The following is a 56998-nucleotide window of genomic DNA, read 5'->3' as shown; positions in this document are numbered from 1 at the left end:
GGTTTCCCAGTCGGTGTCGCCGTTGGCGGTGGCCGTGGCTGGCGCCGCGGCCGGCTTGGCGGCGGGGCGCGGGGCCGCCGGGGCGGCCGCAGCCGCCGCGCGCGGTGCCGGCGATGCCGCCGCTGCACGGGCGGGAGCGGGGGCCGGGGCCGGGCGGTGGCTCACCGTTGCCGCGGCGGCGCGCACCGGTGCGGCCGGCGGCGCGCTGGCCGTGGCCGGCGAGGCGTCGGCACGGAAGGTGGCCACCATCGAGGCCAGGCGGTCGGCCTGCGACTTCAGGCTCTCGGCGGCGGCGGCGCTTTCTTCCACCAGCGCGGCGTTCTGCTGGGTCATCTGGTCGAGGCCGGTGACGGCGCCGTTGACCATGTTGATGCCCGAGCTCTGCTCGGTGGCCGCGGCGCTGATCTCGCCGATGATGTCGGTGACGCGCGAGACGCTGCTGACGATCTCGTCCATCGTGCTGCCGGCGTCCTGCACCAGGCGCGAGCCCGATTCGACCTTCTCGACCGAGGCGCCGATCAGGCCCTTGATCTCGCGCGCGGCTTCGGCCGAGCGCTGGGCCAGGCTGCGCACCTCGCCGGCCACCACCGCGAAGCCGCGGCCCTGCTCGCCGGCACGGGCGGCTTCCACCGCCGCGTTCAGCGCCAGGATGTTGGTCTGGAAGGCGATGCCGTCGATGGTGCCGATGATGTCGGCAATGCGCTTGGAGGCGCTGTTGATCTCGTCCATGGTGCTGACCACCTGGCGCACCACGTCGCCACCGCGCTGGGCCACGTTTTGGGCGCTGGCGGCCAGCTGGTTGGCCTGGGCGGCCGAGTCGGCGCTCTGGCGCACGGTGCCGGTGAGCTGCACGATCGAGCTGGCGGTCTGCTGCAGGTTGCTGGCGGTCTGCTCGGTGCGCTGGCTCAAGTCCTGGTTGCCGGCGGCGATCTCGGCGCTGGCGGTGCGGATCGAGTCGCTGGCATGGCGCACCTGCACGATGGTGCTCGACAGCGACGCGGCCATGCGGGCCAGCGCGGTCATCAGCTCGCCGAACTCGTCGTGGCGGTGCACGCTGCCCTGGGCGCCGAGGTCACCACCGGCAATGCGGTCGGCCAGGGCCACGGCCTCGCGCACCGGGGTGCGGATGCTGCGGATCAGGGCCAGCGTGCCGGCCATCATGCCGGCGATGATCAGGCCCACGGCCACGGCGGCGATCACCACCGTCTGGCGGCGGTCGGCGGCCACGCGCTCGCGGGTGGCCTTGGCGGCGTCTTCCTGCAGCGTGACGAAGTCGCGCAGCGCCTGCAGGTAGGTGTTGGCCTGGTTGCTGAAGCTGCCGGTGGCCTCGGCGCGGGCCTCGTCGAGCTTGCCGTCCTTGCGCAGCGCGACCACACGGCCGTTGGCGTCAAGCACGCTCTGGCGCAGCTGGCCGATCTTGTCCATCTGGGCGCGCTCGGCGTCGCTCAGCGGCATGGCCTTGAACTGCTTCTGGATCTCGGTGATGCGCGCGATGGCCTTGTCGTTGGTGTCCTTGAAGGCCTTGGTCACGGCCTCGTCGGGGCTGATGGCGCCGGCGATGGCACGGTTGACCGCGCCATCGGTCAGGCCCGACCACTGGCCGGCCATGCGGATCTTGTGCTCGACCTCGCTCAGCGCGCGGTCGGCCTCGGCCTGCGAACTGGCCGATCGAAGGGCGGCAAAGCCGATCAAGGCCAGCAGGGCGGCGATGAACAGGCCGACCACCAGCCACAGCTTGGCGGCAATGCGCAGGTTCTGCAGGTTCATGGGATGCAATCTCGTCAGGGGGCGGGCCGCCGGTCCGGCGTTGGCCGGCGGCGGCCCGTGAGGCTCAGGTGCGGGTGCGGCGCACCAGCGACAGGATGTCCAGGATCAGCGCCACGCGGCCGTCACCCATGATCGTGGCGCCCGACACATCGGGCACCTTGCGGTAGTTGGCCTCGAGGTTCTTCACCACCACCTGCTGCTGGCCGAGCAGCTCGTCGACGAGCAGCGCCACGCGCGTGCCCTCGCTCTCGACCACCACCATGATGTTGCTGACATGCTCGAAGTCGAAACGCGGCACCTCGAACACCTTCTCGAGGTCGATCACCGGCATGTACTCGCCGCGCACCTCGACCACGCGGCCGGTGGTGCCGATGGTCTTGACCATGTTGTCCTGCACCTGGAACGACTCGACCACCGAGCCCAGCGGCAGGATGTAGCACTCCTCGCCCACGCCCACGCTCATGCCGTCCATGATGGCCAGGGTGAGCGGCAGGCGCACCTTGACGCTCATGCCGTAGCCCTCGGCGGAGTCGATGTCGACCGAGCCGCCCAGCGCGGTGATGTTCTTCTTCACCACGTCCATGCCCACGCCGCGGCCCGACACGTCGGTCACCACGTCGGCGGTGGAGAAGCCCGGCGCGAAGATCAGGTTCCAGACCTCGTTGTCGGTCATCGTGTCGGGCGCGTCGATGCCTTTCTCGCGCGCCTTGGTGATGAGCTTGTTGCGGTTCAGGCCCTTGCCGTCGTCGCGCACCTCGATCACGATGCTGCCGCCCTGGTGGCTGGCAACCAGGGTGATGGTGCCGTTCTCGGGCTTGCCCCTGGCGGCACGGTCGGCCGGGCTCTCGATGCCGTGGTCGCAGCTGTTGCGCACCAGGTGGGTCAGCGGGTCGGTGATCTTCTCGACCATGCCCTTGTCGAGCTCGGTGGCTTCGCCCTGCGTCAGCAGGTCGACCTTCTTGCCGAGCTTGGCCGCCAGGTCGCGCAGCATGCGCGGGAAGCGGTTGAACACCATGCTCATCGGGATCATGCGGATCGACATCACCGCTTCCTGCAGATCCCGCGTATTGCGCTCCAGATCGGCCAGGCCGGCGCCCAGCTGCTGGTGCAGCGCGGCGTCGAGGTTCTTGCTGTTTTGCGCCAGCATGGCCTGGGTGATCACCAGTTCGCCCACCAGGTTGATCAGCTGATCGACCTTCTCCACCGCCACACGCAGCGTGGCGGCGTCGGCGGCCTGCGGCTTGGCCTCGGCGCGCGGTGCGGCCGGCTTGGCGGCGGGCTTGGGCGCCTCGGCGGCGGCCGGGGCGGCCTGCGCGGCTTCGGCCGCCGGCGCGGCACCGGCGGGTGCGTCGCCGGGGGCGCCCGGCGCGTTGTCGAAGAAGCCGTAGCCCGCCGGCGGCGCGGCGGCGGCATTCGCCGGGGCGCCCGGCGCGCCTTCATGGAAGCCGTAGCCCGCGCCCAGCGGCAGCAGGGTCACGGCCTCGCGCGGCACGTGGAAGGTGAACAGGTCCAGCAGATCGTTGTCGGCCGACGAGGTGACCACCTTGAAGCGGCGCATGCCGTCGGCCGGGCGGCCGGCGTCCAGCGGCTCGATGGTGCCCAGGCCGTCGATCTCCTTGAACAGCTCGGCCAGGTTGTCGGCGATCGCCGGGTCGTCCAGCACGCCCACGCGCAGCTCCAGCGTGCGCAGGCCGTCGGCAACTGGCGCGCTGGCGGCCACCGGGGCCGGCGCCGGGGCGGGCGCGGCGGCCGCGTGGGCCGGGGCGGCCGCCGGTGCCGGCGTGCCACCGGCACACAGCGTGCGGATGGTCGACAGCAGCTCGGTGGTGTCGGGCACGTCCTGGCCGGTGCCCTGGTGGCGGGCCAGCAGGGCCTTGAGCGCGTCGCCCGCGGCCAGCAGCACGTCCACCATCTGTGCGGTGGGGGTCAGCTCGTGGCGGCGCAGCTTGTCGAGCAGGGCCTCCATCTGGTGGGTCAGTTCGGCCACGTCGCTGAAGCCGAAGGTGGCGGCGCCACCCTTGACCGAGTGCGCGCAGCGGAAGATGGCGTTCAGCTCTTCGTCGTCGGCAGCGCTGACGTCGAGTTCGAGCAGCATCCGCTCCATCGTGTCCAGGTTCTCACCGGCTTCTTCGAAGAAGACCTGGAAGAACTGGCTCAGATCGATACCGGCGGACAGGTGTGCGCCTTCGTTGCTCATGTCACCCATGACTGGGGTCTCCCGAAATTGATGCGAGGGGCAAGGTCGTGGCAGATGCGTGTGATCAGCGAATGACCTTGCCGATCACCTCGATCAGCTTGGCGGGATCGAAGGGCTTGACCAGCCAGCCGGTGGCGCCGGCGGCGCGGCCGGCCATCTTCATCTGATCGCTCGACTCGGTGGTCAGGATCAGGATCGGCGTGGCCTTGAACTTGGGGCTCTCGCGCAGCTTCTTGGTCAGCGAGATGCCGTCCATGCGGGGCATGTTCTGATCGGTCAGCACCAGGCTGAAATCGCGCTGGCCGGCCTTTTCCCAGGCGTCCTGGCCGTCCACGGCCTCGACGACGTTGAAACCGGCGTTCTTCAGCGTGAAGGACACCATCTGGCGCATGGAGGCGGAATCGTCGACAGCGAGGATCGAGTGCATGGTTTTCTCCGGGAAATCTGAGGGCTTGATTGGGGGGCGTTACTGGGATGGGCGGTGGAACTAGAACAACTCGATTGATCCGGCGTCCATCTCGTCCTGGGTCACGGGATTGGGCCGCAGCGGTGCTTCTTCCACCACGGCGGAGCCCATGTCGTCGTCCCCCATCACATCGTTGGCCAGGCGGTCGGCACAGCTGCGCAGGCGGCGCTGGGTGTGACCGATCAGCTGCCATGCCATGTCCTGGAACTGCATCGCCGTGACGGCGCCGCCCAGGTGCTGCATGGCCTCGTGCAGTCCCTCGGACTGCAGTTCGGGGTGTTTGGCGGCAGCACGCGCCAGGCGTGTGACCTGGGCCGATGCGCCATAAAAATGGCCCATCAAGGTCTCCGTGGCGTCGGCCAACAGGCGCTGCAGTCGGTCCAGGTCGTTCTGGGCCACCATCAGGCTGTCCTGCAGGTCGGCCGCCACGGTCAGGCTTACCTCGGCACTGGGTACCTGCGGTGTCAGTTCATCGTCGGGCATCGTCACTCCACGTTCGCGGCCACCCTGCCGGGATTTCCGGACAGCAAGGGCTTCGCGATTTTTCGGCCCAGCGACCGGAAACATTAGCTTGAACACCACCGTCAACACGGTGCATTTGCACACCGTGCGGGCAGGGCGGTCGGCAGGCGTGGCCTTTGCCATACTCCAGCCATGCCGATTTCGACCCCCGACCGGGTGCTGCGTGTTTTGCACGTCGAGGATTCCCCACTCGACCACGATCTGGCCATGGCCCACCTGGCGCGCGCCGGCCACCGGCTGGACGCGCTGCGCGTGGACACCGAGGCCGAATTTGCCCGCTGCCTGGCCGACGGCCGCGATGGCCAGGCCTGGCATGTGGTGTTGTCGGACTTCAAGCTGCCCGGCTTTACCGGCCTGCGCGCGCAGCAGATCCTGAAGGACAGCGGCTGCGATCTGCCCTTCATCCTGGTGTCGGGCGAGATCGGCGAGGACACCGCGGTGGCCGCCATGCGCAACGGCGCCTCCGACTACCTGCTGAAGAACAACCTGGCGCGCCTGGCCCCGGCGGTGGAGCACGCCATCGAGGCCCACCACGAGCGCCTGGCGCGCCAGCAGGCCGACCGCGAGCTGGCCGCCAGCCGCCAGCGCCTGAGCGAGCTGGCCCAGCACCTGCAGACCAGCGTCGAGATGGAGCGTGCGGCCATCGCGCGCGAGATCCACGACGACGTGGGCGGCAGCCTGACGGCCATCAAGTTCGACCTGGCCTGGATTGCTCGCCATGTTGAATCGCCCGAGGTGCAGCAGCGCGTGGCCACCGCGCTCGACACCGTGGCCCATGCGGTCGAGGCCAGCCAGCGCATCATGCTCAACCTGCGCCCGGCCATCCTCGAGCAGGGCCTGGTGCCGGCGCTGCAGTGGATGGCCCAGGCCTTCGAGAAGCGCCACGGCATCACCTGCCTGTGCCAGACCAGCCACGACAGCATGCAGCTGCCGGTGGGCGTGCCGCTGGTGGCCTATCGCTTCGCCCAGGAGGCGCTGACCAATGTGACCAAGCACGCCCAGGCCGGCAAGGTGCTGATCGACCTCTCGCTGGCGCGCGGCGTGCTGTCGCTCGAGGTCAGCGACAACGGCCGCGGCCTGGCCAAGGCCGATCTGGCCAAGGCCCGCAGCTTCGGCCTGCGCGGCCTGCACGAGCGCGCCGGCACCGTGGGTGGCTGGGTCGACGTCTCGAGCAGCGGCAGCGGCACGGTGCTGATGCTGTCGGTGCCCATCCCGGGCTCGGCCGGCGCCGAAGACTCCTGTTTCGACGACCCGGACACCCTGGGCTGGGACGACAACTCATGATCAAAGTCATCCTCTGCGACGACCATGCGCTGATCCGCCGCGGCATCCGCGACACCTTGTCCGACGCTGCCGACATCGAGGTGGTGGGCGAGGCCGGCGACTACGGCGAGCTGCGCGCGCTGATGCGCACGCTTGCGACCCAGGCCCGCGAGCATGGCGATGTCCGCGGCTGCGACGTGCTGGTGCTCGACATCAACCTGCCCGGCCGCAGCGGCCTCGACGTGATGCATGCGCTCAAGGACGAGGGCTCGGCGGTGAAGGTGCTGGTGGTCAGCATGTACCCCGAAGACCAGTACGCCATCCGCGCGCTGCGCGCCGGCGCCTATGGCTACGTGAACAAGGGCGGCGATCCGCAGAGCCTGGTGCAGGCGGTGCGCACCGTGGCCCAGGGGCGCAAGTACGTGACGCCCGAGATCGCCCAGATGCTGGTGGAAAGCCTCACCACGCCGGCGCCCGAGAACGCGCACGACAAGCTGTCGGACCGCGAGCTGCAGACGCTGGTGATGATCGCCTCGGGCAAGCGCCTGGCCGACATTGCCGAGGAGCTGACGCTGAGCCCCAAGACGGTGAGCGTGTACCGCGCCCGGGTGCTCGAGAAGCTGGGCCTGCAAAACAACGCCGAGCTGACGGTGTACGCCATCCGCAACGGCCTGGTGGGCGACTGAGGCCCGACCTGGCCAGTTGTCTTTGCTGGCACTGACTTGGCTTGGCCTGGCTTTGACTGGCTTGGCTTGGGTTGGTCTTGCGGTTGGGCTTTCCCATGGCTCGCTGCAGCGCGCCGGGGTTTCGCCCCGGCGGGCGACCTACTTTCTTTTCGCGAAAAGATAGTAGGCAAAGAAAGCGCATCCCAACTTTCCGACACCGCCGTGCCGCTTGTCCCACATCGGGGCGGGCGCCTCGCCCGCCCGGCGGGCTCGAACAGGCTGCCGACAAACGGCTTGGTGACGGACACATCGCCGCCGATGGCATGGCCGCTCAACTGTGAAGGCTCTGGCAGCGGACGTGCCATGCCATTGACCGCGCGCCTCGCTCAAGGGCAGAACCGAGGTCAAGTCCATGGCATGGACCAAGTCCAGCCCACACCACGCTGCGCCCGCAAGTCTTGATCGGGGGGCCCGCGCGCGTGGACCGGCTACATGCCTCTCCGGCTGGCTATGTTCGAGCCCGCGGGGCGGGCGAGGCGCCCGCCGCGATGCACCAAACAAAATGCTCGGTGGTGTCGGAAAGTTGGGATGCGCTTTCTTTGCCTACTTTCTTTTCGCAAAAAGAAAGTAGGTCGCCCGCCGGGGCGAACACCCGGCGCGCTGCAAAGAGCCATCGGCAACCCCGCCGGAAAGCCACCTGCCAGCAGCCAGCAGCCAGCAGCCAGCAGCCAGCAGCCAGCAGCCAGGCCAGGCCAGGCCAGGCCAGGCCAGGCCAGGCCAGCCCAGCCCAGCCCCAAGGTTCAGGACACGAACGCGTCCACCGCCAGCGTCAGCCTCGCATGGTGCGGGCACAGGTCCGGCATGTTGGCCAGATCCAGCCCCAGGGCCAGGCTCAGCTCGGGTTGGGCCAGGTCGACCGAGGCCACGGGGTCGAGCCCTGAGTCGCCCGCGTCGGCCAGGACGCTGGCCAGGCGCAGCACCGCGCCCATGCGCTGGAACGGGCGCACCGCCAGCGGATCACCGGCGCTGTGCAGCGCGTCGACCAGCGCACTGGGGAAGCGCCAGCGCACCGCCAGCTCGGCGCTCACCTCGGCATGGGTGCAGCCGAAGTGCAGGCGCTCGAGCTCGAACACGCTGTCGGGCGGGCCGGTGAGGGCCTCCACCAGCGACAGCAGGCCGGGCTCGTGCATCAGCATCAGCAGCTGGCCGCTGCGCAGCATCAGGCCGGCGGTCTCGGCGGTGTCGGCATCCACATGGGCGGCCTGCGCCAGCCAGCGTGCATGGCCGGCGGTGGCCAGGTTCTGGCGCCAGAAGCGCAGGCGGTCGAAGCCCGGCGGGTGCGGAAAGCAGTCGGCCAGGCTGGCCCCCAGCGCCAGGCCGCGCAGCGCGCCCAGGCCGATGATCTGCGCCGCGTCGTTCAGACGCATGATGGGCCGGCTGGGTGCGTAGCGCGGGCTGTTGGCCAGGCGCAGCAGGCGGGCCGACAGCGCGCCGTCGGTGCCGATCACCGTGGCCAGCTCGTCGATGCTGACGTTGTCGCGTCCGAAGGTGTTCAACAGCCGGCGCGCCACCTCGGGCATGGACGGCAGCACCACCGGCGGCCGGAAGAAGCTGAGGACAGGCGACATGCGTGGGACACCCGGTGTCAAAGGCCGCCCCAGGCTGGGGTTGGGTCGGGCCGGGCCGTTACGGCAGCCCGGTGATGGCCTTCTTTATCGACCGCACGCCGCGCGACTTGAGCCGCCGCCGGCTGGCCCTGCAGGGCGCAGCGGCCGTCAGCGAAAGTGCGCCAGCATGTCCTCGAGGGCCATCGTGAACGGCTGCTCCATCATCGGCAGCGTGACCAGCATGCCGATCAGGCCCACCGACAGGGTGAGCGGAAAACCCACCGAGAAGATGCTGATCTGCGGCGCCACGCGGGCGATCACGCCCAGCACCAGGTTCACGAACAGCAGCATGCCCACCAGCGGCAGGGCGATCCACAGGCCCAGCGCAAACAGCTCGCGGCCCCACAGCTGCGGCTGCGTGGCGCGCAGGAAGGCGAAGGGCTCGTCGCCTACCGGAAACAGCGTGAAGCTGTGCACCAGCGCGCCCATGATCGCCAGGTGGCCGCCGATCAGCACGAACAGGAAGGCCACGATGGTGCCCATGAAGCGCGAGCTGGCCGTGCCCTGCGAGGCGCTCACCGGGTCGAAGAAGCCGGCGAAGTTCAGGCCCATCTGCAGGCCGATCAGCTCGCCGCCCAGCTCCATGGCCGCGAACACCACGCGCACCGCAAATCCCAGCGTCAGCCCCACCAGCAGCTGCTGGGCCAGGCGGGTGAAGGCCGCCAGGGAATCGAGCGGCACCGGCGTGATCGGCGGCAGCGTGGGCTGGGCCGCCAGCGCGATGAACAGCGCCAGGCCGACCTTGACCCGCGCCGGCACCGCGCGCTGGCTGAACACCGGCAGGCTGGCCAGCAGCGCCAGCGCGCGCACGAAGGGCCAGAACACCGGCGTGAGCCAGGCCAGCAGCTGGGCCTCGGTGAAGGTGATCATGCCGCAGCGGGCGCGCGGCCGCGCCGGGCCGATACAGGGGGCTGGGCGCCCCCTCGGGGGGCCGGTGCGCAGCAACGTGGGGGCACGTTCAGCCCACCGCGCTGGGAATGGCCAGCAGGGTCTGCTGGATGTATTCGGTGAGCATGGTCAGCATCCACGGGCCGGCCACGGCCAGCACCACCACGGCGGCCACCACCTTGGGCACGAAGCTCAGCGTGGCCTCGTTGATCTGCGTGGCGGCCTGGAACACGCTGATCACCAGGCCCACCAGCAGCACCGTGATGAGCAGCGGCGCCGACACCAGCAGCAGCATGTACAGGCCCTGCTGGCCGAGGTGGAAGGCTTGTTGACTGTCCATGTGTCAGCCCCTCGGTCGATGGGTACGTCGCCCGATCCCCCGGGGGGATGCGGGCCGGCTTGGGAGCGGCCCGGCGCTCGGCCCGCTCGCGTCTAGGTAAGGTGTGTTCATTGGGCGAAGCTCGCGGCCAGCGAGCCCAGCAGCAGGTTCCAGCCATCGGCCAGCACGAACAGCATCAGCTTGAACGGCAGGCTCACCAGCACCGGGCTGAGCATCATCATGCCCAGGCTCATCAGCACGCTGGCGACGATCATGTCGATGATCAGGAACGGGATGAAGATCAGGAAGCCGATCTGGAAGGCGCTCTTGAGCTCGCTGGTCACGAAGGCCGGCACCAGCACGGTGAAGGGCACCTCGTTGGCGGCCACGGTGTCGGGCACCTTGGCCATCTTGCGAAACAGCTGCAGGTCGCCCTGGCGGGTCTGCTTCATCATGAAGGCGCGCACCGGCAGGCCGCCGCGCGAGACGGCCTCGGTGAAGTCGATCTTCTGCTGCGAGTAGGGCAGCCAGGCCTCGGTGTACACCTTGTCCAGCGTGGGCGACATCACGAAGAAGGTGAGAAACAGGCTCAGGCCCACGATCACCTGGTTGGGCGGCGCGGCCGGCGTGCCCAGCGCCTGGCGCAGCAGCGACAGCACGATGACGATGCGGGTGAAGCCGGTCATCATCAGCAGCACGGCGGGCAGAAAGCTCAGCGCGGTGAAGAACAGCAGCGTCTGCACCGGCACCGAGTAGCTGGTGCCGCCGGCCGAGCCGATGACCAGCGGCAGTCCCGGGCCGGCCGCGGCCGCAGCTGCCTGCGTTTGCGCTAAAGCCGCTGCAGGAACGGCCGATAACACCGACAAGCCCAGCACACGCGCGGCGCGCCGGCAGCGGGCCGAAAAAACACCGCGGTTCTCAGCGCGCATCACGGCCCCCGGGCTGGCGGGCCAGCAGCTGGGCAAAGCTGCCGGCCATGCCGGTGGCGGCGGTCGGGTCGCTGGCCGGCGGTGCGCCGGGCGGCAGGGTGTGCAGCGTGTGGATGCCCGCGGCGCTGACGCCCAGCACCAGCCAGCGGCGCTCGTCGCCGGCGCCCACCTCGACCGTGACCACGCGCTGGCCCGGGGCCAGCGCCAGCGCGCCCAGCAGGCGTGGCTGCTGGCCGGCCGCCGCCGCGGGCAGGGGGCCGGTGCCCACGCCCAGGCGCGCGCCCAGCGGCGAACGCTTGACCAGCCACAGCGACAGCGGGATCAGCGCGACGATCAGCACAAAGGCCAGCAGCGGGCCGAGCAGCGGAAACGCGGTCGAGCTCATGTGGGCGGCCCCGGATTCACAGCCGGCTCAGGCGGCGCATGCGCTCGCTGGGCGTGACGATGTCGGTCAGGCGGATGCCGAACTTCTCGTTGACCACCACCACCTCGCCCTGGGCGATCAGGTAGCCGTTGACCAGCACGTCCATCGGCTCGCCGGCCATGGTGTCGAGCTCCACCACCGAGCCCTGCGCCAGCTGCAGGATGTTCTTGATGGGAATGCGCGTGCGACCCAGTTCCACGGTGAGCTGCACCGGGATGTCCAGGATCATGTTCAGGTCGTGCGCCGGCGGCACGCCGTCGCCAGACGAGGCATTGAAGTTGGTGAACTGCGGCGCGGTGGCGGCGGCCGGGGCCATGGCCTTGGGGGCGCTCAGGTCGGTGGGCGCGGCCTCTTCCAGCGCGGCCGCCCACTCGGCGGCCATGCGGTCCTCTTCGGACATCGTGTTGTCGTCAGCCATTGTCCTCATCCCCCAGCCAGCCGCGGTGGTCCACCGTCAGCAGCTTGTCGACCTTGATCGCATAACGGCCACTCGACGTGCCGTAGTTGCATTTGAAAACCGGTACCCCGTCGACCTTGGCCAGGATCTGCGGCAGCAGGTCCAGCTCGAGAAAGTCGCCGGGCTTGAATGACAGCAGCTCGCCCACCGTGGCGTCGGCATTGGCCAGTTCGGCGCACAGCTCCACCTCGGCCAGCTGGATCTCGTTGCGCAGCAGCTTGACCCAGCGCCTGTCGGGATCGGCCACGTCGCTCTGCATCGTGCTGTAGAGCACGTCGCGGATCGGCTCCATCGTGGCGTACGGAATGCAGAAGTGGATCGTGCCCACCGTGTCGCCGATTTCCAGCGAGTACGAGCAGGTCACCACCACCTCGCTGGCCGTGGCGATGGCCGCGAACTGCGGCTGCATCTCCGAGCGCTGGTACTCCAGCTCGATCGGGTAGATGCCGGTCCAGGCCTTGGCAAACTCGTCGCTGATGCAGTCGACCAGGCGGCGGATCACCTTTTGCTCGGTGGCCGAGAAGTCACGGCCCTCGATGCGGGTGTGGTACTTGCCCACACCGCCGTACAGCGCGTCGATCACCGCGAACACCAGGGTCGGCTCGCACACCAGCAGGCCATGGCCGCGCAGCGGCTTGATGGCCATGATGTTGAAGTTGGTGGGCACCACGATCTCGCGCAGGAAGGCGCTGTACTTCACCACCTTGATGCCCGAGATCGACACCTCGGGGCTCTTGCGGATGAGCTTGAACAGGCCCAGGCGGATGTTGCGGGCGAAGCGCTCGGCCACCACCTCCATGGTGGGCATGCGGCCGCGGACGATGCGTTCCTGGCTGGCCGGGTCGTAGTTGCGCACGCCCTCGGCCTTGACCTCGACCGGGGCCTCGAGCTTCTGGCTTTCGCCGGTGATGCCTTGCAGCAGCGCATCGACCTCGTCTTGCGACAGGATCTGCTGGTTCATGCCGGTACTTCCGTGGCCGCGGGTTCCTGGGCGTGGGGGGTCACTGCACGATGAAGGTGGAGAAGTGCACCGCCGTCACCGGGTACTGCACGACCACGCGCTTTTTCTTCTTCTTCTTTTTCGGCGCCTCGTCGGCATGCTCGGCGTCGTCCTCGTCTTCCTCGAAGTCGACCGGATAGCCCAGCGGCTGCACCGAGGCCAGCAGGATGCTGCGGGCGAGCTTTTCCTTGCCTTCGCGGCTGAGCAGCTGCACGGCGGTCTTGTTGCTCAGCACCATCAGCACGTTGTTGCGGATGGCCGGCATGTAGGTCTTGAGCTGCTCGCCGATCTTGGGGTCTTCGAGCTCGAGGGTCACGCCGATCTGCGCGAAGCGCTCGACGTCCTTGTCGGCCAGGTTCACCGTGAACGGGTCGAGCGGCACGAACACCGGCGGCACCTTGGGGTCGCGCAGCGTCGGCGGCGGCGGGGCGTGGTCGTCCTTGGCCTTGGACTTGGCCTGGCTGGTCTTGGCGTGACCGTCGCCGCCGCCTTCCTCGTCTTCGTCGGCGGGCTTCTTCTTGAGCATCATGAACGCGCCGCCGCCGCCCAGCACGAGCAGCAGCACGACGGCCACGATGATGATGATCAGCTTCTTCTTGCCGCCCGAGGCGGGGGCGGCAGCGGTATCGGCGGTGGCAGCGGGGGCGGCGGACATGCGGTCTCCAGGGCTCGGCAGACCCGAGCGGACGACTGGCGTCGCCCGTTCAGGCTCTTCGACCGATTATTCGGAGCCACGGCCCCGGCCATGGGGCGAAAAGGCCGGCAATTCGCAGGCTGTCTTGCGCCCCTGGCACGCGCCGGCCGGGGCAGCGGCCCGGGCCGGTGTGGCCGGCCCAGGGCAGGGGGGCCCGGTGAAGGCTGCCGTTGACCGGGGCCGGCGGGTGGTGCCGCCGTGGTGGGTGCGGCGGTGTGTGCGGCCGTTGTTGCCACCGTGCGTGCCGCCGTTGTTGCCACCGTTGTTGCCACCGTTGGCGCCGCAACGGCTGCTGGCAGAGCAGGTGCCGGCGCCCGCCGCTGGCGCGTGGGAGCCGGCGCCGGGTGCCGGCTTGGGGCCGTGGCGGGCCCGATGCCGGTCAGGCCACCAGGTCGACCAGGCCGCGGCTGCGCGCCGGCGGGGCCGTGCCCGGCTGGCCGCCGGGCTCGTTGGCCTGGCCATCGGCCGTGGCCTGGCGGCCGCTGGCCGGCTGGCCCTCGGCCTGGCCCTGGCCGGGCTGGCCCGACTGGCCGGGCGACTGCTGGAACACGCCACCACCGGCCAGCGTGAGGCCGGCCTCCTGCAAGGCGCCGGCCAGGGCCGGCAGCGAGGCTTCGATGGCCTCGCGCGTGGGCGCCAGCTCGGCCTGGAAATCGACCCGTGCGGCCTGGCCGTCGACCGTGATGTTGACCGTGATCGGGCCCATCTCGGCCGGGTGCAGCTCAAGCCGCGCCTCGTGCACGCCGTCGCGCACGAACACCGCCACCTGGGTGCCCAGCGCGGGCGCAAAGGCCGGTGAATCCAGCGGCACCGGGATGCGCGCCTGCGCTGGCGCGCCATTGGCGGTGGCCGGGCCGGCGGGGTTGCCGCTGGCCTGCGCCGCGGCCTGCAGGCTGCCGGCCCAGGCGGCGGCGTCGGCGCCGTTGGCGCTGTTGCCGGCCGCGGCGGCCGGTGCCTGCTCGTTGCCACTGGTGGCCGCCAGGGCGGCGGCGCCGGCGGCTGCGGCGCTGTCGCGGCCGGTCATGGCCAGGGCCTGGGCAAAGCCGGTGGCGGCACCGGCTGCGGCCGTGGTGGTGGCGGTTGCGGTGGCGGTTGCGGTGGCCTGGGCCGCCGCGCCGGCGCCCATGGCTGGCGGGCTGGCCGGCGCGCTGGCCGCGTTGCCGGCCAGTGCGGCATCGGCCAGGTTCAGCACGCCGGGGGCCGCGCCGTGCGGGGTGCTGGCGGCATCGGCACTGGCCGCGGGCGGTGAGGTGGTGGCTGCCGGCTGGGCGCTGGCCAGCTGCCGCTGGGCGGCTTCGGCCACGGGCTGGGCCGGGACACCCGCGCCGGCCAGGGCGGCCGTGGCCGCGTCGGTGGCGGCATCGGCCGCTGCGCCGAGGCGGCCGGCGCGCTCGCGGCGGCCGGGCGCGGAGGCCTCGGTGCCCAGCGTGTCGGGTTCGCTGGCAGCCGCGGCGGCGGCGCCGCGCCGGGCGCCGGCCGGGCCCACCGGCGCGGCCGTGCCGCTGGCCGCGCTGCCGGTGCCCAGGGCGGCCGCGGTGCGGGCGGCGGCAAAGGCGTTGGCGGCCGCCGTGGCGCTGGCCGCGCTGCTGGCGGTGGTGCCGGTGGCGGTTCCGGTGAGGGTGCCGGCAGTGCCGGACGGGGCGAGCAGCGGGTCGGTGCTGCCGCCTGGGGAGGTGGCGCTGCGGCCGGCGCCGGCCTCGGCCGGCGTGGCGCTGTCGCTGGCGGCTGCCATGGCGCTGGCCGCGCCGGCCTGGGCCTCGGTCAGCGGCAGCGGCACCTGGGCCAGCGGGGGCGGCAGGCTGGCGGCGCCGGGCAGCAGGTCGGCGGCGGCCTGGGTGGCGGCTTGCGGGGTGTCGGCGCGCTCGCTCAGGCTGCCCTCGGCGGCCGCGGATTCGCCGCCGGCGCCGGCCGTGGCGGCGGCGGCGTCGGCCTGCCCGGCGCGGGCCATCAGCGGGCCGCCAGCGCTGGCCAGCGCGGCGTCGCCGCCGGCCTGCGCCGCACGCTTGCCGGCCAGGCGTTGCAGCGCGGCGCTGGTGGCGGTGGTGGTGGCGGTAGCGCTGGTGCTGGTGCTGGTGCCGGTGCTGGCGGTGTCGGTGGCCCGGGCCGTGGCGGTGTCTGCGGTGGCTGCTTTCGCCGGGCTGCTGGCGGCGGCGCCGCGCGTGCCGGCCTGGGCGCGGCGCGTGCCGGCGGCTTTGCCACTGGTCGCGGCCGGGTTGGCCGACGCGTCGGCGGCGCCGGCGCGGGCGCCTGGCTCAGCCGGTTCGGCGGCGGGCTGGGCTTCGGGCGCGCCGGGGCGGCTGGCGGTGGCCGGCTCGGTGCGGGCGGGCAGCGTGGCGCTGGTGGCGGGCAGCGTGGCGCTGGTGGCCAGGTTGGTGGCGCGGGCAGCGCTGGCGCTGGCGGCTGTGCTGGCCGTCGCGCTGGTGGCGCCGCTGGTGGCGCCGCTGGTGGCCGCCGTCGCCGGTGCGGGCGCCGCCACGGTCGAGGCTGCTGACGGGGCCGGGGCCGGAACCGGTGTGGGCGCCTGGGCGATCACCGGCGCAGCCAGGCTGGCCGGCCGCGCGGCGCGGGCCTGGGTGTCGCGCAGCAGGGCGGCAAAGTCGGCAGCGGTCTCGCTGGGGCGGGTCGGGCTGATCTGGGGGCTGGCCTGGCGGGTGGCCTGGCGGGTGGCGTCGGTGCCCGCGGGGGTCAGGAAGCTGGAGAGGCTGAGGGCCATCGGAGCGGTCTCGGTCGGTCTCGGATAACAGCGGTGGGAGGACAGGCTGTGCGGCAGGCGGGCGTTGGCGCTGCGGCGGCGTGTGGCGTGTGGTGTATGGCGTGCGGCGTGCGGCGTGCGGCGTGCGGCGTGCGGCGTGCGGCGGGTCGATCAGCCCTGCATGGCGATGCGCCGCTGGTGTTGGCGCATGGCGATCTCGTCGTCGGCGCGCTGCTCGCGGCGTTGGGCCATGCGTGCCACCTCGTGCTGGCGGCGCTCGATCAGCTTGCGCACGGCGGCCACGCGCTGCTCGCGCTGCAGCAGCATGTCGCGGGCGCGCTGCATGCGCTGGGTCATCTGCTGGGTGCTGCCGGCCTGGTGGGTGATGGCTTCGTCCAGGCGCTGGCCGAAGGTCTGGTGGTGCTGCAGCAGCTCGCGCGTGCCGCCGCCGCTTTGGCGAAAGCGCAGCGTCCAGCGCTGGTCGTATTCGCTGCGGTAGCTGCGCAGCTGTTCGCTTTGGGCTTCGGCGGCGCGCAGCTGGGCCTCGGCCTGGCGCATCACGGCCAGCGCGGTGTCGCGCTCGGCCTCGGCGCGCTCGAGCAGGGTGTTGAGCAGGGCGATCGAGTCCATGGTGGGCGTTGTGGCCAGGGTTGAGGGCGACGGATCAACCGGCGCGCTTGAGCACATGCAGCAGCTGCCCGCGGCTGGATTCCAGCGTGGCGCGGTCGTGCATGTCCTGCTGCAGCAGGCCGGTCAGCTGGGGCTGCAGCTGCACGGCGGTGTCGAGTTCGGCGTCGTGGCCGGGCTGGTAGGCGCCCAGCTGGATCAGGTCGCGCGCCTTGCTCAGACGGGCCAGCAGGGCGCGTGCGCGCCGCGCGGCGTCGAGCTGTTCGCGCGGGGCCACGCTGGTCATCACCCGGCTGATCGACTTCTCCACGTCGATGGCCGGGTAGTGGCCGGCCTCGGCCAGATCGCGCGAGAGCACGATGTGGCCGTCGAGGATGCCGCGGGCGGCGTCGGCAATCGGGTCCTGCTGGTCGTCGCCCTCGCTCAGCACGGTGTAGAAGGCGGTGATCGAGCCCACGCCGTGCAGGCCGTTGCCGCTGCGCTCGACCAGCTGCGGCAGCTTGGCAAAGCAGCTGGGCGGGTAGCCCTTGGTGGCCGGCGGCTCGCCGATGGCCAGCGCGATCTCGCGCTGGGCCATGGCAAAGCGGGTCAGGCTGTCCATCAGCAGCAGCACATGGCGGCCCTGGTCGCGAAAGTGCTCGGCAATCGCCGTGGCATAGGTGGCGCCCTGCATGCGCACCAGCGGCGGCGCATCGGCCGGGGCGGCCACCACCACGCTGCGTGCCAGGCCCTCGTCGCCCAGGATGTCCTCGATGAACTCCTTGACCTCGCGGCCGCGCTCGCCAATCAGGCCGACCACGATGACATCGGCCGCGGTGTAGCGGGCCATCATGCCCAGCAGCACGCTCTTGCCCACGCCGGTGCCGGCAAACAGGCCCAGGCGCTGGCCGCGGCCCACGGTGAGCATGCTGTTGATGGCGCGCACGCCGGTGTCGAGCGGGGTGCGCACCGGGTCGCGGTGCATGGCATTGATCGGGCGGCGCTGCAGCGGCTCGTTGCGCACATGCTGCAGCGGGCCGCCTCGGTCCATCGGCTGGCCATGCGCGTCGAGCACGCGGCCGAGCAGGCCGTCGCCCATGGGCAGGTGCAGGCCGCGGTCCTCGCTGCGGCGCCACAGCGCGTTGTCGCGGCCCAGCTGGGGCAGGGTGTTGGGCGTGACGCGCGGCACCACATGCGCACCGCTGGCCAGGCCGTGTAGCTCGCCGGTGGGCATCAGGAACGCGCGGTCGCCGTTGAAGCCCACCACCTCGGCCTGCACCGGGGCCTGGCCCTCGCTGCAGACCTCGCACACGGCGCCCACCGGGGCGCGCACACCGGCGGCCTCGAGCACCAGGCCGGTCACGCGCACCAGGGTGCCGTGGGTCTGCAGCGGCACGCGCACCTGGGCGCAGGCCTGCAGGTCGGCCAGCCAGTGCGCCCAGCGCGCCAGGCGCGGCGAGCTGTCCGGGCCTTCGCCCGGTGCACTGCCTGGCCCAGCGTCCGGCGCACCGCCCAGCCCGTTCGCCAGCGGTGCCCCCGCGTCGAGCACTGCGTGGGCCGGCGTCATGCATCCGCTCCCGGTTCGTCGTCGCTGAGCCAGGGCGTGGTGCTGCCCATGGCCTGCATCACCGCGGCCCAGCGGCTGGCGATGCGGGCATCGACGCCGCCGGCCTCGGTGTCGACCAGGCAGCCGCCGCGGTCGACGCCGGCCTCGGCCACCAGGCGGGCGCTGCAGGCGGCCAGCGCCTCGGCACAGCCCTGGGCCACCAGGGCATGGTCGTCGGGGTGCACCTTGACGGTGATCTGGCGGGCGCCGGTCATCACCGTGGCCACGGCCTGCTGGGCCACCTGCACCACCAGTGCCGGGTGGGTGCTGAGTTCGTTGCGCACCACCTGGCGGGCCAGCGCAATGGCCACCTGGGCCACGCTGGCGGCCGCACTCTGCTCGATCTGGCGCAGCTCGGTGTCCAGCGTCTGCAGCAGCTGGCCGACCTGGGCCGTGACCTGCTGGGCGTAGCTGCTCTTGAAGCTGTCCAGTGCCACCAGGCCGTCGCGGTAGCCATCCTGGTAACCGGTCTGGCGCGCGGCAGCCACCTCGGTGTCGAGGCGGGCCTGCAGCGCGGCCAGGCTGGCTTCGCCGTGCTGGCGGGCGGCCTCGGTCTCGGCATCGGCCTGGCCGGCGCGCGGCGTGGTGGCGGCGGCGGGCGTGCCATGGGCCGCGGGCAGGTCGGTGTCGAGCACCAGATCGGGTTCGGCCGCGGCCGCGTCTGGCCAGGCATCGGCGGCAGGAGCGGCAGGGGCGGCAGGGGCGGCACGCGGGGCAGGGGCGGGCGCCGCGGCCGGCCTGGCCGCCTGGCCGGGATAGAGGGTCACGCCGGCGGCGCGGGCCGCGGCCTGCAGCGGGGTGCTGGCCACGGTGTCGGCGGGCTGGCCGGGCAGCGGATGCCAGGGCATGGGCTGCACCGGCGCAGCGGCGCCGCCGTCGAAGGATTCGCCCAGGCTGCCGGGCGTCCACACCGGCACGCCTTCGAGCTCTTCGCGCGGGATGAAGCGGGTGAAGCTGCGCTCGCGACCGCGCTCGCCGCTGCCGGGTTCAGAGGAAGTCATCGCCGCCTCCGGAGGCGAGCACGATCTGGCCTTCGTCGACCAGGCGGCGCACGATCTTCAGGATTTCCTTCTGCTCGGCCTCGACATCGGCCACGCGCACCGGGCCGCGGCCGTCGAGGTCTTCCTTGAGCGTCTCGGCGGCACGGCTGGACATGTTCTTGAGCACCTTGTCGCGCAGCTCGGGCGCGGCGCCCTTGAGCGCCAGCACCAGCGATTCGCTCTGCACTTCCTTGAGCACCGCCTGGAAGCCCTTGTCGTCGAGCTTGATCAGGTCGTCGAAGCCGAACATGTTGTCCATCAGCTTCTGCGCCAGATCGGCGTCGGACTCGCGCACGAAGTCGAGCACCGAGGTCTCGTAGGCATTGCCCAGCAGGTTGATGATCTCGGCGGCCGGCTTCACGCCGCCCAGCGTGGCCTTGCGCGTGCGTTCGCCGCCGGCCAGCACGGTGCCCATCACGTCGTTCAGGTCGCGCAGCGCGATCGGCTGGATGCCGTCGAGCGTGGCGATGCGGATCAGCACCTCGTTGCGCTGGCGCTCGCTGAAGCACTTGAGGATGCTGCCGGCGTGGTCGGACTCCAGGTGCACCAGGATGGCGGCCACGATCTGCGGATGCTCGTTGCGCAGCAGCTCGGCCACGGTCTGCGGGTCCATCCACTTCAGGCCCTCGATGCCGGTGACATCGTTGCCTTGCAGGATGCGGTCGATCAGCAGGTTGGCCTTGTCGTCGCCCAGCGCCTTGCGCAGCACGCTCTTGACGTATTCGTCGGTGTCGGCCACCAGCACCTGCGACTCCACCGCCTCGGCCCCGAAGCGGCCCAGCACGGCGCTCAGGCGCTCGCGCGGCACGATCTTGAGCCGCGCGATGGTCTCGCCCAGCTTCTGCACCTCCTTGGGGGCCAGGTGCTTGAACACCTCGGCGGCTTCCTCCGCGCCGAGGGTCATCAGCAGGATGGCTGCGTCTTCGACGCCCTTGTCGTCCATGGTGGTTTCTCGAGCTCAGTGCTGAACGTTGAAGACAGGGGCCGTGGCGCTGCGCCGGCCCCGCGCGGCGGCTGCCGCGCTGGCGGCGCCCGGGGCACGGGTCACTTCTTGGCTTCCTCGGGGTTCATCCAGGCGCGCAGGATGTTGGCCACGCCCAGCGGGTTCTGCTTGGCCATCAGGCGGGCATCGGCCAGGATGCGCAGCTTCTCGGGCGACTCGGGGTCGTGCTTGTCCTCTTCGTCCTCGGGCGCGGGCAGGGCCTCGGCGTCGTCGACCATGGCGTCGAGGCCGGGTTCGGGCTCGGGCTCGGGCGGCTTCTCCTTGGCCAGCGCCGGGCGGATGACCATGAAGATCAGCAGCGTGGCCACCAGCAGCATGGCGGTGGGGGCGGCGGCGGTGCGCATCAGGTCCAGCGCCCAGGCCTGCTTCCAGATCGGCGGCTCCTCGGGCTTGGGCACCTCGCGGAAGGGCACGCTGACCACCTTGACCGAGTCGCCGCGGTCCTTGTTGAAGCCCACGGCCTCCTGCACCAGCGCGGTGAGCTTGTCCAGCTCCTCCTGTGGCATGGGCTGCGCGGTGCTCTTGCCCTTGGCGTCGGTGACCATGCGGTGGTTGACCACCACGGCCACGTTGACGCGCTTGACGTTGCCCACCGAGCCGCGCGTGACATCGACGCGGCGGTCGACCTCGTAGTTGATCTGGCTGTGACGCTTGGTGCCGCCGCCGCTGGTGCCGGCCTGCGCGGCCTGCAGCGGCGCCGAGGCGCCGGTGATCGGTGCGGCGGCGCTGGTGGGCGGCTGGTTGCTGGCCGCGCCGGGCACGCCGGTGGGCAGGATCTGGCCCGGGCCCGAGGTCTCGAGGTTGCTCTGGCTGCGGATGGCGGCCGAGTCGGGCGTCTGGTTCGGGCGGTAGGCCTCGGCGGTGCTCTCCACCTGGTTGAAGTCGATGTCGGTGGTGACGGTGGCGCGCAGGTTGTCGCGGCCCAGCGCCGGCTCGAGGATCTCGTTGACCCGCTCGAGCAGCTTCTTCTCCACGTACTGCACATGGGCGCGCTGCTGCAGCGTGAGGTCCTGGCGCTCGCCATCGGGCGTCTGCGACAGCAGCGAGCCGTCCTGGTCGATCACGCTCACGGCCTTGGGGCTCAGGTCGGGCACCGACGAGCTCACCAGGTGGATGATGCCGGCCACCTGCGACTTGTCGAGCACGCGCCCGGCGTGCAGCGTCAGCACCACCGAGGCGCTGGGCTTGGCGTTCTCGCGGTAGAAGGAGGTTTGCGCCGGCATGGCCAGGTGCACGCGCGCGGCCTGCACGGCGGCCAGCGAGCCGATCGAGCGCGAAAGCTCGCCTTCCAGTGCGCGCTGCAGGCTGGTGCGCTCCTGCAGCGAGCTCTGGCCGAAGCGCTGGGTGTCAAGCAGCTCGAAGCCCGACACGGTGCCCTTGGGCAGGCCCTGGGCGGCCAGCTTCATGCGCAGCTCGCCGGCCTTGTCGGCCGGCACCAGGATCGTGCCGCCGTCCTGGATCTTGTAGGGCACCTGCAGCTGGTTGAGCTGGGCCACGGCGGCGCCGGCGTCCTTGTCGGAGACGCTGCCGGTGAACAGCGGCGCCATCGATTCGGGCTTGTTCGCCTGGCCCAGCAGCAGCATGGCCAGCAGCAGGCCCACCAGCCCCAGGCCGGCCATCCACTTCTTGCGGACGGGCAGTTCCTTCAGCCGTTGCAGCGGCGTCTGAGGGGCCTGCGCCAGATCGCGCTCGGCCAGCTCAGCGGCTGCATTGGTAGGGGTCAGCGGTGTGACGGTGGCGTCCATGAGGCGTTGGGGGGAACCTGCAGGGCCCATACGGCAGGCCCCGATCGAAGGCGATTGTTCGGCGCCGAAGCCCGCTGCCATGGGGCAAACAGCCCGCAATTCGGGCTTCAGTTCGCGCCATTGCGGCCGAGGCCCGGCCCCTAGAGTGCTGGCATGCGACAGCCCCTCATGGCCGGCCCGGCAGGGCGGGCCCAGCGCCGGGGCGTTGCCCCACGCGCCTGCGCATCCATCCACCCACGGCCATGAAACTCGAGCTCAAGCCTTTCGACTTCGCCCAGGTGGCGGCGCGGGCCGGTTTGCGCACCGACGGTCAGCCGCTGGCCGGCCCGAACGCGGCGGCCAAGCCGGCGGCCGATGACGCGGCCAGCTTCCAGGTGGCGATCGCCCAGGCCTTGCGCGCGGTGAGCGAGGCGCAGAACCAGTCCAGCCACCTGCAGCAGGAAATGCAGCTCGACAACCCCGAGGTGAGCCTGGAGCAGACCATGATCGCGATGCAGAAGTCGCAGCTCGGCTTCTCGGCCGCGCTGTCGGTGCGCAACCGGCTGGTGCAGGCCTACACCGACATCATGAACATGCAGGTGTAGCCGCGCCGGTCCGCCAGGGGGCTGGGCCGCCGCTTCAGCGCGCCGGCTCAGCCGCCGGGGTCGCTGCAGGCTTGCACGCCGGGCAGGGCGCCCGCGGTGGTGCACAGGTTGGCGCGGCCCAGGGTGTTGAGCCGCAGCGACAGCCGGTCGCCATGGCGCGAGACAAACAGCGACTGGCCCGGTGGCGACAGGCGCGTGCCGCTGCGGCCGTCCAGCGCCATCGCGGCGGCCTCGTCGAGCGTGATGTTCGGATGCGCCTCGGCATGCACCACCTTGATCACCGGCCCGCCCTGGCGCGCGACGCGGCAGTCGACCGGCGTGTCCAGGCTCAGTGCCCAGCACCAGTGGGGGCCGGGCTGCAGCGTGATGTGGGCCACCAGGCCACGGGCCACGGCCAGCTGGCGGGCCAGCGCCACATCGGCCTGCAGCGCACGGGCGGTGGCCTGCAGCCGGTGGCGCGCCAGTGCCGCACCCAGCGATGGCACGCCGGCCACCAGCAGCAGGGCCAGCACCACCAGCACGATGGCCAGCTCAACCAGCGTGAAGCCGGCACGCGCCGGCCGGGCGCCGCCAGGGGCTGCGCCGGCACGCTGGGCGGGCGCGCGCATCAGTCCAGCGACAGCAGCCGGCGGCGGCGCTGGGTCAGGTCGATGTAGCGCTGCAGGCGGCGCAGGTCGTCGGGGCTCAGGGCCAGCAGCTCGCAACCCAGGCGCAGGCCGGCATGGCTGCCATCGGCCGCCTGCAGCGAGCTGGCGTGCTGCAGGCGCAGCGAGACATCCAGGCGCGTCGCGTCGTCCAGCGTCAGCGCCACGCCCTGCATCACGATGCCCAGCGGCAGCGGCGGCACGTCGGCCGGCAGCAGCAGGCCGCAGCCACCCAGGCTGATGTCGCAGACGCGCAGCGCCAGGCGCATCTCGGGCATGGCCGGGTGGCGCAGCGCGGCCGAGGGGCCGGCGCGCTCGGGCGTGCGCACGCGAAAGGCGGTGCGGCGCTGGAAGCGGTAGATCCAGCGTGGCAGCCGGCACTGCAGGGCGGTGGCGCGCGGGCCGCGCACCAGCACCAGGCCGTCCAGGTCGAACTGCAGCTTGATGGCGTCGAGGTAGGTCACCGCGGTGGCTTCGTTGCCGTCCACCACGCCGGCCAGCGCCGGATCGGCGCGCTCGACCTCGAGGGACAGCGCGCCGCGCTCGGCGTCGATGCTCCACAGGCTGGCGCTGAAGCTGGCACCCGAGGGCGTGGACAAGGCCACCGGGGCCTCGGCATCGCGCACCTGGCGCAGCAGGGCCAGCACCTCGCCCGGCCGTTCGCAGCGAAAGTCGGCCAGGCCCGCGTCGTCAGCGCCGATCGGCGTGGGCTGCGTGTCCTGGAAGCCGCTCATGATGCTCAGTGCAGCGTCTTGCGACGCCCGTGCATCATGTCGTCGATGTCGTCCAGCCAGGGTTCGGCCAGGTGGCGGATCTCGGCGTCGTTGACCAGCACGCGCTTCATGATGCGCGACTTGAGCTGGCTTTCCTCGGCGCTGAGCGCGTTGCTGCGGGCGGCGTTCTTGAGCTGGCTGATCAGCAGCACGCAGGCGCCTTCGAGCTTGATCACATGGTCCCAGTTGCCGGCACGGGCGGCCTCCAGCATGTCGGCGCTGGCGCGCTCGATGGCTTCGTAGAACGTGATGAGACTGCTGTTCATGGTGTTCACCGATCCCATCGGGCCGTTCAGGAGCGCGCGCCGGCGTCCACCTGGCCGGCGATCGCGGTCCAGGCTTCGCGCAGCGGCTGGATCAGCGACAGGCACTCTTCGAGTGCTGCTTCGTCGCTGCCGATGTTGGCCTGGGCGAGCCGCACGCAGATGTAGGCGTACAGGTCCGACAGGTCGCTGGCGAGCTTGCCGCCTTCCTTGAGGTTCAGGGCCGACTTGAGGCCTTCGTCGACGATGCGCAGGGCATGGCCGATCGACTCGCCCTTGAGCGCCACATCACCGCCGCGGATCGCGCCACGGGCACGGTTGACCGCGACCACGAAACCATCGAACAGCATGGCCACCAGCTGGTGGGGTGTGGCGGTGGCAACCATGGTCTGGATGCCGACGTGGTGGTAGGCACCAGCGAGGTGGCGGATGCGGGGGCTTGCGGCTGACGAGACGCTGTACATGGTGGGCCGTGTGTCGGGTCGTTTGTCCTGTCAGTTTTATCGGTCGGCCCTGGCTTGACTTGAGCCGGTAATGACCCGGACTGTCGCCAGCTTCACGCTGGCGCGGCTCAGCTGCCGCTGTTGAACGCGCTGATCTGCTGCGTGAGGTAGGAGCTCAGCGTGGACATCTGCGCCATCGTGGTGTCGAGCGCCGAGTACTGGCGGCGCAGCCGCGCCTCGGTGAGCTCCAGGCGGCTCTGCATGGCTTCCTGCGACTTGCTGTTGCGCGTGACGCTGGTGCGCAGGCCGGCGGTGCGGCTGTCGAACACGCCGTCGCTGCCGAGGGCCGCGTCGCTGAGGTTCTTGAAGCGGCGCACGAAGCCCGACTCGGCCGAGTTGGCGCCGTCGGTGACCAGCACCTTCTTCAGCTCCTCGAGGTTGCCCAGTGCGTTGTCGAGCTTGCTGGCGCTGGTCTCCAGCGTGCCGTCGGCCTTCATCGCGATGCCCACGTCGGACAGGCGGCCGAACACCGACGAGGCGCTGCTGCCCTGGTTGATCACCGCGCGCAGCTGGGCCTGGATGGCCAGCGCGCCCGAGTCGCCCTGCAGGTCGCCGCCGGTCTTTGAATCGGCGTTGTAGGCGGTCTGGGTGCGGATGAAGCTGGCCACCGCGTTGAAGGCGGTGACGAAGTCGCTGATCGCGGTCTTGATGGCCGAGGTGTCGGCGGCCACGTCCACCGAGACCGGCGTGCTGCTCACCTTCTGCAGCGTGAGCGTGAGGCCGTCGACCACGTTGTCGAGGGTGTTGCTGGCCGAGCTGATGGCGATGCCGTTGATGCTGGCATCGGCATTGGCGGCCTCGGTGGTGCGGCTCATCGGCGAGCTGGCGGCGGTGGCGTCGAAGGCCAGTGCCGACAGGCCGCTGGCGCTGTTGCCGTCGTCCACCGTCTCCGAGGCGCTGATGCGAAAGGCGTTCTCGGCCCCGGTCTCGCGTGATCGCAGCGACAGGCGCGAGCCGCTGCTGTCGGTGACGATGGTGGCCACCACGCCGGCGCCGGCGGCATTGATCTTGTCGCGCACCGCGCTGAGGCTGGTTTCACCGTCGGCGATGTTCACCGTGATGGCCGAGCTGCCGCTCTTGGGCTCAAAGCCCGTGGGCGGCGTGGCCGGCGTGCTGCCCGAGGCCGGCGTGCCGCCGGTCCAGCTGCCCAGCTCGATGGTCAGGCTGCCCGCGGACAGCGTGCTGCCAGCGGGCAGGGCGCTGCTGGTCAGGGTCTGGCCGGTGGCCAGGCGGTTCACCGTGACGGCGTAGTTGCCGGCCGCCGCGGCCGTGCTGGCGCTGGTGCTGGCCTTGACCACGCTGGTGTCGCTGGAGGTGCCGGTGGTGCCGTTCCACAGCGTGGTGGAGGTCAGCGCATTGGCCTTGTCGCGCAGCGTCGAGAAGTTGCTCTGCAGCTTGCCAAAGCTCGACAGCTTGGCGTTCAGGCTGGTCGACTGCTCCTGCAGCAGGTTGAGCTGCGCCGACTCCACCGTCATCAGCTTGCTGATGATGGACTCGACGTCCAGCCCGCTGCCGATGCCGGCCGAGCTGAGGGTGGCACTGCTGCTGACGGATGAGGTGGCCATGCTGGTGACTCCTGGATGCACGGGTTTTCGGCCCGCGGCGGCCACGCTTGAGACGCAGCACGCTCACAAATGATGTTGGGACGCCAGAAACGACGACGGCCCGGATGTCCGGGCCGCCTTGGAGGAGGAGTAGCAAGAAATCGCTGACCGCGGGCCGCGCCCGGCGCGGTCACTGACCCAGCAGACGCAGCACCTGCTGCGGCAGCTGGTTGGCCTGGGCCACCATCGCATTGCCGGCCTGCTGCAGGATCTGCGCGCGGCTCATGTTGGCGGTTTCCGCCGCGAAGTCGGCATCCATGATGCGGCTGCGCGCGGCGCTCTGGTTTTCTACCGAGACCTGCAGGTTCGAGATCACCGATTCGAAGCGCGACTGCGAGGCACCCAGCGTGGCACGCTGGTTGTTGAGCATGTCGAGCGCATTGTCGATGTTGTCGATGACCGTGTGGATGTCGGCCAGCGCGGCGGTCGAGGCGATCGAGCCGCGGCCGGTGCCGGCGGCATCGGTGCCGGCCACCACCGTGATCAGCGCATCGGAGGTGAGGTCCGAGGTCGAGATGTTGATCGTGTCTTCGCTGCTGGTGCCGGCGCCGACCTGGAACACCAGCTCGCGTGCCTCGCTGCCCAGGATGTGCGAGCCGTTGAAGGTGGTGGCGGCAAGCACCCGCTGCACTTCCTTGGCCAGCTCGCCGAACTCCTTGTCCAGCGAATCCTTGTCGCCCGCGGAGTTGGTGGCGTTGGCCGACTGCACCGCCAGCTCACGCATGCGCTGCATCGAGTCGGCCACCTTGCCCAGCGCGCCTTCTGCCGTCTGCGCCAGCGAGATGCCGTCGTTGGCGTTGCGCACCGCGGCGTTCATGCCGCGTATCTGTGCGGTCATGCGTTCGGCGATGGCCAGGCCGGCCGCATCGTCCTTGGCCGAGTTGACGCGCATGCCCGACGACAGGCGCTGCATCGAGATGGCCAGCGAAGACTGCGACGTGTTGAGGTTTCGCTGCGCGTTCAGCGAAGAGATATTCGTGTTGATCGTCTGGGGCATTTGCCACTCCTCGAGATTCGACGACACCCGGCGGGAATTGGCCGGTATTCCGAAAGCACAAGCGGCGTACTGCAAATTGCCGCCTGCCGCTTTCGAGACCGGCTGGTTCCACTGGCGATTCGGTCGTCAGTGCTTCCGGACGGCGCCTGTGCGGCAGAGCTCAGGCGTTGGTCGAATTGTGAGAACGGCAGGGCTGTGGCATTAGCCCGAAATGCGCAACAAAGAAGCCTCAGTTCGCCCCCGAGGCACAGACGACAACGCCCCGCCGGCTGCTGGAGCCGGCGGGGCGTTGTGGATGAGTTGTCGAGGCGGTTGGCGCCGCGTCAGCGCGGTGCTGGGTGCCCCATGCGGGCCGAGCGCCGGGCCGCTCCCAAGCCGGCCCGCCAACCCGCCCGGCGGGTGGCGCCGCGTACCTGCGGCGCCGGGTGCCCCATGCGGGCCGAGCGCCGGGCCGCTCCCAAGCCGGCTCGCCAACCCGCCCGGCGGGTGGCGCCGCGTACCTGCGGCGCCGGGTGCCCGATGCGGGCCGAGCGCCGGGCCGCTCCCAAGCCGGCCCGCCAACCCGCCCGGCGGGTGGCGCCGCGTACCCGCGGCGCCGGGTGCCCCATCACCGCAGCAAGCTCAGCACCGACTGCGGAATCTGGTTGGCCTGCGCCACCATGGCCACGCCGGCCTCCTGCAGGATCTTGGCGCGGCTCATGTTGGCGGTTTCGGTGGCGAAGTCGGCATCCATGATGCGGCTGCGCGCGGCGGTCTGGTTCTCGATCGAGACCTGCAGGTTCGACACCACCGACTCGAAGCGGTTCTGCGAGGCGCCCAGCGTGCCGCGCTCGGTGCTCACCTTGTCGAGGGCGGTGTCGATGTCGTCGATCACGCCCTGGATGTCGGCCGTGGAGGCGGCCGACGAGATGTCGGCGCGGCCCGAGCCGGTGTTGTCGGTACCGGCCACCGTGGTGATGTCACCGTCGGTGGTCATGTTGGTGGTGGTGATCGAGATCGCGTCGTTGCTGGTGGTGTTGGCACCCACCTGGAAGCTCTTGGTGCCGGCATCGCCGGCCAGCACCTTCAGGCCGTTGAAGCTGGTGCCACCCAGCACGCGCTGGACTTCCTTGGCCAGCTCGCCGAACTCCTTGTCCAGCGAATCCTGGTCGCTGTCGGAGTTGGTGGCGTTGGCCGACTGCACCGCCAGCTCACGCATGCGCTGAAAGGCGTCGGCCACCTTGCCGAGCGCGCCTTCGGCCGTCTGCGACAGCGAGATGCCGTCGTTGGCATTGCGCATGGCCACGTTCATGCCGCGTACCTGGGCGTTCATGCGCTCGGCGATGGCCAGGCCGGCCGCATCGTCCTTGGCGGTGTTCACGCGCAGGCCGGAGGACAGGCGCTGCATCGAGGTGGCCAGGGAGGTTTGCGATCCGTTGAGGCTGCGCTGGGCATTCAACGACACGATGTTGGTGTTGATGGTCTGAGGCACGAACGGCTCCTTCGCTCAAGAAACATGCGGCAGTCACGGTGCGGGCCGCGGCTGCTGCGGCAATCCGCGTCGGGCAATGGCCCGAAAAGCGAGGCTGCTGCCCCACTTATCGACGCATCACCCGCCGGCTTGAATGGCAGTGCCGGCATGCTGTGAAAAAGACAACGCGCCGAACCCCGGGGCGCAGGTGCGGCGCGTCGTCATCCGGAGGCGCCGGCGGACGGTGTGGCCACCGCCGCCTAGTCCTCCATCAGGGCCGGGCCGAATTCATCGAAGCAACGACAGAACCTGCTGCGGCAACTGGTTGGCTTGCGCCACCATCGCCGTGCCGGCCTGTCCCAGGATGTTGGCGCGGCTCATGTTGGCCGTTTCCGAGGCGAAGTCGGTGTCCATGATGCGACCGCGGGCGGCGCTCTGGTTCTCCACCGACACCTGCAGGTTCGACACCACCGACTCGAAGCGGTTCTGCGACGCACCCAGCGTGGCGCGCTCGCTGCTGATGGTGTCGATGGCCACGTCGATGTTGTCGATCACCGTGTGGATGTCGGCCAGGGCCGCGGTGTTGTCGATCACCGCCCGGCCTGCACCGGTGTTGTCGGTGCCGGCCACCACGGTGACGGTGGCGTCCTGGGTCAGGTTGACGGTGTTGATGTCGATGGTGTCGTCCGAGGCCGTGTTGGCGCCGACCTGGAAGGTCTGCGCACCCGCATCGCCGGACAGGATGTGCTTGCCGTTGAAGTTGGTGGCACCCAGCACACGCTGGATTTCCTTGGACAGCTCGCCGAATTCCTTGTCCAGCGAGTCCTTGTCGCTGCCGCTGGCGGTGGCGTTGGAGGCTTGCACCGCCAGTTCACGCATGCGCTGCAGCGAGTCGGTCACCTTGCCGAGGGCGCCTTCAGCGGTCTGCGCCATCGAGATGCCGTCGTTGGAGTTGCGGATCGCCACGTTCATGCCACGCACCTGGGCGTTCATGCGCTCGGCAATCGCCAGGCCGGCGGCGTCGTCCTTGGCCGAATTGACACGCAAGCCCGACGACAGACGCTGCATGGACGTGGCCAGCGACATCTGGTTGGTGTTCAGGTTGCGCTGAGCGTTCAGCGAGGACATGTTGGTGTTGATGGTCTGAGGCACGATGGTTTCCTTTCCGTTTCCATAATTCCCGGCGGAAGCGCCGGCGTTTTCGCCAGTGGTGGGGTTCCTTGCGGTCTTCACCACCTTTGCCGCCGATCACCATTGCTGGTGGTCGGCACGCCCGCGCTAGTCGCCTCTGGTGTGACGAGCCCCCGAGGGGAGGCTTGCGTCCATCGGCCGGCTAACCGGACCCCGGTCAGATGTTGTTGTCTGCCCGTTGGGTTGGGTATCGGCCCGGCGGAATCTCAACTTAAGGGCTGGATCGCTCCCTTTTTTTCTGAGCTGTCAATACGCCTTTGGGCCATTGATGCGGAGTTCGTCACGCCGAACTGGCCAAATCGCACTCAAGTTGGGTTTGGCAGCGGGTTTAGGGCCGAATCGCCCCGCATTTCGGGGCCTTGGGGCGCCAGATCGGCAGGGGCCGGCACCGGCTTTGGCAGACCGGCAGGCGGCCTGGCCGGTAGGGCGGGGGCAGAAGGCCGCGCGCAGGCGGGCGAACGCTTGCCAGGGCGCAGGCGCGTTGGCGCGCGCTGCACAGATCACGAGAGTGGGCCGGGGCGGGCTGGGGGGTGTGCCAGGTGCCAGGTGCCAGGTGCCCGCGGCTGGCCAGGCCGGTGGGGCCGGTCGAGCTGGTCAGGCTGGCGGTGCTGGCGGCGCTCGTGCCGTGTGCTACCGGTCAGTAGCACGGCCGGCCTGGCAGGGCGGCGCCGTGGCTGGCTGGCTGGTATCCGGCACGGCCACCATCACGGCCGCCATTGCGGCGGGCCGCGTGGGGCGCCGGCAGGCGCAGCGGGCCTCGGCGGCGCGCCAGAAACGCCGAAGCCGCCGCCGGCCATGTCGGGCCGGGGCAGCAGCAGAAGGGGGAGGGGCACACGCATCGCCGCCGCGAGCATGGGCAATCACAGTGGCACATCGCGGCGCGGCGGCGCGGGCGATGGCGGGTCAGGCGGGTGGCCTGGCGGGTGGTGCGGCGCGAGGCGGCCGCCACCCGGGTGCGGGTATCAGGCCGCGGCGTTGCGCAGGTATCAGGCCGCGGCGTTGCGCGTGTATCCGGCTGCGGCGTTGCGCAGGTATCAGGCCGCGGCGTTGCGCGCCGTGGCGCCGTGCTTGGCGCGTGGCGGCGGCGCCGGGCGGGCCAGCGCGGCCGCGTTGGCGGCAATGCGGGCGGTTTCGTCGAGCACGCGGCGCAGCTGGTCGAGCTCGGTGCGCAGCTGGCGCAGTTCGTCGCGGGTGTGGGCCAGTTCGTTTTCGGTGCGGCGCAGGGCATCGGCCTGGCGCAGGCCACCGGCCTGCACAAAGGCTTCACGCACCAGCGTGCTGCCGCGCAAGGTGGCCTCGGCGTAGCCGGCCCAGTCGTTGCGCAGCTCGCGCAGCAGGTTGGCGCGCGGCGGGGCGCTGATCAGTGCACCACGCGGTGGCTGCAGCAGGGCCGCGCTCCACAGCGCCTCGCCCAGCAGTACATGCGAGGCGATCTGCAGGTAGCCGTCGGGCGTGGGCATGGGCTCGAAGCTCGGCACCGCAAAGCTGCCGTGCAGCGCATAGGCCTTGCGGGCAAACCATTGCGCCTCCTGCAGCACGGCCGACGACAGGCCCACCAGGGTGATCTCGTCGTCGCAGGCCAGCAGTTCGTAGGCGTCCATCTCGCACAGCTGCACGCGGTGGCCGGTGACGCGCTCGAGCATCTCGCGCTCGATGCGCGCAAAGTCGCCGGCACGCGGATCGGCCAGGTACAGCATCGGTCCGGTCCGTGCCAGGCGGTACAGGGTGTCGGCGTGGTCGCTGGCCCGCACGATGCGGCCATCGGTGTCGACCAGGCTGGGTTCGCATTCGGGTTGGCCCACATACACCACCGGGTCGGCCGGCAGGCGCAGCTGCGCCTCGCCGCGACGCCGCAGGCGGGTGCGGGCGGCCATCTGGGAGGCCTCGGCCACCAGCTCGGTGGTGCCCAGGGCCAGCGGCGCAACGGCCGCGTGGATCTCGGCGCGGTTGGTGCGCAAGCCCATGATCAGGTCGCTGCCGAAGCGCAACGGTGATACCCGCAGATCAATCCAGGCCAGGTCGGCGTTGTCGAGCAGTTGGATCAGCCAGGGTGCCATCTCGTGACCGAGCACCAGCGCGTCGTCAGGCAGGTGACGCAGCAGGTAGTCGGCGGCAGCGGCCGGCACCGTGTGGTGCAGCGCATGCCAGGTGGGCATCTGGCCATCGGTCTGGCACAGCGCGCGGAACTGGGTCAGGCAGAAGCCGGGTTTCAGGCCGTGGCCATCGGGGCGGTGCGGTGTCTTGCCGACCCGCAACCCGCTGGCATGGAAGATCGGCAGGCGCACCAGATCGAGCACGAACTCGCTGGCGGGCCAGGTGTCCTCGCGGACGAGGTCGTCAAGGCAGACGATCGAGCTGACGTGCATGGTGGGCTCCGGGGGCGTTGGGGCTCGGTACTAGGGGCAGGAACGACAGCGAATTCGGTGACCACCGCCCGCCGGACCCTGGATCACCGGCCCCGACATCGGACGCGCGCTCTGGCCGGAGCGGACGCTGGTCGGGGAGGGACTTGGGGGTCGGGATCATGGCGCGAGGTTGACTAGACGCTGGATCGCAGTCTAGGCAGCCGCCAACGCGGCCAAAGCCCGAAAAGCCCGCCAAAAGCCGGCCAGACCGCCGCCGCGTGGCCGCCGCGAGGCCGCCGGGATACCGCGGCGCAGCGGGGCGGGCGGATGCCTGCCTAGATCAGCGACTGCACCCGCTGCAGCAGCTCGGCGTCGTTCCAGGGCTTGCGCAGCACACCGTGCAGGCGCGCATACGACTGCAGGTGCGCCTGCATCTCGTCGTGCCCGGTGATGGCCAGCATCGGCAGCCGCGACAGATCGGGGCGCTGGTGCGCCGCGGCGATCAGCTCGGCGCCATTCATGTTGGGCATCTCCAGATCGGTGATCAGCAGCGCAAAACGTTGCTGGCCCAGCAGTTCAAGGGCTTCGAGGCCATCGCGCGCCTGCACCACCACATGGCCGGCGCCCTCGAGCAGCTTGCGCAGCTTGGCGCGCACCACCGCCGAATCGTCCACCAGCAGCAGCGGCAAGGCCGTGGCCGCGGGCGCCGCGGCGGGGGAGGGGGCGGCGGCGGGGTGAGCGGCTGCGGCTGCGGCCGAGGCGGCGGCGGCGGCGGCGGCGGCGGCGGCGGGGCCAGGGGCGGTGGTGGCGGGGGCACCTGCCGCGGCGCAGGCGGTGGCAAAACCGGCGCAGGTGGCGGCGCCATGGGCGCCGGCGGTGGCATCCGGGGCGCCGGCGGCGGTGCCAGCGGGCGCTGGACGGGCGGCGGCGGCTGCATGGCCGGTGGGGCAACGGGCGGCGAAACGGGCGGCGCAACGGGCGGCGCCGGCGGTGGCGTTACCGGCCGCGGTGGCGGTGGCGGTGCAGCAGGCCGCAATGGCGGCGCGGGCGGCGCGGGTGGCGCGGGTGGCGCGGGTGGCGCCAGCGGCGCTGGTGGGGGCGGCGGCGTGGCCGGGCGCAGCGGCGCCGGTGCAGGCGCTGCGGCCGGGGGCCGGGGCGCCAGCGGGGGCAGGGGCAGGGGCGGGGGCGCAGGCGGGCGCTGCTTGCGGCGGCTCAGCGTCAGCAGCGCCACCAGCGCCGCCACCACCATGGCCAGCGCCAGAACCAGCGGCAGCCAGTGGGCGCTCAGCGCATCCAGGATCGAAGAAAACATCGGCTCACCTCGTACAGACACCCCGTGCGCGGGCGGGCGGCGCGGGCGCGGGCCGCTGTGCGGCGCAGGCCGCCGCAGGGTGCAGCGGGTGTCGATTCATTGTGCCAGCCGCTCCTGCGGCGGCCCTCGCATGCTGGGCCCCATGGATGACAAGTCGATGCCGCCGCGCGCGCTTGTAGGAATTTGCCTGACAAAGCTTTGGAAGAAACGGGACTCCAGAAGCGGAGACGGGCCGATGTTCCGGCCCAGTTCTGCTGCCTACAGTACATCCCATACCAACCCGCCACCGCACCGGAGAGCACCGCATGACCACCGACCAGATCCTTGCCGAGATCCGCGAAGCCAACCTCTCCTACCTGATGCTGGCGCAATCGCTGGTGCGCATCGACCGCGACCAGGCCCTGTTCCGCCTGGGCATCAACGAGGGCACCGCCGACCTGATCGCCGCGCTGACCCCGGCCCAGATGATGAAGGTGGCCTCCAGCAACACCCTGCTGTGCAAGATGCGCTGCGACGACGACATGGTCTGGGGCCTGCTCACCAGCCACGGCAAGTCGGCCGCCAACGATGCCGTCAGCCGCCTGCACGCCAGCATCCTGATGGCCGGCCGCCACCAGGAAGCCGCTTAACTTGTAGGCCCCGGCCGCCTGGCGGCCGCCCCCGAGGGGCTGACGAAACCGGCCCGGGAAACCCGGATCCGGCTTCGCCCTTCCGACGAGACCGCCCCTGATTGCCTTCGGCAATCTGTCCCAGAGGGACTCAGGTGGCTGCGTGCTACTTACAAATTCTGGAGAGAGAACCATGTCGCGCACCAAGAGCATCCTGACCGAAGCCAAGCAGATCGACACCGCTGTGGAGCTGATCAAGCTCGGCGCGCGTCTGCAGGTGCTGGAGAGCGAAACCGACCTCAGCTACGAGCGCCTGCTGCGCCTGTACAAGGAGGTCGCCGGCAAGAGCCCCAGCAAGGGCCAGCTGCCGTTCTCCACCGACTGGTTCATGACCTGGCAGCCCAACATCCATGCCAGCCTCTTCCTGAACATCCACGAATACCTCAACAAGGTGGCCGCGCTCGACGAGATCGACACCGTGATCAAGGCCTACAAGCTCTACCTCGAGCAGGTGGGCGCGCAGGATCTCGAGCCGCAGCTCTCGGTCACCCGGGCCTGGCGCCTGGTGAAGTTCGTCGACAACGGCATGCTCACGATGACCAAGTGCAGCAAGTGCGCCGGCCACTTCGTGACCCATCCGCACGAAATCGCCCGCCATTACGTGTGCGGCCTGTGCAATCCGCCCGCCCGGGCCGGCAAGGGCCGCAATGCCGGCGCCATCCGCCTGCCCAGCGTGCAGGAATGCATGGCCGACTGAGCCTGTCGCCCCCGGTTGGCCGGCACCGGACTCGAGCCCCGGCGCCGGACGGCCGATAAGCGAACCCAGCAACGACAGTTTTTCTGCTTGTCTCCTCCTGGCACAGTCCCTGTGCCTTGCGGGCGGGTTCCTCACGGAAGCCGCCTATTTTTTTCTCTGCTGCCGCCTGATGACCATGACGATGCCGCCTTCGCCCCCGGACGCCGCCCATCGCCCGGCCGGCGCCGACCCCGCGGCCGCCGCCCTGCCGGCGCCGCCCGAATCCAGCCAGCCGATCCTGGCAGGCGCCGTGCGCCCGGCCACCGACCCCTGGCCGCCGCTGCTGGCCGAACTGGCTGACGAACTGGCCGCGCTGCCGCATGCCGTGGGCCCCGACTCGGGCGTCGAAGGCCGCCTGCGCAGCCTGCACCAGCGTGCCGCCACCCTGCTCGACGAGCAGGCCGACGCGGCCCTGTACTGGCTGATCCTGCGCGCCAGCCACGAGCCCGCCAACTACAGCGACCGCCATGCCTGGCTGTGCTGGTGGGTGGCGCGCGAAACCTTTGCCCGCCTGGGCGGCAGCCCGGCCCAGGGCGAGGCCCTGGCGCTGGCCGCGCTGACCATGAACTGCACGCTGCGCACGCTGCAGGACCGGCTGGCGCAGAACGACACCCCGCCCAGCGTGGCCGAGCAGGCGCGCATCGACACCCATGCGGTGGCCGCGGCCCACACCCTGGCCGCCGCCGGCGTGGGCGATGCGCTGTGGCTGGCCATCGTGCGCCACCACCATGACGAGGCGCCCGATGCGCTGCCCCTGATGCGCCTGCCGCCCGAGGCGGCCGCCGCGCGCCTGCTGCGCCGGGTCGACCGTTTTGCCGCCGCGCTGGCCTGCCGCGCCGATCGGCCGCCGCTGTCGCCGGTGCTGGCCGCCCGCACCGCCTGCCGCGGCGCCGACGGCACGGTCGACGAGATCGGCCACGCCATGATCGGTGCGCTGGGCCTGTACCCGCCCGGCAGCCCGGTGCGGCTGGCCAGTGGCGAGCGCGGCGTGGTGGTGGGCCGCGGCCTGCGCGCCAATCTGCCGCGCGTGGCGGTGGTGGTGGATGCCCAGGGCTCGGCACTGCTGCAGCCGCAGCTGCGCGACACCGGCGAGCCCGACTACGCGGTGCGCGGCAGCCTCGATGCCGACGATTCACCGCTGCCGCTGGTGGTGTCGCACGCCCAGCTGCTGCAGCTGCGCTGAGCGCGGCGGCGCCGCCGGCCCCGCCGTCAAGCCTGCCGGAGCGTGTGCCCATGCCGCTGGCCACCCCGCCCCGCGCCACCCGGCGGCAAGGCCGTGCCACCGCACCGGCCACACCATCAAAACCATCGGCAAATTTGCCGAATGCGCTGATTCAGTCGAATTTGCCGTATTTACCGGCAAGTTCGACGAAGAATTCGCCGCAAGCCGATGCGCCAGACGGGACGCCGGCCGGTGGAACCGGGCCCTTTTCGGCCGACTGCCGCCGCGATGCCGATTCCACACTCGGCGCCATGCCGGCCCATGCCACGTTCTCGCCGCCCCTGGCCACGCCCGCCGGTGCGCCACCGCACGGCCTGCAGCGCCTGCGCTGGCCGGCCCCGGCGCTGCTGAGCTGGTTGAGCGCCTGGCTGCTCACCGCCGGCCTGCGCGGCCTGGGCGCCAGCCCCTGGCTGTCGCTGGCCACCGGCATGGTGTGCGCCGGGGCCCTGGCCATGGCCTGGCCGGGCCTGAGCACCTGGCGGCGCATGATCCTGGGCGCCGGCTTTCCGGTGGCCATGCTGGGCAGCGGGCTGGCGCAAGGCGTGCCGGCCTGGGCCTGGCTGCTGCCGCTGGGCCTGCTGATGCTGGCCTATCCGCTGAAGGCCTGGCGCGATGCGCCGCTGTTTCCGACGCCGCCCGACGCGCTGCACGGCCTGGCCCGGCTGGTGCCGCTGCCCGCCGGCGGCGAGGGCGCCGCCATGCTGGACGCCGGCTGCGGCCTGGGCCAGGGCCTGCAGGCCCTGCATGGCGAGTTTCCGCAAGCCGCGCTGCGCGGCACCGAATGGAGCTGGCCCCTGGCCCTGGCCGCGCGCTGGCGCTGCGGCTTTGCCCAGGTGCGCCGCGGCGACCTGTGGGCCGACGACTGGTCGGGCCTGCGCCTGGTGTACCTGTTCCAGCGCCCCGAATCGATGGCCCGCGCCTGGGCCAAGGCCTGCGCCGAGATGGCGCCCGGCAGCTGGCTGGTGAGCCTGGATTTCCCCGTGCCCGGTGTGGCCCCGGCGGGCGTGCTGCGCCGCGACGCCGCACAGCCGGTGTGGGTCTACCGCATCGAGAACAGGCGCCCCGTGGCCGCCAGTTCCGGCTCAATGCCCCCGCCACGCCGCCGATAACCCTGCCAAGCGGTGCGCCCAGCCGGGCGCGCCCATGGGTCTTACCTCCGCACAACGCACCATGTTCGTCATCATCGGTTGGCTCGTCTGCCTGGGCTGCGTGTTCGGCATCTTCGTGGCCCACGGCGGCAACATGGGTCCGATCCTGAAGGCCCTGCCCTGGGAAATGGGCATGATCGGCGGCGCCACGCTGGGCGCCTTCATCGTCAACAACCAGATGGTGGTCATCAAGTCCACCATGGCTGGCGTGGGCATGTGCTTCAAGGGCAGCAAGTACACCAAGGACCGCTACATGGAGCTGCTGGCGCTCATGTACGACATCCTGCAGAAGGCGCGCAAGGAAGGCCTGATGTCCATTGAAAAGGACGTCGAGGACCCGCACAACTCGCCGATCTTCCAGAAGTACCCGAACGTCGGCAACGACCACCATGTCACCGAGTTCGTCACCGACTACCTGCGCATGATGGTCTCGGGCAACCTCAATGCCCACGAGATCGAGAGCCTGATGGACAGCGAGATCGAGACCCACCACCAGGAGGCGCATGCCCCAGTGGGCGCGATCCAGCGCATCGCGGGCGGCCTGCCGGCCTTCGGCATCGTGGCCGCCGTGCTGGGTGTGGTGAAGACCATGGGCTCGGTGGGTCAGCCCCCGGCGGTGCTGGGCGCGATGATCGGCTCGGCCCTGGTGGGTACCTTCCTGGGCATCTTGCTGGCCTATGCCTTTGCCGAGCCGCTGGCCGGCCTGCTGGAGCAAAAGCTCGAGGAAAGCGCCAAGGAACTGCAGTGCATCAAGACCACGCTGCTGGCCAGCATGCAGGGCTATGCCCCGCAGGTGGCGGTGGAGTTCGGTCGCAAGGTGCTGCTGTCGCCGGTGCGCCCGACCTTCAGCGAGCTCGAACAGCACGTGAAGAAGAAGTGATGGCCGGCCTCCGCAACGCCTTTGGCGCGTGGCCCCGGCGGCGCGCCGCCCGTGATCCGGCCAGGCTGGATGCCAGGCGGCCGGCCGGCCGGGCGGGCCGCTTGATGGCGCTGTGGCGCACCGGAGGCACCGATGTCGGGTGACGCCAAGAAGCTCCAGCCCATCATCATCAAGCGGGTGAAGAAGGGCGGCCATGCGGCCCACGGGGGCGCCTGGAAGATCGCCTACGCCGACTTCGTGACCGCGATGATGGCCTTCTTCCTGCTGATGTGGCTGCTGGGCAGCACCTCCGAAGGCGACAAGAAGGGCATTGCCGATTTCTTCAACTCGCCGCTGAAGGTGGCGCTGCTGCACGGGGGCTCGGGCTCGGGCGATTCGTCCAGCGTGCTCAAGGGCGGCGGCACCGACCTCAGCCGCACCCACGGCCAGGTGCGCAACGGCGACGTGCCGGCCCCGCGCAAGACCATCAACCTGCAGGCCCTGAAGGCCGAGCAGCGCCGCGCCGAGGCGCAGATGCTCGAGGAACTGCAGGAACGCGTGCAGACCGAGCTGAAGAACAGCCCCAAGCTGGCGCAGTTCACGTCGCAGATCAAGGTCGAGATGACCCGCGACGGCCTGCGCATCCAGATCGCCGACGAGCAGAACCGGCCGATGTTCGATTCGGGCAGCCCGCTGGTCAAACCGCACATGCGCGAGCTGCTGCGGGCCATCGGCAGCGTGCTGGCCGAGGTGCCCAACGGCATCACGCTCGAGGGGCACACCGACGCGATGGTGTTTCCGGGTGGCGACAAGGGCTACGGCAACTGGGAGCTGGCCTCCGACCGCGCCAACGCCGCGCGGCGCGAGCTGATCGGCGGCGGCCTGGGCGAAGACCGGGTGCTGCGCGTGCTGGGCCTGGCCTCGAGCCAGCCCTACAACCGCAACGACCCCAACGATCCGCAGAACCGGCGCATCAGCATCATCGTGATGAACAGCGACGCCCTCGACCGCTTCCTGCGCCCCGGCGGCCCGGAAGGCGAGGGCGCCGACGACGCGCCGGGCGCCGCCGCCACGCCGCCACGGCCCGCCGCGTCGCGCTAGCGCCAGGCGGGCGGCGCCGGCCTGGCGCTGTGCCGGCCTGGCCTGCCGCGGCGCCGTTTTTCAGCGGCCGTTCGCGTGCCGTCGCGCCGCGGCCGCCGTGCCCCGGCGCACATCTTCTGGCCCGTCTTTCGCGGGCCCGGCCACCGACGATCAGGCCGGCAATTGCCGCCCTCATCGGGCTCATGATTTCCGATCGGCTGCCTACCATGCTGGCACACCTCCGCTCACACGAGGGGAAAGCGCCATGCTTGCATTCGATTCGAGAAATCTCCTGTCCGATCCGTCCGCGATCTGGCTTGCCGACGCCCCGGCACTGCCTGCGGGCGACCCGATTGCACAGGTGCTGCCCTGGCTGATCGACCACCTGGGCCTGCGCGCCGCGGTGGCCCAGCTCAGTGGACTGGATCACCACCGCTTCGCCGACGACCCCGGCCGCACGCTGCAGGCCATGCAGCAGCTGGGCTATGACACCAGCCTGGGGCCCGTGAGCCCGCTGCAGCTGCTGCCCCATGACCTGCCGGCCGTGCTGACCCTGGCCACCGGCGACACCTGCGTGGTGACCGCGGTGCAGGGCCGCCCGGGCACGCACCGCCGCTGCGAGGTGGTGGTGCTGGCCCCCGAACCGATGGCCTTTGCCGTGAGCGACGCCGAACTGGCACGCGAATGCAGCGGCCCGGCCCTGCGCATGCGCCGGGTGCGCAGCCAGCGCCAGCCGGTGCCCGACCTGGCCATGCCCGCGCCGCGCCAGATGCCGGCGCCAGCACGCCAGGCGCTTGCCACACCGGCAGCGCCGGCCCTGCAGCGCGCGCCGGCCGCTCCGGCCGCTCGTGCCGCTCATTCCGCTCATCCCGCTCAGGCCCCTCAGGCCACTGAGGCTGTTCAGACCGCCTTTCCCGCTCAAACCGCGCCGCGCCAGCCGGCGGTGGGCCCGACACCGCGCGACCCGGCGCTCACGCCAGGCCAGCCTGGGCCGGCAACTGCCGCGGCACAGCCCCGGCCGATGCCGATGCCGGCGCCGCCGCCGCCACGCGGCCACACGGCCAGCGCTGCGGCGCGCGCCACGCTGATGCAGCGCGCTGCTGCGTCGGCACCCGCCGCCGCACCGGCGCCGGCACCGGCGCCAGCGCCAGCCGCTGCAGCCGCTGCAGCCGTACCGGCAGCGGTAGCCCCACCTGCATCTGCACCCTGGCGCATTGCCGCACCCGCACCCGCTGCCGCTGCGGCAACGCATCAGGCGCCGCGCGGTGCGCTGCAAAACCTTCCCCTGCTGGACGACGTGGTCGACCTGCAGCCGCCCCCGCGGGCGGCGGCCGATCACGCGCTGGCGCCGCCTGCCGCAACGCAGGCTGCCGCGCCCCAGCCCGATACCCCCATCGCCGTCACCCGGCCCGCCGAGATGGCGGCCGACCCTGTGCCCGATCTGGCCGACGCCATGCCGTCGGCGCCAACGCGCATCGCCGATGCGGTTCCAACCCGGCAGCCCGACCAGGGACCGGTACCTGACCAGCACGACACCGCCGGTGCCGTGCCCCGACAGCTTGTGCTGGCAAAAGGCGTGGCCGCGCCCGACGCCAGCACCGTCGGGGCGCGTCGTCCACCGGTGCTGAACGCGGACAGCGACCGGCCCGCCCCCCCTGGCGCCCCGCCAGATGTCGTGCTCGACCTGGGATTTCTGGACCGTCACAGCGGCACTGCGCAATTGCGCCGCCACATGCTCGGCCGCCTGGGCCAGGTCAGTGCCTGGATGGGCCGTGGCACCGCACCGGCGCTCGCCGGGCTGCAACACGCCACCTTGCGCGCCTGGGACGGCCTGGTGGCGCGTGGACAGCGGCTGAAACCCGCCGGCCATGCGCGTGCCGCACCGAATGCGCCCAACACGCCCAACGCGCCCCACGCGCTGGATGTGCTGAACGCGCCCGAGGTGCTCAATGCGCCAAAAGCGCGAATAGCGCAAACCATGCAAGACACGCCAAATCCGCAGAATTTACGGAAAGAGCCGCCATCGCGGTCACGACCACCGGACGGCCACGCGCCTCCGGCAGCGTGGCCTGCGGTGGCTGCGGCGTCTGGCCAGCGGCCGGCCGAGGCCTGGCGCGAGCCCGCGCCGGATCGGGTGTTTCGAACGCCCATCTCGCCCGGCGTGCGAACGCCCGGGCCTGACCCGACCCTGCGACAACGGCACGATCCGGTGCTGGAGCCGCCGTACGGGCCTGGTCTGGACGCTGGCTGGGTGCCCGATCTGGCGCCACCGGCGCAGGTTTCTGCAGGCCCACCGCAGGGCAGGCAGGCCAGCGCCGGCGAAGGCGCTGGCGGGTTGCGGCGTGAGCCGCTGGCGCCCGCCGGGCCGCAGGCCTGGCAATGGCCCGAGCCAGAGGCCGACACGGTGACCGGCGGCAGCGTTTTCGCCACCGACCGGCCTGCGCACGACGCCCCTGGCGCCGGCATGGGCCCGGCCGCCGGCAGCCTCCAGCATTCCGTCGACGCCTGGCCATCCGCGCGCCGCGAACCGCAGCTGGGCGATGCCTGGCCGCCGTCTGCGGCGCCGGCGGGCCGTGCGGCGCTGTCGCGCGCCGACCCGCTGCGCTGGCGCGACACGCCGATCGACCGTTCACTGCTCTTCGACCCCGCCGAGCCCACGCTGGCCGGGCCGGCGCCACGCCCGCGACGGCGCACGGTGCTGCCCTTGCCGGCCATGGCCAGCCAGCCAGGCCTGCCGCCCGGCCGACCGCCGCCGGACCGGCCCGCGCTGGCCCGGCTGCCCGGCCTGCTGGCCGGCGCGCTGCGGCGGCTGGGCAGGGGCCCGAGCGCCGGTCAGGCCGGCGAGCCAGGCACCGGCACCACCGGCACCAGCACTGGCACCACCGGCAACGGCTGGTTCGGGTGGCTGACGCGCCGGCTGCCAGGCCGCGGCCGGCCGCCGGGGGCCGACACACCCGCCGGCCTGGGCCACGACTTCCGCGCCGACCGGCAAGCCGAGCTTCGAACCGACCGTCACACCGACCGTGACTTTGCCCGACACACCGCCCAACACACCGCCCGACATACCGCCCTGGACCCGACCCGTCGCTCCCCTCCAGACACGGCCGCAACCTCCTCCCGAATCCTGAGCATGACCGAACCCGACACCCTGCCTGGCGCCGATGCCGTGCCCTCGCGGCCGGTTTCGCCGCACCTGGCCGGCAGCCGGCCGCTGCGGCGCGCCTGGCGCTGGGCGTGGCAGCGGCTGCCTGCGCTGCCCACGCTGTCCGCGTTGTCGCTGTTCTCGGCGCCGCCGTCGGCCGGCCAGGCCGGTCAGGCGCCGGGCAGGGCGGGGGGGCCGGGTGCCCGCCCGGCCGGCTGGCCGCCGGCCTGGGCGCCCTGGCTGGTGGCGGTGCCGGTGGCTGAACTGCGCGCACGCCTGCGCACCTCGCCCTGGTGGCTGATGGATGGCGCCATCGAGGCCGGGGTGGCCGCGGTGTGCCTGGCCCAGGGCCTGCCGCTGGCCTGGGGCCGCGCGCTGGCGGTCGACACGCTGTGGCGGCCGCTGCGGCATGAGCTGACCCGCCCGCGCCGGGCCGCCGGCCCGCCCGGCCGGCGTCCGCTGCCGGGCCAGGCGCGCCGGCCTGCCGCTGGCGTGCCTGGCCGGCCGGGCATGCCGGCGCAGGCCGCTGGGCCCGTGCCGGCCCTGGCCGGCGGTGCCGGGCCCAACCCCGCGCTGAATCCCGCGCTGAACCCGGCACTGAACCCGGCACTTGCCGCGGCCGCCAGTGCGGCTGCTGGCGCGGGTGCCGGGCGGCCGGCCCATTCAAGCCGCGTCTACGCGCTCGATTTCGCCTCGGCGCTGCGCCAGCGCAGCGAAAACGAGGTGTCGGGACCGCCCCGGCCGCGCCCGGCGCAGCGCAGCGACACCACGGCGGGCCCGCGCCTGATGGCGGCCTGATCACCGCCCGATCACCGCCTGATCGCCGCCCGAGACCCAACGACACGACTGCCGATTCCGTCACGCCCGTCGGCGCGTGGCCGCAGACAGCCCGCCACGGCCGGCTTCAAGTTCGCGGCACGCGCACCGATAACCGACAGATGCTCGTGACCGGAAACACCTGAACTGAGGAATGCGATGAATCCCGCCGACCTGAAATTCCTGATCGTCGACGACTTCAACACGATGCGTCGCATCGTGCGGGGCCTGCTCAAGGAAATGGGCGCCAACAACGCCGACGAAGCCGAGGACGGCGCCGTGGCGCTGCAGATGCTGAAGAACGCGCGCTACGACTTCGTCGTCAGCGACATCAACATGCCCAACATGAACGGCTTTGACCTGCTCAAGGCGGTCAAGGCCGACGCCTCGCTCAAGCACATCCCGGTGCTGATGGTCACCGCCGAGGCGCGCAAGGAAGACATCCTGCTGGCCGCCCAGAGCGGCGCCGCCGGCTACGTGGTCAAACCCTTCACCAAGGCGACGCTGGAAGAGAAGGTGACCAAGATCATGCAGAAACTCCAGGCCACTGCCGCCTGACGCCGGGAGCACATGTCATGAAAATGGAAGACGTGGGCGCCATGGTGCCGGCAGGCGCAACCGGTCCGATGGCTGCACCCGAAGTGGTGCAGAAGATTGGCGAAATCACCCGGCTGCTGCACGACACGCTGCGCCAGCTGGGCGTGATGCCGCAACTGCAGGTGGCCGCGGACGGCATTCCCGACGCGCGCGACCGCCTGACCTACATCGCCTCGAAAACCGCCGCGGCGGCCGAGAAGGTGCTCAACTCGGTCGACATGGCCAAGGCCGAGCAGGGCGAGATTGCCCGGCAGACCCGTCTGCTGGCCGATCAGCTCACCGCCGACCCGGTGCGCGCCATCGCCAGCGGCGCGGTGATGAACTTCGTCAGCGACGTCGAGAAGCGCACCAGCGCGGTCGATTCGCACCTCACCGACATCATGATGGCGCAGGACTTCCACGACCTGACCGGCCAGGTGGTGCAGAAGGTGGTCAAGCTGGCCAACAACCTCGAAGACAGCCTGGTCAAGCTGCTGGTGCAGGTGGTGCCGGCCGAGCAGCGCGAGAAGGTCGACAGCAATGTGCTGCCCGGCCCGGTGGTCAACGCCGAAGGCCGCACCGACATCGTGCAGGACCAGGGCGAGGTCGACGACCTGCTGGCCAGCCTGGGCTTCTAGCTGCCGCGGCGCCGGCCTGCGTCCAGCCCGCACTGGCGGGTTGCGCCCAGGCCCCGCGCCCTCCGGCTGGAAGCAGCAGGCCGGTGAACGGCTGAAGGCCGACGGCAAACGGCCAAGGACAGTCGGCCAAGGACAGACAGCAAGACGGACGATTTTTCGTCCACGCAAGGCGACCCTCGGGTCGCCTTTTGCGCTTGGGCCGGCGCCGCACGGGGTGGGCGGCGCGGCGGCTCGGTCGGGGCGGTGGTGAGGGCGGCGTTTGCCGGCGGAATGCCGGTCTTATCGGCGCTAAAGCCGCGGCAGGCGGCTTCAAGAATGGAGCCCTTCTCAACCAGGTCATGACGGAGCCACCATGTTCGCCGACACCCTGTCTTCGCCGACCTTGACCATGTCCACCCCCCAGAAACCCGTCGAATCCAGCCACCCCGTCGTGACCCAGCGCTCGCTTGTCGAGCTGGTGCATGAAGCGCAGCGGCTGCAGTCGAGCGGCGATCTGGACGGCGCAGTTCAGGCCTACCGCGACTGGATCGAGGCCGGCCCCGCCCCGATGGCCCATGTGGCCTGCTTCAACCTGGGCACCCTGCTGGGTGCCCAGCAGCGCCATGCCGAGGCCGAGCAGGCCTACCGTCAGGCCGTGGCCCTGCAGCCCGACTTTCCGCATGCCCGGCTCAACCTCGGGCACCTGCTCGAGCGCCGTGGCCAGCACGACGAGGCCCTGGCCGAATGGCAGCAGGTGCTCGACGGCACCGCCCAGCCCGAGCTGCGCGTGCATGCCCTGAACAACCGCGGCCGCCTGCTCGAGCAGCTGCGCCGCTACCCCGATGCCGAGGCCGAGCTCAAGCGCAGCCTCGAGCTCAACCCCGAACAGCCCAACGTGGTGCAGCACTACGTGCACCTGCGCCAGAAGCAGTGCGAATGGCCGGCCTGGCAGCCGGTGGGCGAGGTCACGCACAACCGCCTGCTGATGGGCACCTCGCTGCTGGCCATGATGGGCCTGTCGGACGACCCCGCCATGCAGCTGCTGGCCGCCGTGCGCTTTGCCAACGAGCGGGTGCCCAAGGCCCAGCCGGTGCCGCTGCACTCGCTGCAGCCGCCGCGCACCGGCAAGATACGCATCGGCTACCTGTCGGGCGACCTGCACATGCATGCGGTGGGCCTGCTGACGCCCGAGCTGTTCGAGCTGCACGACCGATCCCGGGTCGAAACCTGGGCCTTCTGCTGGACACCCGAGAGCGCGATGCCGCAGCGCCAGCGCATCCTGCGCGCCATGGACCATGTGGTGCGCATCGACGCGGTCGACGACGCCGCCGCGGCCCGCCTGATCGCCGAAGCCGGCATCGACGTGCTGGTTGACCTGCAGGGCCTGACCAACGGTGCGCGGCCCGCCATCCTGGGCTACCGCGCGGCGCCCATCCAGGTGAGCTACCTGGGTTTGCCGGGCACCTCGGGCCTGCCGGGGGTCGACTGGATCCTGGCCGACCATTTCGTGATGCCGCCCGAGCTGGAGCCGTATTGCACCGAGAAACCGATCCGCCTGCCGCACTGCTACCAGGTGAGCGACCGGCAGCGCGAGGTAGGCCGAACGCCGACACGGGCCGAACTGGGCCTGCCGCCAGGCAAGTTCGTGTACTGCTCGTTCAACAACAACCACAAGTTCACCGAGAACGTCTTTGCCTCGTGGATGCGCATCCTGGCGGGCGTGCCCGACAGCGTGCTGTGGCTGCTGGCCGACAACGACACCGCGCAGGAAAACATGCTGCGCTGCGCCGACGCGCATGGCGTGGCGCGCGAGCGAATACTCTTTGCGCCCCGTGCGGCGCCGCCCGATTACCTGGCCCGGTTCCGCTGTGCGGATCTGATGCTCGACACCTTCCCGTACAACGCCGGCACCACGGCCAGCGATGCGCTGTGGATGGGCCTGCCCATCGTCACCTGGTCGGGGCGAAGTTACATCTCGCGCATGGCCGGCAGCCTGCTGCACGCCGTGGGCCTGCCCGACCTGGTGACCGATTCGCTGGCCGAGTACGAGAAGCTGGCGGTGCGCATCGGCCGCGAGCCGGCGCGTGCCGCCTCGTACCGCCGCTACCTGGACGAGCACGGCCGAAGTTCGCCCTTGTTCGACATGCCGCGCCTGGTGCGCGACATCGAGAACGAGTTCGAGCGCCTGGCGCTGGCGCATCGCCTTTGATCGGCCGGTTCAAGCCCATCGCCTGATTTCTGCATTCGGGCGGCCCGTGGCTGGCCGCATCACAACGCCTGGATCCCGTGAGCCCAAGCCACTCCCACGATGCCGACGACAACGGCCAGCGCAGCCTGGCCGAGGATCCGCTCGCCCATGCGCTGCTGTGGCTGACGCGGCATCACGGGCAGGAACGGTCGGTGAGCTCGCTGCTCAACGGCCAGGAGGTGAGCGGCGCCCTCGGCCCCGACCAGGCCGTGCGCGCGATGCGCGAGGCCGGCTTCAACGCCGGCCTGATGCAGCGCGACCTGGCCGACATCCCCGACGAGCTGCTGCCGGTGGTGCTGCTGCTGCGCAACGGCGACGCCTGCATCCTGGCCGCGCGCCGGCCCATGGCCGACGGCAGCCTGCAGTGCGAGCTGGTGATGCCCGGCCCGGTGGACGAGCCGCTGCAGGCCACGCTGGACGAGCTGCGCCCCGAGTACGCCGGCGTGACCCTGGTGGCCACGCCGCGGCCGGTGGAGCCGCGCGCCTCGGCGCAATCCTCACCCGAGATCCAGGACGCCCTGCGCGACCCCAACCGCCACTGGCTGTGGGGCACGCTGCGCCGTTTCACGCCGTACTACCGGGCGTCGATGCTGGCGGCCCTGCTCAGCAACACGCTGATGCTGGCCACCGGCACGCTGACCTCGGTGATCTATGACAAGGTGATCCCGCACCAGGCCTTTGCCACGCTGTGGGCCCTGGCCGTGGCGGGTGGCCTGGCCTTGGTGTTCGACCTGGCCGCGCGCCAGCTGCGCACCTACCTGATCGACCTGGCCGGCAAGAAGGCCGACCTGCTGGTGGGCACGCAGCTGTTCCGCCAGAGCCTGGCCGTGCGCATGGAGCACCGGCCCGAATCGGCCGGCGCCTACTCGCACATCGTGGGCCAGATCGAGCTGGTGCGCGAGTTCTTCTCGTCGGCCACGATGTCGGCGGTGAGCGACCTGCCGTTCATCTTCATCTTCATCGCGATGACCTTCGTCATCGCCGGCCCGCTGGGCTGGGTGCCGCTGCTGGCGGTGCCCATCATCCTGATCGGCCTGGCCCTGGTGCAGGGCACCATGCGCCGCGCCAGCACCGCCCACATGCAGCAGCAGGCTGATCTGCACGGCCTGCTGGTCGAGGCGGTGGAAGGCATCGAGGACGTCAAGGCCACCGGCGCGCAGGGCCGTTTTCTGCACCGCTACGAGCAAAGCACCGCCGCGGCGGTGCACAGCCAGATCAAGTCGCGCTCGGTGACCAACCTGTCGATGAACGTGTCGATGCTCTCGCAGCAGCTGATCACCCTGGTGATGCTGGTGTGGGGCGTGTACCTGATCGAGTCCAAGGTCATCACCGGCGGCGCACTGATGGGCGGCGTGATGTTTGCCATGCGCGCCATCGCCCCGCTGACCTCGATCGTGATGCTGGCCAACCGCTGGCAGGGCGCGCGGGCCGCGATGATCGCGCTCAACCGCGTGATGTCGCAGCCCACCGACCGCGAGGAGGGCCGTGCCTACGTTCCGCTGCGCGGATTGAGCGGCCGCATCGCACTGCACGACGTGAGCTTTGCCTACCCCTCGGCACCCGACCAGCAGGCGCCCACGGTGCTCAAGGGCGTGAACCTGGCCTTCGAGCCGGGCGAGCGCGTGGCCATCCTGGGCCGCATCGGCAGCGGCAAGAGCACCGTGCTGCGCCTGGTGGCCGGCCTGTACCGGCCGGGCGACGGCATGGTCGAGGTGGACGGCATCGACCTGCGCCAGATCGACCCCAATGATTTCCGCGTGGCGGTGGGCTATGTGCCGCAGGACTCGCGCCTGTTCAACGGCACGCTGCGCGACAACGTGCTGCTGGGCCGCGCCAGCGCCGACATCTCGCAGCTGGGCGCGGTGGCCCGGCTCACCGGCCTGCAGCGCGTGGTTGACGGCCACCCGCTGGGCTGGGACATGCAGGTCGGCGAATCGGGCTCGCTGCTCTCGGGCGGCCAGCGCCAGCTGGTGGCCCTGACCCGCAGCCTGATCACCCGGCCCAAGGTGCTGCTGATGGACGAACCCACCAGCTCGATGGACGCCCAGAGCGAGCTGGTGTTTCTGCGCCAGCTCAAGGACGCCGCCGCCGGCTGCACCCTGGTGATGGTGACCCACCGCCCGGCCGTGCTCGAGCTGGTGCAGCGCATCATCGTGGTCGATGCCGGCAAGGTGGTGATGGACGGCCCCAAGGCCGCGGTGCTGGCGGCCCTGTCGGGTGCGCGGCCGGCGGCCCAGGCCGCGCCGCCCAGCGGCAGCGCCCAGCCGCCCGGCAATGTGCACCGCCACCCCAGCACGCAGCCGGCCGAGCGCCGCGCTGCCGTCTGACCCACCCAACCCAGGGCGCCACGATGTCCGGCCAGGCCCCATTCCGCGACGGCGCGGGCACCTTGCGTGCCGGCGATGCGCAATACCTCACCCCCACCCAGGCCGCGCTGCACCTCGAGCCGGCGCGCGCCGCGGTCTGGTCGATCTACCTGATGATGGCCGCGCTGGTGGCAGCCATCACCTGGGCCGCGTTGGCGCCGGTGGACATCATCACCCGCGCCGACGCGCGCGTGATCCCGGAAGGCCGCGAGCAGGTCATCGCCAGCCTGGAAGGCGGCATCCTGCGCGAGATGAAGGTGCGCGAGGGCGAGGCGGTGGAGGCCGGCCAGGCGCTGGCCCTGCTCGACCCCACGCGCGTGGAGGCCCAGCAGGGCGAAAGCCGCGCCAAGCGCTGGAGCCTGATGGCCCAGGTGTCGCGCCTGCAGGCCGAGGCCGGCAGCCGCGCGCTGGTGTTTCCGCCCGAGCTCAAGCAGGCACCCGGCGTGATGCAGGCCGAGACCGATTCGTTCAACGCCCGCCAGCGCGCGCTGGGCGACGCCGCGGCCGTCAACGTGCGCAACCAGCGCCTGCTCGAGCGCGAGCTGGCGGTGTCGGAATCGATGTCGGCCAAGGGCCTGGTCAGCGAGGTGGAGGTGATGCGCCTGCGCCGCCAGGTCAATGACCTGGCCATGCAGAACGGCGAGCGCAGCAACCGCTTTCGCCAGGAGGCCAGCGCCGAGCTGGTGAAGGTGCAAAACGAGCTCACGCTGCTGGAAGAGCAGCAGGTGGTGCGCGACGACATGCTGCGCCGCACCACGCTGAGCTCGCCGGTGCGCGGCATCGTCAAGAACATCCGCGTCAACACGCTGGGCGGCGTGATCGCGGCCGGCGCGCCGGTGATGGAGATCGTGCCGGTGGCCGCCGAGGTGCTGGTGGAGCTGCGCATCAAGCCGGCCGACATCGGCTTCGTCAAGCTCGGGCAGAAGGTCGAGATCAAGCTCACCGCCTACGACTACACCATCTACGGCATGCTGCACGGCAAGCTGCAGACCCTGAGCCCCGACGCGCTGGGCGACGCCAACGCCAGCCCGGCCGGCGCCGAGGCCACCTGGTACCGCGCCCTGGTGCGCGCCGACGCCAGCACCCTGGGCGCCGGCAAGCGCAAGCTCAGCGTGCTGCCCGGCATGGTGGGCACGGCCGAGATCCGCAACGGCCAGCGCTCGGTGCTGCAGTACCTGCTGCGGCCGATGTTCAAGGCGCAGGAAGCGTTCACAGAGCGGTAAATCGTGCACCCGGTCGCCGGGTACGGCGCCCACCCGCCGGGCGGGTGGCCCGGTCGCTTGGGAGCGGCCCGGCGCTGGCCGGGCTGGGGCACCCGGTCGCCGGGTACGGCGCCCACCCGCCGGGCGGGTGGCCCGGCCGCTTGGGAGCGGCCCGGCGCTGGCCGGGCTGGGGCGGTGTTCTTCACGCTGTTGAGCCCGCTTTTCGCGCAGGTGAACCCGCTGGAAGCAACCCGGTTTCAGCGCGCTGTTCGGTCGATCGTGGCCAGGGGCCCGAGCGTGTAATGACCAGCATGTCACGCACCCGCCGCACCGCTGCCAGGCGCCGCCACCAGGCGGCCGTGGCCCTCTGGATCACCCTCGGGCTGGGCTCGCCGGCGCTGCAGGCGGCCTGTGTCGACGAGGGCCGGGTCGACGCGGCCCCGGCGCCCGCCGCCGCTGGCACCGGCGCCACGCCTACGCCCACACCGCCCACCGATGCCCGCGTGCAGCTGGGTGAACTGGTGCGCGATGCGCTGGCGCAGAGCAACGGCATCAACGCCGCCCGCGCGCTGGTGGACGCCGCGCTGCAAGACCTGGAAGAAGCGCGCGCCGGCCGGCTGCCGCAGGCCTCGCTGACCGGCTCGCTGTCGCCCTCGCTGGTGGACAACGGCGGCGCCCGCGGCGCCCAGCTGCAGGCCAGCGCCGGCCTGGTGCTGAGCCAGACCTTCTACGACGGCGGCCGCCTCGACCGCGTGATCGACTGGCGCCGCCAGCTCACCGAGGTGGCCCGCCTGGGCCATCTGACGACGCAGGAGCAGATCTCGCTGTCGACCACCTCGCTGGCCTTCGAGCGCAACCGCTACCGCATGCAGGCCGTGATCTACGGCCAGAACGTGCGCAAGATGGGCTGCCTGGTGGAGGCGCTGGAATCCATCGTCAACGCCGACCGCGGCCGCCAGAGCGAGCTGGTGCAGGCGCGCAAGCAGCTGATGCAGGCCGAGCTGCAGCAGGCCCAGGCCGTGTCGCAGGCGCGCCAGGTCGAGGCCAAGCTGCGCCGCGTGGTGGGCAGCGGCCTGCCGGTGATCGAGGGCCTGAGCACGGTGCTGCTCAACGTGCCCGAACTGCCCGATGTGCTGAGCGCCGCCGAAGGCGCGGTGGAGATCGCCGCGATGGATGCCAGCGTGGCCGCCATGCGCGAGATGGCGCGTGCGGTGGAAGCCGGCACGCGCCCGCAGGTGGGCTGGAACCTGGGCGCCAATGCCGCGCTGGCCGGTGGCCCGGCGGTGGGGGCCGGCAACCGCCACAGCGGCAGCCTGAGCGCCGGTGTCACGCTGAGCGTGCCACTGGTCAACCGCGCGGTCGACCACTCGGTGGCCGCGGCGCGCAAGCGGGCCGAGGCCGCCGCCCTGCAGCGCGGCGAGGTGCTCGAGCAGCGCCGCCAGCGCATCGTCGAGATCCACGAGCAGACCAGCAACGCCTTTGACCGCCTGCGCCGCATCAGCCTGGTGCTGCGCGAGAGCGACCGGCTGCGCAATTTCACGCTGCAGCAATGGCAGCAGCTGGGCAAACGCTCGCTGTTCGACGTGATCGCCAGCGAATCCGACCACTACAACCTGCGCGTGCAGTACGTCAATGCGCTGCACGACGGCCAGCAGATGAACGCCATGCTGCTGTCGCTGGGCAACGGCCTGCGCAACTGGTTGCAATGACTCCCCCCCGAAGCGCCAGCGGCGCCTCCCCCCAGGGGGCGCCGCCGGCCGACCGGCCCGGCCGGATCAGCGGCTGCTGCTGGGTTTCGCTTGATGCATGCCAAGAGGGTGCCGATGGGCACCATGGAAAAAGACTGACATGAAGACGATCTGTGTCGAAGGTTGGCGTGGCATCAGCCACTCGATCGCCCTGGTCAACCAGTTCCAGCTGCTGGTGATGCTGGGCGAGCCCGGCCTGCAGCTCTACCACCGCGACGTGCCCTTCTTCATGAAGCGCTGGAACGCGCGCGAGATGCCCGCCGGCTTCAGCGCCGACGAGCAGGCGCGCATCGACGCCATTGCCGCGCCGCCGGAAGGCCAGACCTTCGACGCGCTGCTGCGCATCTCGTCGCCCTTTGCCAGTGTGCTGCCCGAGGGCCAGAAGACGGTGACCTTCATGGTCACCGAGTGCGGCATCACGCCCGAGTGTTTTGACGCCGTGCCGCCCGACCTGGGCGCCTACACGCGCGACCACAACCGCATCGTCACGCCCTCGCGCTGGTCGCGCGACCGGCTGGTGGACCATGGTTTCGACCCCGCCGGCATTGCCGTGGTGCCGCATGGCTTCAAGGCCGACACCTTCCAGCCGCTGAACGCGCTGGACCGCCGCGCCGGCCGTGCCGCGCTGGGCGTGGCCGACGACGAGACGCTGTTCCTCAACGTGGGCGTGGCCACCTGGAACAAGGGCCTCGACCTGCTGGTGCAGGCCTTTGCCCGGGTGCGCCAGAACAACCCCAAGGTGCGCCTGCTGCTCAAGGACCACAAGGCCATGTATGGCCTGGGCGCCGACCGCGTGCTGGCCCAGGTGGCGCGCGAGCACCCGGGCCTGGTGACGGCCGATGTGCTGGCCGGCGTGTCGATGATCAGCGGCAGCCTCGACCAGACCCAGCTGCGCGCGCTGTACGGCGTGGCCGACGCCTACGTCTCGCCCTACCGCGCCGAGGGCTTCAACCTGCCGGTGCTGGAGGCCATGGCCTGCGGCACGCCGGTCATCGTGACCCAGGGCGGCGCCACCGACGATTTCTGCCCCGATGCGCTGGCGCTCAAGCTGCCCTCGCGCGAGGGCACGGCCACCGACGAACCCAATATGTTCGGCCGCTTTCTGGTGCCCGACGTGGACGCGCTGACCGAGTGCATGCAGGCCGTGGCCCAAGGCCGCGTGCCGCGCGACACGCCCGAGCGTGCCGCCGCACGCACCCAGCTGGTGGCCGACTACGCCTGGCCGCGCGTCACCCAGGGCCTGCTGCGCCTGCTGTGAGCACCATGCAACACCGCCTTGCCAACGACACCTTCGGCTTCGTGCGCGGCCTCACGCTGCGCACCCCCGGCGTGGCCATCCAGGACGTGCGCATCGGCGTCGCCCGGGTGCACGACCCGCTCGACTGGGACACCCCGGCCTGCCGCCTGCAGATCAGCGGCGACACCGCGCAGGTGCTGTTCGACCGGCCCGACAACTGGGCGCGCTTCGGCTTCGACATCCTGGCGGCCGCGGCCGGCGATGGCGCGAGCGGCCAGGCCGCCACGGCCGCGCCGCTGGGCCGGCTGGAGATGCTGGCCCCCGAGCCCGAGGCGGCGGTGCGCGAACGCCTGCGCGGCAGCCGCATCGCCTTTCTGGGCACGGCACGCGACTGCGCGCGTGCGCTGCCGGCGTCGATCCAGCGGCTGCGCGAGCTGGGCAGCCTGTTCGGCGCGCACGAGATCCATGTCTACGAAAACGACTCGCAGGACGCCACCGGCACGCTGCTCGAGCAGATGGCGGGCGACCGCCTGCTGCAGCTGCAGCGCGAGCAGGGCATTGCCGCGCGCATGCCGCGCCGCACCGAGCGCCTGGCCTATGGCCGCAACCGCCTGCTCGACGCCGTGCTGGCGCGTGGCCCCTGGGACTACATCGCCTGGGCCGACCTCGACGGCCTGGTGGGCCCGCGCTTCAGCACCGAAGGCTTTCTCAGCAACTTCCAGTACGAGCCGGTGTGGGACGCGGTGTTTCCGCTGAGCTGGCCGCTGTACTACGACACCTGGGCGCTGCGCGAAGACCACTTCTGCCGCGACGACTACGTGTGGGACGGCCAGCACCGCCTGAACGCCGCGCTGTTTGACGGCCGCGACATCCACGCCGCCACGCAGATCCTGGCGCCGCAGCGCGTCAAGGGCTGGGTGCCGGTGCGCTCGGCCTTCGGCGGCTTCGGCCTCTACAAGGGCGCCATCGCCAGCCGCGGGCGCTATGCCGGCCTGGTGCACGGCCGCGAGGTGTGCGAGCACGTGCCCTACCACGCGGCGCTGCAGGCCGCCGGCGCGCGCCTGTACCTGAACCCGCAGTGCCTGACCCACATCGCCTGACCCACATCGCCTGACCCACATCGCCTGACCTGCGTCGCCCGATCCGCAGCCCCTGACCCGAACCGCCTGATACCGCTTTTGACCATGGCCGACCTGACCCTCATCACCCATGTCTACAACGCCCAGGGCCCGGTGGACCGGCAGCTCGAGCGCTGGAAGCGCTTCTCGCCCGCGCTGCTGGCGCGCCTGCAGTTCCTGATCATCGACGACCACTCCGACACGCCGCTGCAGATCGACCCCGGCCCGCTGGACCTGCGCCTGCTGCGCGTGGACGACGACATCGACTGGAACATGCCCGGCTGCCGCAACCTGGCCGCGATCCAGTCGCGCACCGAGTGGATGCTGTACTTCGACGCCGACAACATCGCCGACGAGGCCGCCATCGCGCGCCTGGCCGACGCCCTGCCGCGGCTGGATGCCCAGCGCCTGTACGTGTTTCGACGGGTGGAAAACGGCGTGGACGTCGAGCCGCACATCAACACCTTCCTGATCACCCGCCAAGGCTTTTTCCGCGCCGGCGGCTACGACGAGGACTTCAGCGGCCACTACGGCTACGAGGACGTGGTGTTTCGCACCATGTGGCGCAAGCACGTGGGCCAGGAGCTGCTGTTCACCGACATCGCCTTCGAGCAGATGGGCTTTCGCACCGGCGGCCTGAACCGCGACACCACCCACAACCAGGCGCTGGCGCAGTTCAAGCACCAGATCGGGCTGCCCAAGCCCAAGGGTTTGCTGCGGTTCGGGTGGAGTGAAGTGAGGGTCTGAACCGCCAAGCGCCCGGTTTTCGGGCTTTAGCGCCCGGGGCAGGCTCGCACACTGCGGGAGAACATCTTGGGGTTCCCGCATGTCTGACAAGCTCTACATCGTCTATTGCACCAGCGGCCTGGGCAACCGGCTGCGCCCGCTGGCCGCGGCCATGGCCTACTGCCAGATCACGGGTCGCCGCTTGCGGGTCTACTGGGACAACATCACCCCCAATGGCTGCCTGACGCCGCTGGAGCGGCTGTTCGAGACGCCGTTCGAGTCCATCACGCTCGACGAGATCGCGGCCCTGGGCGAGGACGATCGCAGCCTGGCGCTGTTCACCGAGAAGGGCCCGGGCCACAACGTGCAGCGCGAGGCCGAACGCTTTGGCCGCGACCAGCTGCTGCGGCTGGCCCAGCGCACCGCGCCGCGCCAGAGCCAGGCCCTGCGCCTGGACGAGAGCGCCGATGTGGTCATCGTCTACGACAACGACTACCTGGCCAGCGTGCCGCGCGAGCATTGCATTGCTGCGCTGCGCAGCCTGCAGCCCGCCGCCGAGGTGCGCACCAAGGTGCTGGCCCAGGCGGCCGAGCTGGGCCTGTGGGCCGGCCCCGGCCAGCCCTGGCAGCCGCTGAAGGGCGTGCATGCGCGCGGCACCGATTTCGGCGTCAAGCAGGCGGTTGAGCAATACGGCGGCCTGGTGCGCGAGCGCCTGGGCGGCCAGCGCTTTTTCCTCTCCACCGAAGACTCACAGCTGGAGCAGGGCCTGCGCGCGGCCTTTCCCGGCCAGGTGATCAGCCGCCATGACCGCCTGCACCTGACGCTCAACCAGGGCAAGCAGGTCTGGGGCGATCCCGACAGCTACACCATCAGCGCCGAACATGGCCTGGACGCGCTGACCGACATCTACCTGCTCAGCTGCGTCGACCTCGCGGTGTTTCATCCCGGCAGCACCTTTGCCGAGATCGCGCGCCACCTGCATGGTGTGCTGGTGCCGGCGGCCAATGTGGCGCGCACGCCCAGCCCGCTGGCCGAGCGCCGTGCGCTGGCCGAGGCGCGCGCCAGCTTCATGCAGCGCGCGCGTGCCCTGGTGGCCCGCGGCGACGCGGTGCATGCACTCGATCTGGACCACGGCGCCCCCGGCCCGGTGCCGCCCGAGCAGTGCGAGCCCGCCTTCATGTACTGGGAGACGCTGGGCTACCGCCTGCCGTTCACCGAGCGCCTGTTCATGAACAGCCACGCCTCCAAGCCGCGGCTGGACTGGGATGCCAATGTGTTCAACCAACTGGCCCGCCTGCCCACCGATCGCATGCCGATGCAGGTGTTCCGCCAGCTGTGCCCGTACCCCGAGGCGCATTCGCAGGTCAGCCGCCTGCGTGGCCACATTGCCGGGCGCAAGGTGCTGGTGATCGGCTCTGAATCGTTCTGGCTGGAACTGCTGTGTGCCCAGGCCGGCGCGGCCGAGGTCACCACGGTGGAGTACCGCCCGATCGACTGGAACGGCCGGCCCGATGTGCCCACCCGCCTGAGCACCATCACCTGGGACGACTGGCTGGCCGAGCTGGACGCGCATGTGGGCCGCTATGACCTGGTGCTGTCCTACAGCTCGATCGAGCACTCGGGCCTGGGCCGCTATGGCGACCGGCTCACGCCGCTGGGCGACCTCTACACCTTCAGCCTGATGGCGCGCGCGCTGGCATCGCACGGCCTGTGCGCGGTGGCCGTGCCCACCGGGCAGGACCTGACGCACTTCAACGCCCACCGCATCTATGGCGAGCAGCGCATCCGCGCGCTCGAGCATGTGGGCGGGCTGCGCTTCATCGGCGTGGCCGGCCCGGATGCCGGCTACCTGGCCAACGACCCTGCCGAGCAC

General features: G+C 71.1%; 48 protein-coding genes (2 of these 48 running past the window's edge). 20 read left to right on the top strand and 28 right to left on the bottom strand.

The genetic code is table 11. The annotated features are described in order from the left end of the window. The 4 genes from N4G63_RS15510 to N4G63_RS15495 form a co-directional block, all read right to left on the bottom strand. Window positions 1-1767: the 5' portion of a methyl-accepting chemotaxis protein gene (locus tag N4G63_RS15510; RefSeq protein WP_260786361.1), read on the bottom strand. Its footprint begins 6 nt before the window's first position; only the first 1767 of its 1773 coding nucleotides appear in the window; the start codon lies at window positions 1765-1767; its stop codon lies off the left edge, out of view. A gap of 64 nt (window positions 1768-1831) precedes the next feature. Then, window positions 1832-3973 carry a chemotaxis protein CheA gene (locus N4G63_RS15505; protein WP_260786360.1) on the bottom strand — a complete coding sequence of 714 codons (2142 nt, stop codon included), beginning with the start codon at window positions 3971-3973 and terminating at the stop codon, window positions 1832-1834. 55 nt (window positions 3974-4028) lie between these two features. Continuing rightward, a complete protein-coding gene (locus tag N4G63_RS15500) occupies window positions 4029-4391 on the bottom strand; it encodes a response regulator (protein ID WP_260786359.1) in 363 nt (120 codons plus the stop codon). A gap of 60 nt (window positions 4392-4451) precedes the next feature. Further along, window positions 4452-5075: a hypothetical protein gene (locus tag N4G63_RS15495; RefSeq protein WP_443112061.1), complete on the bottom strand. Its 624-nt coding sequence runs from the start codon at window positions 5073-5075 to the stop codon at window positions 4452-4454. Window positions 5076-5084: 9 nt separating this feature from the next. Here N4G63_RS15495 and N4G63_RS15490 point away from each other — a divergent pair, with 9 nt between their 5' ends. Both N4G63_RS15490 and N4G63_RS15485 read left to right on the top strand, forming a co-directional pair. Next, on the top strand, window positions 5085-6236 hold the full coding sequence (locus N4G63_RS15490) for a hybrid sensor histidine kinase/response regulator (RefSeq protein WP_260786358.1): 1152 nt from the start codon (window positions 5085-5087) through the stop codon (window positions 6234-6236). Beyond that, window positions 6233-6901, top strand: coding sequence for a response regulator (locus N4G63_RS15485; protein ID WP_260786357.1), 669 nt, complete (start codon window positions 6233-6235; stop codon window positions 6899-6901). Before N4G63_RS15490 ends, N4G63_RS15485 begins: the two co-directional genes overlap by 4 nt. Before the next feature lie 779 nt (window positions 6902-7680). Here the strand turns inward: N4G63_RS15485 and N4G63_RS15480 are convergent. The 14 genes from N4G63_RS15480 to fliF form a co-directional block, all read right to left on the bottom strand. Beyond that, window positions 7681-8508 carry an HDOD domain-containing protein gene (locus N4G63_RS15480; protein WP_260786356.1) on the bottom strand — a complete coding sequence of 276 codons (828 nt, stop codon included), beginning with the start codon at window positions 8506-8508 and terminating at the stop codon, window positions 7681-7683. A 147-nt stretch (window positions 8509-8655) separates the two neighbouring features. Beyond that, window positions 8656-9417: a flagellar biosynthetic protein FliR gene (fliR, locus tag N4G63_RS15475; protein WP_260786355.1), complete on the bottom strand. Its 762-nt coding sequence runs from the start codon at window positions 9415-9417 to the stop codon at window positions 8656-8658. An 88-nt stretch (window positions 9418-9505) separates the two neighbouring features. Next, window positions 9506-9775 carry a flagellar biosynthesis protein FliQ gene (gene fliQ, locus N4G63_RS15470; protein ID WP_260786354.1) on the bottom strand — a complete coding sequence of 90 codons (270 nt, stop codon included), beginning with the start codon at window positions 9773-9775 and terminating at the stop codon, window positions 9506-9508. Window positions 9776-9882: 107 nt separating this feature from the next. After that, entirely contained in the window at window positions 9883-10683 is an 801-nt protein-coding gene (fliP, locus tag N4G63_RS15465; RefSeq protein ID WP_260786353.1) for a flagellar type III secretion system pore protein FliP, read from the bottom strand. Then, on the bottom strand, window positions 10673-11068 hold the full coding sequence (locus tag N4G63_RS15460) for a FliO/MopB family protein (protein ID WP_260786352.1): 396 nt from the start codon (window positions 11066-11068) through the stop codon (window positions 10673-10675). The genes fliP and N4G63_RS15460 overlap by 11 nt, the downstream gene beginning before the upstream one ends. Before the next feature lie 16 nt (window positions 11069-11084). After that, on the bottom strand, window positions 11085-11525 hold the full coding sequence (gene fliN / locus N4G63_RS15455) for a flagellar motor switch protein FliN (protein ID WP_314599907.1): 441 nt from the start codon (window positions 11523-11525) through the stop codon (window positions 11085-11087). Beyond that, window positions 11518-12525 (bottom strand): flagellar motor switch protein FliM, encoded by a 1008-nt coding sequence (gene fliM, locus N4G63_RS15450; protein ID WP_314599906.1) that lies wholly within the window; start codon window positions 12523-12525, stop codon window positions 11518-11520. Before fliM ends, fliN begins: the two co-directional genes overlap by 8 nt. A 40-nt stretch (window positions 12526-12565) precedes the next feature. After that, window positions 12566-13219 carry a flagellar basal body-associated FliL family protein gene (locus N4G63_RS15445; RefSeq protein ID WP_260786349.1) on the bottom strand — a complete coding sequence of 218 codons (654 nt, stop codon included), beginning with the start codon at window positions 13217-13219 and terminating at the stop codon, window positions 12566-12568. 418 nt (window positions 13220-13637) lie between these two features. Further along, window positions 13638-15971, bottom strand: coding sequence for a flagellar hook-length control protein FliK (locus tag N4G63_RS15440; protein ID WP_260786348.1), 2334 nt, complete (start codon window positions 15969-15971; stop codon window positions 13638-13640). A gap of 150 nt (window positions 15972-16121) precedes the next feature. After that, the gene (gene fliJ, locus N4G63_RS15435) at window positions 16122-16580 is read right to left on the bottom strand and encodes a flagellar export protein FliJ (protein ID WP_260786347.1); all 459 of its coding nucleotides are present in this window, start codon (window positions 16578-16580) and stop codon (window positions 16122-16124) included. Window positions 16581-16614: 34 nt separating this feature from the next. Continuing rightward, window positions 16615-18123 carry a flagellar protein export ATPase FliI gene (gene fliI, locus N4G63_RS15430; protein ID WP_314599905.1) on the bottom strand — a complete coding sequence of 503 codons (1509 nt, stop codon included), beginning with the start codon at window positions 18121-18123 and terminating at the stop codon, window positions 16615-16617. Next, entirely contained in the window at window positions 18120-19163 is a 1044-nt protein-coding gene (locus tag N4G63_RS15425; protein WP_260786346.1) for a FliH/SctL family protein, read from the bottom strand. The genes fliI and N4G63_RS15425 overlap by 4 nt, the downstream gene beginning before the upstream one ends. Further along, on the bottom strand, window positions 19150-20145 hold the full coding sequence (fliG, locus tag N4G63_RS15420) for a flagellar motor switch protein FliG (RefSeq protein WP_260786345.1): 996 nt from the start codon (window positions 20143-20145) through the stop codon (window positions 19150-19152). Before fliG ends, N4G63_RS15425 begins: the two co-directional genes overlap by 14 nt. A 101-nt stretch (window positions 20146-20246) precedes the next feature. Next, entirely contained in the window at window positions 20247-21950 is a 1704-nt protein-coding gene (gene fliF, locus N4G63_RS15415; protein WP_314599904.1) for a flagellar basal-body MS-ring/collar protein FliF, read from the bottom strand. Between the two features lie 242 nt (window positions 21951-22192). Here fliF and fliE point away from each other — a divergent pair, with 242 nt between their 5' ends. Further along, window positions 22193-22534, top strand: coding sequence for a flagellar hook-basal body complex protein FliE (fliE, locus tag N4G63_RS15410; RefSeq protein WP_260786343.1), 342 nt, complete (start codon window positions 22193-22195; stop codon window positions 22532-22534). A gap of 47 nt (window positions 22535-22581) precedes the next feature. Here the strand turns inward: fliE and N4G63_RS15405 are convergent, their stop codons facing one another. From N4G63_RS15405 to N4G63_RS15360, 10 genes are all read right to left on the bottom strand, one after another. Beyond that, complete coding sequence (locus N4G63_RS15405; RefSeq protein ID WP_260786342.1) at window positions 22582-23142, bottom strand: pilus assembly FimT family protein; 561 nt, start codon at window positions 23140-23142, stop codon at window positions 22582-22584. Next, on the bottom strand, window positions 23142-23912 hold the full coding sequence (locus tag N4G63_RS15400) for a flagellar brake protein (protein WP_260786341.1): 771 nt from the start codon (window positions 23910-23912) through the stop codon (window positions 23142-23144). The genes N4G63_RS15405 and N4G63_RS15400 overlap by 1 nt, the downstream gene beginning before the upstream one ends. 5 nt (window positions 23913-23917) lie before the next feature. Further along, the gene (locus N4G63_RS15395) at window positions 23918-24217 is read right to left on the bottom strand and encodes a flagellar protein FliT (protein WP_260786340.1); all 300 of its coding nucleotides are present in this window, start codon (window positions 24215-24217) and stop codon (window positions 23918-23920) included. Between the two features lie 26 nt (window positions 24218-24243). Further along, complete coding sequence (gene fliS, locus N4G63_RS15390; RefSeq protein WP_314599903.1) at window positions 24244-24678, bottom strand: flagellar export chaperone FliS; 435 nt, start codon at window positions 24676-24678, stop codon at window positions 24244-24246. Window positions 24679-24785: 107 nt separating this feature from the next. Further along, window positions 24786-26282, bottom strand: coding sequence for a flagellar filament capping protein FliD (gene fliD, locus N4G63_RS15385; protein WP_260786338.1), 1497 nt, complete (start codon window positions 26280-26282; stop codon window positions 24786-24788). A gap of 169 nt (window positions 26283-26451) precedes the next feature. Continuing rightward, complete coding sequence (locus N4G63_RS15380) at window positions 26452-27318, bottom strand: flagellin N-terminal helical domain-containing protein (protein ID WP_260786337.1); 867 nt, start codon at window positions 27316-27318, stop codon at window positions 26452-26454. A gap of 607 nt (window positions 27319-27925) precedes the next feature. Then, complete coding sequence (locus N4G63_RS15375) at window positions 27926-28789, bottom strand: flagellin N-terminal helical domain-containing protein (RefSeq protein WP_260786336.1); 864 nt, start codon at window positions 28787-28789, stop codon at window positions 27926-27928. Window positions 28790-29056: 267 nt separating this feature from the next. Next, a complete protein-coding gene (locus N4G63_RS15370; protein WP_260786335.1) occupies window positions 29057-29920 on the bottom strand; it encodes a flagellin N-terminal helical domain-containing protein in 864 nt (287 codons plus the stop codon). A gap of 1073 nt (window positions 29921-30993) precedes the next feature. Continuing rightward, window positions 30994-32325, bottom strand: coding sequence for a hypothetical protein (locus N4G63_RS15365; protein WP_314599902.1), 1332 nt, complete (start codon window positions 32323-32325; stop codon window positions 30994-30996). 314 nt (window positions 32326-32639) lie between these two features. Continuing rightward, window positions 32640-32993: a response regulator gene (locus N4G63_RS15360; RefSeq protein ID WP_260786331.1), complete on the bottom strand. Its 354-nt coding sequence runs from the start codon at window positions 32991-32993 to the stop codon at window positions 32640-32642. Window positions 32994-33921: 928 nt separating this feature from the next. On the opposite strand from N4G63_RS15360, the gene flhD reads away from it, so the two are divergent. The 17 genes from flhD to N4G63_RS15275 all read left to right on the top strand — a co-directional run. Continuing rightward, window positions 33922-34245 carry a flagellar transcriptional regulator FlhD gene (gene flhD / locus N4G63_RS15355; RefSeq protein WP_260786330.1) on the top strand — a complete coding sequence of 108 codons (324 nt, stop codon included), beginning with the start codon at window positions 33922-33924 and terminating at the stop codon, window positions 34243-34245. 172 nt (window positions 34246-34417) lie between these two features. Continuing rightward, a complete protein-coding gene (flhC, locus tag N4G63_RS15350) occupies window positions 34418-34981 on the top strand; it encodes a flagellar transcriptional regulator FlhC (RefSeq protein WP_260786329.1) in 564 nt (187 codons plus the stop codon). A gap of 175 nt (window positions 34982-35156) precedes the next feature. Then, on the top strand, window positions 35157-36203 hold the full coding sequence (locus tag N4G63_RS15345; RefSeq protein WP_260786328.1) for an HD-GYP domain-containing protein: 1047 nt from the start codon (window positions 35157-35159) through the stop codon (window positions 36201-36203). Window positions 36204-36493: 290 nt separating this feature from the next. Then, a complete protein-coding gene (locus N4G63_RS15340; RefSeq protein ID WP_260786327.1) occupies window positions 36494-37351 on the top strand; it encodes a class I SAM-dependent methyltransferase in 858 nt (285 codons plus the stop codon). Between the two features lie 61 nt (window positions 37352-37412). Beyond that, window positions 37413-38270, top strand: a complete 858-nt coding sequence (motA, locus tag N4G63_RS15335; protein ID WP_260786326.1) for a flagellar motor stator protein MotA — start codon at window positions 37413-37415, stop codon at window positions 38268-38270. A gap of 132 nt (window positions 38271-38402) precedes the next feature. Then, on the top strand, window positions 38403-39350 hold the full coding sequence (motB, locus tag N4G63_RS15330) for a flagellar motor protein MotB (protein WP_260786325.1): 948 nt from the start codon (window positions 38403-38405) through the stop codon (window positions 39348-39350). 244 nt (window positions 39351-39594) lie between these two features. Continuing rightward, window positions 39595-43269 (top strand): hypothetical protein, encoded by a 3675-nt coding sequence (locus N4G63_RS15325; RefSeq protein ID WP_314599901.1) that lies wholly within the window; start codon window positions 39595-39597, stop codon window positions 43267-43269. Window positions 43270-43446: 177 nt separating this feature from the next. After that, a complete protein-coding gene (gene cheY, locus N4G63_RS15320) occupies window positions 43447-43845 on the top strand; it encodes a chemotaxis response regulator CheY (RefSeq protein ID WP_260786322.1) in 399 nt (132 codons plus the stop codon). 17 nt (window positions 43846-43862) lie between these two features. Next, window positions 43863-44501, top strand: a complete 639-nt coding sequence (locus tag N4G63_RS15315) for a protein phosphatase CheZ (RefSeq protein WP_443112060.1) — start codon at window positions 43863-43865, stop codon at window positions 44499-44501. 388 nt (window positions 44502-44889) lie between these two features. After that, a complete protein-coding gene (locus N4G63_RS15310) occupies window positions 44890-46689 on the top strand; it encodes an O-linked N-acetylglucosamine transferase, SPINDLY family protein (protein WP_260786320.1) in 1800 nt (599 codons plus the stop codon). Between the two features lie 77 nt (window positions 46690-46766). After that, window positions 46767-49055, top strand: coding sequence for a type I secretion system permease/ATPase (locus tag N4G63_RS15305; RefSeq protein WP_260786319.1), 2289 nt, complete (start codon window positions 46767-46769; stop codon window positions 49053-49055). Window positions 49056-49078: 23 nt separating this feature from the next. Then, a complete protein-coding gene (locus N4G63_RS15300) occupies window positions 49079-50317 on the top strand; it encodes an HlyD family type I secretion periplasmic adaptor subunit (protein ID WP_260786318.1) in 1239 nt (412 codons plus the stop codon). 290 nt (window positions 50318-50607) lie between these two features. Further along, a complete protein-coding gene (locus tag N4G63_RS15295) occupies window positions 50608-52005 on the top strand; it encodes a TolC family protein (RefSeq protein WP_314599900.1) in 1398 nt (465 codons plus the stop codon). A gap of 139 nt (window positions 52006-52144) precedes the next feature. Then, window positions 52145-53302 (top strand): glycosyltransferase family 4 protein, encoded by a 1158-nt coding sequence (locus N4G63_RS15290; RefSeq protein ID WP_314599899.1) that lies wholly within the window; start codon window positions 52145-52147, stop codon window positions 53300-53302. Window positions 53303-53307: 5 nt separating this feature from the next. Then, window positions 53308-54381, top strand: coding sequence for a hypothetical protein (locus tag N4G63_RS15285; RefSeq protein ID WP_314599898.1), 1074 nt, complete (start codon window positions 53308-53310; stop codon window positions 54379-54381). An 84-nt stretch (window positions 54382-54465) separates the two neighbouring features. Continuing rightward, entirely contained in the window at window positions 54466-55146 is a 681-nt protein-coding gene (locus tag N4G63_RS15280) for a glycosyltransferase family 2 protein (RefSeq protein WP_260786314.1), read from the top strand. 79 nt (window positions 55147-55225) lie between these two features. Then, window positions 55226-56998 carry the 5' portion of a DUF268 domain-containing protein gene (locus N4G63_RS15275; protein WP_314599897.1) on the top strand. Its footprint extends 216 nt past the window's final position, so only the first 1773 of its 1989 coding nucleotides appear in the window; the start codon lies at window positions 55226-55228; the stop codon falls past the right edge of the window.

Source organism: Aquabacterium sp. OR-4 (genome assembly GCF_025290835.2).
Taxonomy (GTDB): Bacteria; Pseudomonadota; Gammaproteobacteria; order Burkholderiales; family Burkholderiaceae_C; genus Pseudaquabacterium.
Note: the sequence above shows the minus strand (reverse complement) of the source record. Positions and strands in the feature narration are given on the sequence as shown.

Coding starts and splice junctions, on each gene's coding strand:
- flhD (WP_260786330.1), top strand. CDS start 33,922: ATGACCACCGACCAGATCCTTGCCGAGATCCGCGAAGCCAACCTCTCC.
- N4G63_RS15325 (WP_314599901.1), top strand. CDS start 39,595: ATGCTTGCATTCGATTCGAGAAATCTCCTGTCCGATCCGTCCGCGATC.
- fliE (WP_260786343.1), top strand. CDS start 22,193: ATGAAACTCGAGCTCAAGCCTTTCGACTTCGCCCAGGTGGCGGCGCGG.
- N4G63_RS15340 (WP_260786327.1), top strand. CDS start 36,494: ATGCCGGCCCATGCCACGTTCTCGCCGCCCCTGGCCACGCCCGCCGGT.
- N4G63_RS15400 (WP_260786341.1), bottom strand. CDS start 23,912: ATGAGCGGCTTCCAGGACACGCAGCCCACGCCGATCGGCGCTGACGAC.
- N4G63_RS15285 (WP_314599898.1), top strand. CDS start 53,308: ATGCAACACCGCCTTGCCAACGACACCTTCGGCTTCGTGCGCGGCCTC.
- fliI (WP_314599905.1), bottom strand. CDS start 18,123: ATGACGCCGGCCCACGCAGTGCTCGACGCGGGGGCACCGCTGGCGAAC.
- motB (WP_260786325.1), top strand. CDS start 38,403: ATGTCGGGTGACGCCAAGAAGCTCCAGCCCATCATCATCAAGCGGGTG.
- N4G63_RS15425 (WP_260786346.1), bottom strand. CDS start 19,163: ATGACTTCCTCTGAACCCGGCAGCGGCGAGCGCGGTCGCGAGCGCAGC.
- fliQ (WP_260786354.1), bottom strand. CDS start 9,775: ATGGACAGTCAACAAGCCTTCCACCTCGGCCAGCAGGGCCTGTACATG.
- N4G63_RS15290 (WP_314599899.1), top strand. CDS start 52,145: ATGAAGACGATCTGTGTCGAAGGTTGGCGTGGCATCAGCCACTCGATC.
- N4G63_RS15395 (WP_260786340.1), bottom strand. CDS start 24,217: ATGAACAGCAGTCTCATCACGTTCTACGAAGCCATCGAGCGCGCCAGC.
- N4G63_RS15380 (WP_260786337.1), bottom strand. CDS start 27,318: ATGCCCCAGACGATCAACACGAATATCTCTTCGCTGAACGCGCAGCGA.
- N4G63_RS15405 (WP_260786342.1), bottom strand. CDS start 23,142: ATGCGCGCGCCCGCCCAGCGTGCCGGCGCAGCCCCTGGCGGCGCCCGG.
- N4G63_RS15310 (WP_260786320.1), top strand. CDS start 44,890: ATGTCCACCCCCCAGAAACCCGTCGAATCCAGCCACCCCGTCGTGACC.
- fliJ (WP_260786347.1), bottom strand. CDS start 16,580: ATGGACTCGATCGCCCTGCTCAACACCCTGCTCGAGCGCGCCGAGGCC.
- N4G63_RS15440 (WP_260786348.1), bottom strand. CDS start 15,971: ATGGCCCTCAGCCTCTCCAGCTTCCTGACCCCCGCGGGCACCGACGCC.
- motA (WP_260786326.1), top strand. CDS start 37,413: ATGTTCGTCATCATCGGTTGGCTCGTCTGCCTGGGCTGCGTGTTCGGC.
- N4G63_RS15295 (WP_314599900.1), top strand. CDS start 50,608: ATGTCACGCACCCGCCGCACCGCTGCCAGGCGCCGCCACCAGGCGGCC.
- N4G63_RS15495 (WP_443112061.1), bottom strand. CDS start 5,075: ATGGCAAAGGCCACGCCTGCCGACCGCCCTGCCCGCACGGTGTGCAAA.
- N4G63_RS15500 (WP_260786359.1), bottom strand. CDS start 4,391: ATGCACTCGATCCTCGCTGTCGACGATTCCGCCTCCATGCGCCAGATG.
- N4G63_RS15490 (WP_260786358.1), top strand. CDS start 5,085: ATGCCGATTTCGACCCCCGACCGGGTGCTGCGTGTTTTGCACGTCGAG.
- cheY (WP_260786322.1), top strand. CDS start 43,447: ATGAATCCCGCCGACCTGAAATTCCTGATCGTCGACGACTTCAACACG.
- fliG (WP_260786345.1), bottom strand. CDS start 20,145: ATGGACGACAAGGGCGTCGAAGACGCAGCCATCCTGCTGATGACCCTC.
- N4G63_RS15280 (WP_260786314.1), top strand. CDS start 54,466: ATGGCCGACCTGACCCTCATCACCCATGTCTACAACGCCCAGGGCCCG.
- flhC (WP_260786329.1), top strand. CDS start 34,418: ATGTCGCGCACCAAGAGCATCCTGACCGAAGCCAAGCAGATCGACACC.
- fliM (WP_314599906.1), bottom strand. CDS start 12,525: ATGAACCAGCAGATCCTGTCGCAAGACGAGGTCGATGCGCTGCTGCAA.
- N4G63_RS15300 (WP_260786318.1), top strand. CDS start 49,079: ATGTCCGGCCAGGCCCCATTCCGCGACGGCGCGGGCACCTTGCGTGCC.
- N4G63_RS15345 (WP_260786328.1), top strand. CDS start 35,157: ATGACGATGCCGCCTTCGCCCCCGGACGCCGCCCATCGCCCGGCCGGC.
- fliN (WP_314599907.1), bottom strand. CDS start 11,525: ATGGCTGACGACAACACGATGTCCGAAGAGGACCGCATGGCCGCCGAG.
- N4G63_RS15365 (WP_314599902.1), bottom strand. CDS start 32,325: ATGCACGTCAGCTCGATCGTCTGCCTTGACGACCTCGTCCGCGAGGAC.
- N4G63_RS15505 (WP_260786360.1), bottom strand. CDS start 3,973: ATGGGTGACATGAGCAACGAAGGCGCACACCTGTCCGCCGGTATCGAT.
- N4G63_RS15445 (WP_260786349.1), bottom strand. CDS start 13,219: ATGTCCGCCGCCCCCGCTGCCACCGCCGATACCGCTGCCGCCCCCGCC.
- N4G63_RS15460 (WP_260786352.1), bottom strand. CDS start 11,068: ATGAGCTCGACCGCGTTTCCGCTGCTCGGCCCGCTGCTGGCCTTTGTG.
- fliS (WP_314599903.1), bottom strand. CDS start 24,678: ATGTACAGCGTCTCGTCAGCCGCAAGCCCCCGCATCCGCCACCTCGCT.
- N4G63_RS15480 (WP_260786356.1), bottom strand. CDS start 8,508: ATGTCGCCTGTCCTCAGCTTCTTCCGGCCGCCGGTGGTGCTGCCGTCC.
- N4G63_RS15485 (WP_260786357.1), top strand. CDS start 6,233: ATGATCAAAGTCATCCTCTGCGACGACCATGCGCTGATCCGCCGCGGC.
- fliF (WP_314599904.1), bottom strand. CDS start 21,950: ATGGACGCCACCGTCACACCGCTGACCCCTACCAATGCAGCCGCTGAG.
- fliD (WP_260786338.1), bottom strand. CDS start 26,282: ATGGCCACCTCATCCGTCAGCAGCAGTGCCACCCTCAGCTCGGCCGGC.
- fliR (WP_260786355.1), bottom strand. CDS start 9,417: ATGATCACCTTCACCGAGGCCCAGCTGCTGGCCTGGCTCACGCCGGTG.
- N4G63_RS15315 (WP_443112060.1), top strand. CDS start 43,863: ATGAAAATGGAAGACGTGGGCGCCATGGTGCCGGCAGGCGCAACCGGT.
- fliP (WP_260786353.1), bottom strand. CDS start 10,683: ATGCGCGCTGAGAACCGCGGTGTTTTTTCGGCCCGCTGCCGGCGCGCC.